Annotated in this window: 52 protein-coding genes and 1 tRNA gene (1 of these 53 running past the window's edge); 18 read left to right on the top strand and 35 right to left on the bottom strand. The window is 58.7% G+C overall.

Features of this window, described 5'->3' with window-relative positions; all coding sequences use genetic code 11:
- Positions 1-188: 188 nt before the first annotated feature.
- Together mutL and rmuC are read left to right on the top strand one after the other, a co-directional pair.
- Positions 189-2039: a DNA mismatch repair endonuclease MutL gene (mutL, locus tag J7380_RS09295; RefSeq protein WP_209195472.1), complete on the top strand. Its 1851-nt coding sequence runs from the start codon at positions 189-191 to the stop codon at positions 2037-2039.
- 57 nt (positions 2040-2096) lie between these two features.
- A complete protein-coding gene (rmuC, locus tag J7380_RS09290) occupies positions 2097-3326 on the top strand; it encodes a DNA recombination protein RmuC (protein ID WP_209195471.1) in 1230 nt (409 codons plus the stop codon).
- A gap of 3 nt (positions 3327-3329) precedes the next feature.
- On the opposite strand, the gene J7380_RS09285 is transcribed toward rmuC, so the two are convergent.
- From J7380_RS09285 to J7380_RS09275, 3 genes are read right to left on the bottom strand one after another with little or no spacing between them, the layout of a single operon-like run.
- Positions 3330-3734, bottom strand: a complete 405-nt coding sequence (locus tag J7380_RS09285) for a hypothetical protein (protein WP_247742469.1) — start codon at positions 3732-3734, stop codon at positions 3330-3332.
- Between the two features lie 51 nt (positions 3735-3785).
- Positions 3786-4436, bottom strand: coding sequence for a ChrR family anti-sigma-E factor (locus tag J7380_RS09280; RefSeq protein WP_209195470.1), 651 nt, complete (start codon positions 4434-4436; stop codon positions 3786-3788).
- Between the two features lie 10 nt (positions 4437-4446).
- Complete coding sequence (locus J7380_RS09275; RefSeq protein WP_209195469.1) at positions 4447-5103, bottom strand: sigma-70 family RNA polymerase sigma factor; 657 nt, start codon at positions 5101-5103, stop codon at positions 4447-4449.
- Between the two features lie 147 nt (positions 5104-5250).
- Between J7380_RS09275 and J7380_RS09270 the strand changes: the two genes are divergently transcribed.
- A complete protein-coding gene (locus J7380_RS09270; protein ID WP_209195468.1) occupies positions 5251-6024 on the top strand; it encodes a DUF1365 domain-containing protein in 774 nt (257 codons plus the stop codon).
- 87 nt (positions 6025-6111) lie between these two features.
- The gene (locus J7380_RS09265) at positions 6112-6429 is read left to right on the top strand and encodes a DUF3775 domain-containing protein (protein ID WP_170756006.1); all 318 of its coding nucleotides are present in this window, start codon (positions 6112-6114) and stop codon (positions 6427-6429) included.
- A gap of 136 nt (positions 6430-6565) precedes the next feature.
- On the opposite strand, the gene J7380_RS09260 is transcribed toward J7380_RS09265, so the two are convergent.
- Positions 6566-8680 carry an adenylate/guanylate cyclase domain-containing protein gene (locus J7380_RS09260; protein ID WP_247742468.1) on the bottom strand — a complete coding sequence of 705 codons (2115 nt, stop codon included), beginning with the start codon at positions 8678-8680 and terminating at the stop codon, positions 6566-6568.
- A gap of 222 nt (positions 8681-8902) precedes the next feature.
- Positions 8903-9802 carry a FecR domain-containing protein gene (locus J7380_RS09255; RefSeq protein WP_247742467.1) on the bottom strand — a complete coding sequence of 300 codons (900 nt, stop codon included), beginning with the start codon at positions 9800-9802 and terminating at the stop codon, positions 8903-8905.
- A 468-nt stretch (positions 9803-10270) separates the two neighbouring features.
- Here J7380_RS09255 and J7380_RS09250 point away from each other — a divergent pair.
- Positions 10271-10360 (top strand) — tRNA-Ser (locus J7380_RS09250).
- A gap of 393 nt (positions 10361-10753) precedes the next feature.
- Here the strand turns inward: J7380_RS09250 and J7380_RS09245 are convergent.
- The 22 genes from J7380_RS09245 to J7380_RS09140 all read right to left on the bottom strand — a co-directional run bounded on the left by J7380_RS09245 (position 10754) and on the right by J7380_RS09140 (position 33574).
- Positions 10754-10993, bottom strand: coding sequence for a hypothetical protein (locus tag J7380_RS09245; RefSeq protein WP_209195465.1), 240 nt, complete (start codon positions 10991-10993; stop codon positions 10754-10756).
- Positions 10994-11118: 125 nt separating this feature from the next.
- Positions 11119-12579, bottom strand: coding sequence for a catalase (locus J7380_RS09240; protein WP_209195464.1), 1461 nt, complete (start codon positions 12577-12579; stop codon positions 11119-11121).
- A gap of 624 nt (positions 12580-13203) precedes the next feature.
- On the bottom strand, positions 13204-14103 hold the full coding sequence (locus J7380_RS09235) for an FAD:protein FMN transferase (RefSeq protein ID WP_209195463.1): 900 nt from the start codon (positions 14101-14103) through the stop codon (positions 13204-13206).
- Positions 14100-14615, bottom strand: a complete 516-nt coding sequence (locus tag J7380_RS09230) for a nitrous oxide reductase accessory protein NosL (protein ID WP_209195462.1) — start codon at positions 14613-14615, stop codon at positions 14100-14102. Before J7380_RS09230 ends, J7380_RS09235 begins: the two co-directional genes overlap by 4 nt.
- A complete protein-coding gene (locus J7380_RS09225) occupies positions 14612-15433 on the bottom strand; it encodes an ABC transporter permease subunit (protein WP_209195461.1) in 822 nt (273 codons plus the stop codon). The genes J7380_RS09230 and J7380_RS09225 overlap by 4 nt, the downstream gene beginning before the upstream one ends.
- Positions 15430-16323 (bottom strand): ABC transporter ATP-binding protein, encoded by an 894-nt coding sequence (locus J7380_RS09220; protein ID WP_209195460.1) that lies wholly within the window; start codon positions 16321-16323, stop codon positions 15430-15432. The genes J7380_RS09225 and J7380_RS09220 overlap by 4 nt, the downstream gene beginning before the upstream one ends.
- The gene (locus J7380_RS09215; protein WP_209195459.1) at positions 16313-17569 is read right to left on the bottom strand and encodes a nitrous oxide reductase family maturation protein NosD; all 1257 of its coding nucleotides are present in this window, start codon (positions 17567-17569) and stop codon (positions 16313-16315) included. Before J7380_RS09215 ends, J7380_RS09220 begins: the two co-directional genes overlap by 11 nt.
- Before the next feature lie 2 nt (positions 17570-17571).
- A complete protein-coding gene (nosZ, locus tag J7380_RS09210; RefSeq protein WP_209195458.1) occupies positions 17572-19479 on the bottom strand; it encodes a TAT-dependent nitrous-oxide reductase in 1908 nt (635 codons plus the stop codon).
- A gap of 14 nt (positions 19480-19493) precedes the next feature.
- Positions 19494-21671 (bottom strand): NosR/NirI family protein, encoded by a 2178-nt coding sequence (locus J7380_RS09205; protein ID WP_209195457.1) that lies wholly within the window; start codon positions 21669-21671, stop codon positions 19494-19496.
- Positions 21662-22126: a DUF2946 family protein gene (locus J7380_RS09200; protein ID WP_209195456.1), complete on the bottom strand. Its 465-nt coding sequence runs from the start codon at positions 22124-22126 to the stop codon at positions 21662-21664. Before J7380_RS09200 ends, J7380_RS09205 begins: the two co-directional genes overlap by 10 nt.
- A gap of 91 nt (positions 22127-22217) precedes the next feature.
- Positions 22218-22481 carry a hypothetical protein gene (locus tag J7380_RS09195; protein ID WP_209195455.1) on the bottom strand — a complete coding sequence of 88 codons (264 nt, stop codon included), beginning with the start codon at positions 22479-22481 and terminating at the stop codon, positions 22218-22220.
- Complete coding sequence (locus tag J7380_RS09190; RefSeq protein WP_247742466.1) at positions 22438-23991, bottom strand: nitrite reductase; 1554 nt, start codon at positions 23989-23991, stop codon at positions 22438-22440. The genes J7380_RS09195 and J7380_RS09190 overlap by 44 nt, the downstream gene beginning before the upstream one ends.
- Positions 23966-25180 (bottom strand): heme d1 biosynthesis radical SAM protein NirJ, encoded by a 1215-nt coding sequence (gene nirJ / locus J7380_RS09185; RefSeq protein WP_209195454.1) that lies wholly within the window; start codon positions 25178-25180, stop codon positions 23966-23968. Before nirJ ends, J7380_RS09190 begins: the two co-directional genes overlap by 26 nt.
- A gap of 3 nt (positions 25181-25183) precedes the next feature.
- Positions 25184-25666: an AsnC family transcriptional regulator gene (locus J7380_RS09180; RefSeq protein ID WP_209195453.1), complete on the bottom strand. Its 483-nt coding sequence runs from the start codon at positions 25664-25666 to the stop codon at positions 25184-25186.
- Positions 25663-26112 (bottom strand): Lrp/AsnC family transcriptional regulator, encoded by a 450-nt coding sequence (locus J7380_RS09175; protein WP_209195452.1) that lies wholly within the window; start codon positions 26110-26112, stop codon positions 25663-25665. The genes J7380_RS09180 and J7380_RS09175 overlap by 4 nt, the downstream gene beginning before the upstream one ends.
- Positions 26109-27098: an AsnC family transcriptional regulator gene (locus J7380_RS09170; protein ID WP_209195451.1), complete on the bottom strand. Its 990-nt coding sequence runs from the start codon at positions 27096-27098 to the stop codon at positions 26109-26111. The genes J7380_RS09175 and J7380_RS09170 overlap by 4 nt, the downstream gene beginning before the upstream one ends.
- Before the next feature lie 3 nt (positions 27099-27101).
- Complete coding sequence (locus tag J7380_RS09165; RefSeq protein WP_209195450.1) at positions 27102-28247, bottom strand: cytochrome D1 domain-containing protein; 1146 nt, start codon at positions 28245-28247, stop codon at positions 27102-27104.
- Positions 28244-28597 carry a cytochrome c gene (locus tag J7380_RS09160; RefSeq protein ID WP_209195449.1) on the bottom strand — a complete coding sequence of 118 codons (354 nt, stop codon included), beginning with the start codon at positions 28595-28597 and terminating at the stop codon, positions 28244-28246. Before J7380_RS09160 ends, J7380_RS09165 begins: the two co-directional genes overlap by 4 nt.
- A complete protein-coding gene (cobA, locus tag J7380_RS09155) occupies positions 28590-29351 on the bottom strand; it encodes a uroporphyrinogen-III C-methyltransferase (RefSeq protein WP_209195448.1) in 762 nt (253 codons plus the stop codon). The genes J7380_RS09160 and cobA overlap by 8 nt, the downstream gene beginning before the upstream one ends.
- A 189-nt stretch (positions 29352-29540) precedes the next feature.
- Positions 29541-29942: a plastocyanin/azurin family copper-binding protein gene (locus J7380_RS09150; protein ID WP_209195447.1), complete on the bottom strand. Its 402-nt coding sequence runs from the start codon at positions 29940-29942 to the stop codon at positions 29541-29543.
- 54 nt (positions 29943-29996) lie between these two features.
- Positions 29997-31781 carry a NapC/NirT family cytochrome c gene (locus J7380_RS09145; protein ID WP_209195446.1) on the bottom strand — a complete coding sequence of 595 codons (1785 nt, stop codon included), beginning with the start codon at positions 31779-31781 and terminating at the stop codon, positions 29997-29999.
- A gap of 116 nt (positions 31782-31897) precedes the next feature.
- Positions 31898-33574, bottom strand: coding sequence for a cytochrome D1 domain-containing protein (locus J7380_RS09140; RefSeq protein ID WP_209195445.1), 1677 nt, complete (start codon positions 33572-33574; stop codon positions 31898-31900).
- A gap of 230 nt (positions 33575-33804) precedes the next feature.
- Here J7380_RS09140 and J7380_RS09135 point away from each other — a divergent pair, with 230 nt between their 5' ends.
- From J7380_RS09135 to J7380_RS09105, 7 genes are all read left to right on the top strand, one after another.
- Entirely contained in the window at positions 33805-34986 is a 1182-nt protein-coding gene (locus tag J7380_RS09135) for an NnrS family protein (protein ID WP_209195444.1), read from the top strand.
- A gap of 89 nt (positions 34987-35075) precedes the next feature.
- Positions 35076-35525: a cytochrome c gene (locus tag J7380_RS09130; protein WP_209195443.1), complete on the top strand. Its 450-nt coding sequence runs from the start codon at positions 35076-35078 to the stop codon at positions 35523-35525.
- A 16-nt stretch (positions 35526-35541) separates the two neighbouring features.
- Complete coding sequence (locus J7380_RS09125; protein WP_209195442.1) at positions 35542-36909, top strand: cbb3-type cytochrome c oxidase subunit I; 1368 nt, start codon at positions 35542-35544, stop codon at positions 36907-36909.
- Complete coding sequence (locus tag J7380_RS09120; RefSeq protein ID WP_209195441.1) at positions 36909-37724, top strand: CbbQ/NirQ/NorQ/GpvN family protein; 816 nt, start codon at positions 36909-36911, stop codon at positions 37722-37724. The genes J7380_RS09125 and J7380_RS09120 overlap by 1 nt, the downstream gene beginning before the upstream one ends.
- A gap of 9 nt (positions 37725-37733) precedes the next feature.
- Entirely contained in the window at positions 37734-39650 is a 1917-nt protein-coding gene (locus tag J7380_RS09115) for a nitric oxide reductase D protein (RefSeq protein WP_209195440.1), read from the top strand.
- On the top strand, positions 39647-40195 hold the full coding sequence (locus J7380_RS09110; protein WP_209195439.1) for a cytochrome c oxidase subunit 3: 549 nt from the start codon (positions 39647-39649) through the stop codon (positions 40193-40195). Before J7380_RS09115 ends, J7380_RS09110 begins: the two co-directional genes overlap by 4 nt.
- Entirely contained in the window at positions 40192-40449 is a 258-nt protein-coding gene (locus J7380_RS09105; protein ID WP_209195438.1) for a cytochrome C oxidase subunit IV family protein, read from the top strand. Before J7380_RS09110 ends, J7380_RS09105 begins: the two co-directional genes overlap by 4 nt.
- Before the next feature lie 55 nt (positions 40450-40504).
- Here J7380_RS09105 and hemA read toward each other — a convergent pair whose 3' ends face one another.
- Positions 40505-41728, bottom strand: a complete 1224-nt coding sequence (gene hemA / locus J7380_RS09100; RefSeq protein ID WP_209195437.1) for a 5-aminolevulinate synthase — start codon at positions 41726-41728, stop codon at positions 40505-40507.
- Positions 41729-41916: 188 nt separating this feature from the next.
- Here hemA and J7380_RS09095 point away from each other — a divergent pair, with 188 nt between their 5' ends.
- On the top strand, positions 41917-42618 hold the full coding sequence (locus J7380_RS09095) for a Crp/Fnr family transcriptional regulator (RefSeq protein ID WP_209195436.1): 702 nt from the start codon (positions 41917-41919) through the stop codon (positions 42616-42618).
- 23 nt (positions 42619-42641) lie between these two features.
- Here J7380_RS09095 and J7380_RS09090 read toward each other — a convergent pair whose 3' ends face one another.
- The 4 genes from J7380_RS09090 to J7380_RS09070 all read right to left on the bottom strand — a co-directional run bounded on the left by J7380_RS09090 (position 42642) and on the right by J7380_RS09070 (position 46347).
- Positions 42642-42872, bottom strand: coding sequence for a helix-turn-helix transcriptional regulator (locus J7380_RS09090; protein WP_247742493.1), 231 nt, complete (start codon positions 42870-42872; stop codon positions 42642-42644).
- Between the two features lie 621 nt (positions 42873-43493).
- Entirely contained in the window at positions 43494-44837 is a 1344-nt protein-coding gene (locus J7380_RS09080) for a HAMP domain-containing sensor histidine kinase (RefSeq protein ID WP_209195434.1), read from the bottom strand.
- Positions 44837-45496 (bottom strand): response regulator transcription factor, encoded by a 660-nt coding sequence (locus tag J7380_RS09075; RefSeq protein WP_209195433.1) that lies wholly within the window; start codon positions 45494-45496, stop codon positions 44837-44839. The genes J7380_RS09080 and J7380_RS09075 overlap by 1 nt, the downstream gene beginning before the upstream one ends.
- A gap of 38 nt (positions 45497-45534) precedes the next feature.
- Positions 45535-46347 (bottom strand): hypothetical protein, encoded by an 813-nt coding sequence (locus tag J7380_RS09070; RefSeq protein ID WP_209195432.1) that lies wholly within the window; start codon positions 46345-46347, stop codon positions 45535-45537.
- Between the two features lie 187 nt (positions 46348-46534).
- Here J7380_RS09070 and J7380_RS09065 point away from each other — a divergent pair, with 187 nt between their 5' ends.
- Together J7380_RS09065 and J7380_RS09060 are read left to right on the top strand one after the other, a co-directional pair.
- The gene (locus J7380_RS09065) at positions 46535-47587 is read left to right on the top strand and encodes a hypothetical protein (RefSeq protein ID WP_209195431.1); all 1053 of its coding nucleotides are present in this window, start codon (positions 46535-46537) and stop codon (positions 47585-47587) included.
- Positions 47588-48567: 980 nt separating this feature from the next.
- A complete protein-coding gene (locus J7380_RS09060; RefSeq protein WP_209195430.1) occupies positions 48568-50238 on the top strand; it encodes a Tad domain-containing protein in 1671 nt (556 codons plus the stop codon).
- A gap of 232 nt (positions 50239-50470) precedes the next feature.
- Here J7380_RS09060 and J7380_RS09055 read toward each other — a convergent pair whose 3' ends face one another.
- The 3 genes from J7380_RS09055 to J7380_RS09045 all read right to left on the bottom strand — a co-directional run bounded on the left by J7380_RS09055 (position 50471) and on the right by J7380_RS09045 (position 52907).
- Positions 50471-50854 (bottom strand): carboxymuconolactone decarboxylase family protein, encoded by a 384-nt coding sequence (locus tag J7380_RS09055; RefSeq protein WP_170353640.1) that lies wholly within the window; start codon positions 50852-50854, stop codon positions 50471-50473.
- 77 nt (positions 50855-50931) lie between these two features.
- On the bottom strand, positions 50932-52023 hold the full coding sequence (locus J7380_RS09050) for an aromatic ring-hydroxylating dioxygenase subunit alpha (protein ID WP_209195429.1): 1092 nt from the start codon (positions 52021-52023) through the stop codon (positions 50932-50934).
- On the bottom strand, positions 52020-52907 hold the full coding sequence (locus J7380_RS09045; RefSeq protein WP_209195428.1) for a MurR/RpiR family transcriptional regulator: 888 nt from the start codon (positions 52905-52907) through the stop codon (positions 52020-52022). The genes J7380_RS09050 and J7380_RS09045 overlap by 4 nt, the downstream gene beginning before the upstream one ends.
- Before the next feature lie 68 nt (positions 52908-52975).
- On the opposite strand from J7380_RS09045, the gene J7380_RS09040 reads away from it, so the two are divergent.
- The 3 genes in view from J7380_RS09040 to J7380_RS09030 are tightly spaced (each overlapping or abutting the next) and all read left to right on the top strand, a layout consistent with a single transcriptional unit that may run on beyond the window.
- Complete coding sequence (locus J7380_RS09040) at positions 52976-55432, top strand: FAD-dependent oxidoreductase (RefSeq protein ID WP_209195427.1); 2457 nt, start codon at positions 52976-52978, stop codon at positions 55430-55432.
- Positions 55429-56511, top strand: a complete 1083-nt coding sequence (locus tag J7380_RS09035; protein WP_247742464.1) for an alcohol dehydrogenase family protein — start codon at positions 55429-55431, stop codon at positions 56509-56511. The genes J7380_RS09040 and J7380_RS09035 overlap by 4 nt, the downstream gene beginning before the upstream one ends.
- On the top strand, positions 56508-57230 hold the 5' portion of the coding sequence (locus tag J7380_RS09030; protein WP_209195426.1) for an enolase C-terminal domain-like protein. 384 nt of this gene lie beyond the right edge of the window; the window shows 723 of its 1107 coding nt (coding positions 1-723); it begins with the start codon at positions 56508-56510; its stop codon lies beyond the right edge, outside the window. The genes J7380_RS09035 and J7380_RS09030 overlap by 4 nt, the downstream gene beginning before the upstream one ends.

Genomic DNA, 57230 nt, shown 5'->3' with positions numbered 1-57230 from the left:
GGGTTTCGTGTTACGAACTGTTCACATAAGGCGAACGACCACCACTCACTTTGGACCGTTCGGGCAATCGTTGCCTCTGTGTTGCCACGACGGCTGACACGACGATTGTCCGAACGCCCCTTCATTCCCTAAACAGTTTGGCGTAAATCGGTGGTAGAATCGCGCGCGCATGTGCTAGGTCTAGGGGTATGGCGCAGGCAAACCCCAATATCAGCGATACCCGTCCCGTAATACGGCAGTTGGACGATGCTGCGATCAACCGAATCGCAGCAGGCGAAGTGGTCGAACGTCCGGCCTCGGCGGTCAAGGAACTGGTGGAAAACGCCATCGATGCCGGGGCCAGCCGGATCGCCATCGACATTGCCGATGGGGGTAAGACGCTGATTCGCGTCACCGATGATGGTTGCGGGATCGCGGCCGATGATCTGCCACTGGCGCTGTCGCGCCATGCGACCTCCAAGATCGACGGGTCAGACCTGCTGAACATTCATACCTTCGGCTTCCGGGGCGAGGCGCTGCCCTCTCTGGGCGCGGTGGGTCGACTGACCATCACCAGTCGCGTGGCCGGGGGTGAGGCGGCGCAGATCAACGTCTCGGGCGGCAGGATGGGGGCGGTCAAACCCGCTGCTTTGCGTGTAGGCACGGTGGTCGAGCTGCGCGATCTGTTCTTTGCCACGCCCGCCCGGCTGAAGTTCATGCGCACCGACCGGGCCGAGGCGCAGGCGATCAACGACACGGTCAAACGTCTGGCCATGGCCGAACCGGCGATCACCTTTACCCTGCGCGATGTCTCGGGCGGCGGTGAGGGGCGCGTGACCTTCCGCGCCGACCGCGAGAACGGTGATCTGTTCGATGCGCTGCACGCCCGTCTGGCCCGCGTGATCGGGCGCGAGTTTGCCGAGAACGCCCTGCAGATCGACGCCACGCGTGAGGGGATCAGGCTGTACGGATATGCCGCCCTGCCGACCTATTCGCGGGGTGCGGCGGTGGCGCAGTACCTGTTTGTCAATGGCCGCCCGGTGCGGGACAAGATGCTGACCGGAGCGCTGCGGGCGGCGTATTTCGATTTCCTCAGCCGGGATCGTCACCCCGCGGCGGCACTGTTCATCGACTGTGATCCGACGCTGGTGGATGTGAACGTCCACCCCGCGAAATCCGAGGTCCGGTTCCGCGATCCCGGCGTGGCGCGGGGGCTGATCGTCTCCGCCCTGCGGCACGCGCTGGCCGAGGCGGGGCACCGGGCATCGTCAACCGTGGCCAATGCGACCTTGGGCGCGATGCGGCCTGAACCGGCACAGCCTGCGCCCGCGCGGGTCTATCAGATGGACCGGCCGTCGCTGGCGGCCCGGCAGGCATCCTATCAGGCGCAGGCTCCGGGCTTTGCGGAACTGTCGCAAGATTACAGCGGCAGCATCGTGGAGCCCGCACCCGTCGTAGCAGAAGAACCCCCCGCACAGGATCTGCCGCTGGGCACGGCGCGCGGGCAGGTGCATGAGAACTACATCATCGCCCAGACCGCCGACGGCATGGTGATCGTCGACCAGCACGCCGCGCATGAACGGCTGGTTTATGAGAAACTGAAGACGCAGATGGCGGAAAACGGCGTCGCCGCGCAGGCCCTGTTGATCCCCGAGATTGTGGAACTGTCCGAAGGCGATTGCGCCCGTCTGATGGCCGTCGCCGATGACCTCTCGCGCCTTGGCCTGACGCTGGAACCATTTGGCGGCGGTGCCGTCGCCGTGCGCGAAACCCCCGCCATTCTGGGTGAGGTCGATGCCCGCGCGATGATCCTGGATATCCTCGACGAACTGGCCGATCAGGGTGAAAGCCAGACGGTTCAGGCCCGGATCGAGGCGATCCTCAGCCGCGTGGCCTGTCATGGATCGGTCCGGTCGGGCCGCCGGATGCGGGCCGAGGAAATGAACGCCCTGCTGCGCGAGATGGAGGCGACGCCCCATTCCGGCCAATGCAACCACGGGCGGCCAACATATGTGGAACTGAAACTGTCCGATATCGAACGGCTGTTCGGGCGCAGTTGATTTGCTGGTGCGGGCGGATTAAGAAGATAGAAACAAAACAAGAACAAACTGAGTGATATGATTGAGATTGCAGGCACCCAATACGCGCTGAACGACCCCGCGATTCTGATCGGAGGCGGGGTGGTGGCGCTGATCCTGCTGCTGCTGTTTTTGTCGCTGCGCGCGTCGCAGCAGTCCGCCCGCATGGCTGAACCTCTGGCGCGGCAGATGGCGCATCTGGGCCAGCACGTGCAGGCTTTGGGGCAGGGGCAGGAGCAACTGCGCGGCGGTTTGCAGCATGTGTCAGATACGCAGGCCAATGCGCAGGTTCAGGTGATCCAGACGGTGGAATCGCGCCTGTCCTCGGTGCAGCAGCAGATGAACGACCGGCTGGCGGATAATGCGATGAAATCGGCGCGGGCTTTGGCCGAGATGCAGGAGCGGATGAAGGAATCGCTGCATGGCTCGTCGAAACAGACCGCGACCTCTCTGACTCAGTTGCAGGAACGGCTGGCCGCCATCGACAAGGCGCAGGACAATATCACCAAACTGTCGGGCGATGTGCTGTCGCTGCAGGATATCCTGTCCAACAAGCAGACGCGCGGCGCGTTTGGGGAAATTCAGCTGAATGATATCGTGTCCAAGGCGCTGCCCTCGGACAGTTTTCAGCTGCAGGCAACGCTGTCGAACGGACGGCGGGCGGATTGTTTGATCCACCTGCCGAACCCGCCGGGCCCCATCGTGATCGACAGTAAATTCCCGCTGGAGGCCTATGAGGCGCTGATCGGATCGACCAACGACGCCGAGCTGAAAGCGGCCGTGCAGATGTTCCGCAGCACGGTGCGCAAACATATCAACGACATTGCCGAAAAATACATTCTGGACGGTGAAACCGCCGATGGTGCGCTGATGTTCCTGCCGTCCGAAGCGGTCTATGCTGAGTTACACGCCAAGTTCCCCGAACTGGTGCAGGAGAGTTTCAGCAAGCGCGTCTGGATCGTCTCGCCCACCACCTGCATGGCGACGCTGAACACCATGCGGGCGATCCTTAAAGACGCGCGGATGCGGGAACAGGCGGGTGCCATTCGCAAGGAATTGGGGATGCTGCACAAGGATGTGGAACGTCTGGGCGACCGCGTGTCCAATCTGGATCGCCACTTTGGACAGGCGGCCAAGGACATCTCGGAAATCAAGATCAGCGCCGAAAAGGCGGGCCGCCGGGCGCAGCGGCTGGACAATTTCGATTTCGAGGAACTGGCCCCCGACGATCACACCAATGTGGTGCCGCTGGGCAAGACTGAAGGTTAACCGCTACTGGATTGACAGGTCCAGATTGTAGCCAACCGTCTTGCCGGTGTCGCGGTCATTACCCATCAGATAAACGCGGATTGTGTAGTCCCCGCTTTGGGGCAGGTCGATACGGGCGGTGTTGCCGTCGATAGAGCCGATATAGATCGCCTCGCCCTCACTGCCCGGCGGCAAGATGTTGAAATAAATCACACCGTTGCCGTTAGTGTCGCGGACTTGCAGATCGGCGAAAATCTCTTGCCCGGCCTTCGCGCCCAGCTTGTAGTCGAAGTACTCGTCCCCGATGATGGTGCCGCTGACCATCGTGCCAAAGTTGCCGGGTTCGAATTTCACCTCGGCCACATTTTGGGCCAAGACCGATGTGGTAAACCCCAGTGCCACTGCCATACTGAACAAGTGTTTCATCATGCAAACAACCTCCATTCAATGAGGCTATCCTATCACGATGCGCGCCTGCTGTCAGATGCGTAGAAAGGGTTGGAACAGGCGCGGCATCAGCTTGTTGAACTTCAGCGGTGCGTCGGTCACGGCCAAACAGATACAATCCTCGGACATGTCGGCCGTAGGCGTGTGGTGCAGATCCTCATCCGCGATCTCGACATCTCCGCGGGCGAAATGGTCGACCTCATCCGAAAACGCCCCTTGCAAGACCATTGTCAGCTCCATCCCGTTGTGGCTGTGGTCCGGTACGGCGGCCCCAGCGGGGATAAACAACAATCGCGCGGTTGCTTCACTAGTCGTCGGCAAAATAGCCTGCTTCACACCCATGCCGATAGAGCGCCACTTGATCGCCTCAACATTTCCGCCCACATAATCCTGCAACGGAGCAGGCAGAACCGAACATCCCGGTTGGGCTGGTTTTGCGATCGGTGCACCTTGCGCAATCAACGCCATAGTTGCCGCAAGCGACCCGTCGCTCATCCGAGAGGCGATTTCCTGATCTTCCAGAACGCAGCCACCGACGGCATCAAAGCTTTCAGCCCGTGCACGGCAGTGGTCGCACAGAGACACATGCGTCGCGACCATGAGGTCAAACGCTTCGGGCAGAGTGCCCGACGCATACGCCATCAGTAGGTCGTCCGTCAGGTGATGTTTGATCTTGTTGCTCATCTTCATCATCTCAATTCATCGCATGGCGCAAGCGGTCTAGCGCCAATCTAATTCGCGATTTGATCGTGCCCAGTGGTAATCCGGTTTGCGAGGCAATTTCTCGGTGACTCAGGTCCCCGAAATAGGCCTTTTCGATCAATTCTCTTTGCGCCTCTGGCAACGCGGTCAACGCGTCGCGCAGCTGCGCGGTTTCCTGTTGCAGCGCCATAACGTCGTGCTGATCCGGCTCGGACTCGGGTCCCCATCCCAAATCTTCGGGCTCGGGTCGGCGTTGCTTGCGCAGCACATCAATGCGCTTGTTCCGAGCGATCGTAAACACCCAGGTGGCCACGGTCGCTCGAGCGGGATCGAACAGATGCGCCTTGTGCCACAAGGTCGCCATCACCTCCTGCGCACATTCCTCAGCAAGGGCCACATCGGACCCCGACTTGATCAGGAACGCTTTGACCCGAGGCGCAAAATGCTGGAACAGCTCGGCGAAAGCCGCCTGATCCTGCGCATCGCGGATACGGGCAACATGGCTGACCCATTCCGTTCTGGTCTCGCAATTGCCGTTTGCGTGGTTCACCGGTCGTCCTTTTACTCGTTGTTTCCCGCGCGGGGGCATCACAACGGGCTTTTCAGCCACCGGTTCACCCAAGCTCGCGGTATCGATCTCGGTAAACATACTCTTTTTACGCGGGCTGTCCCAACTTGGATCACTAAGCACGAAAATTTTAATCCAAACGAGCTGTCTTGTCGTAGTATCCCTATGAATTGGCCGCAAAAAATAAGCGCTGTTTGATCAAATCGCGGGCAGAATGGAAAATGTGGAATGAACCGGATAGACCATATTGCAGGGCAAACCTATCATGGGCGTAAAGGGGCCATCGAAAACGCGTTTCGCTATTCGGTCGATTACATCCTGTTTGACCCCGAGAAAAAGGCCGCAACGCCGCATCTGTTTTCCTTGAACGGCGCAAACATCACGAACTGGAGAGATAGGGACCATGGTGGTGCGCCAGGTAAGGGGCGCGGCGCGGCTTGGTTGCGCGAACAGTTCGATGCGCTGGGCGTTGTGCAACCGGCGCACATCATGCTGCTGACCCAACCCCGTGTTCTGGGCCATGTGTTTAATCCGGTCAGCTTCTGGTTCTGTTTTGACGATTGCGACAACCTTTACTCAGTGGTGGCTGAGGTAACGAATACTTATGGCACGCGGCACAGCTACCTGTGCCACAATGCCAATTTCGCGCCCATCCAACCCACTGATCGCATCGTGGCAGACAAGCTGATGCATGTATCGCCATTTCAAAAGATCGAAGGCTCTTACACGTTTCGATTTGACTACCGCGCTGACCGGGTTGGTGTTTGGATTGATTATGGGCGCAAGTCAGGGGGGCTGATTGCCACGCTTACCGGCCCAAGGGCACCTTTGACCGATCGCGCGATCCTCTGGTCTTTGATACGACGTCCGTTTGGGGCGCGGCGTGCCTTCACTCTGATCGTGTGGCAAGCGCTGAAACTGAAATTAAAAAAGGCCCAGTTTCGTCCTTTCCGCACCGCACCCGTTCCGGATCATCCGATTTCTCGGATACGCAAGCCATAACCCGCCGCTGTTTGCGTAAGATCAAAGACTCAACCCTTTGAGAATGGTTCTGGTAGTAAGTAAGTCGCGAACACGAGGAGTTGGGACATGTTGGAAATCTCGGCAAGAAAAATAGCTCAGGTCGCCATGATGGGGCGTGAACTGGACCGGGCCGAGGGCGAATTGCGCGCTTTTATTGGCCGGATGAGCGAAGACGAGCAGGCCGAACTGGTTGCCGTCATGTGGATCGGACGTGAAAGCTTTTTCGCGGATGATCTGGCTGAAGCGATCGCGACCGCCAAGTCCGAGGCGTCGACTCCTTGCGCGGACTACTTGATTGGTACACCGCACCTGTCTGACCATTTAGAAAACGGTTTGGACGCCTTGGGCATTTCGGCTGAAGACGTCGAAAACGATCTGATGTAGGGTCGCGCGCTCCGTAGGCGATCCGCAGCGGGGTCGAAAGACTCGACGCACGTCCAGAAATATGGCCTGGCCTATTCTTTTAGTGGTCGACAGTTCTTGCCGAGCCAGTACGCTGAGGTCGCCAATCGAAGATCGTTCAGGCCCTGACCTCACGGGCACGATGACTGAACATTGCCTGACCCGATTGAACGTCTGTCCGGAAATCCGCCACACGACCGGGAAGCGAGCGATAGAACTGACGCAAGCCGGGCTCGATTTCGACCGCGATCGCCAGACAGTGCCCGCACAACTGCTCGATCCTGTCGAAAGGCTGCCGGTCTCGGATAGCGGAAATAAGTTCGTTATGTGCCTCTGAAAGCCGGTGAAACGACGCGCTGTTCAGCACGGTGTTGTCTCCGATAAGAACGAACACCGCTTCGAGATCCGTTTTGCCTTTCAGATCGACAAATCCGGCTTCAAGCATTGCCATATCCTGATGCGCAGCGTTGTAGACTGAGTGTGAGACAAGGATGTCGTAATCGACATGGCGACAGCTTTGTTCAATGCGGGCTGCCACATTCACCACATCACCGATGACGGTATAGTTGAACCGGCTGCGTGATCCGATATTGCCGACGCAGGCGTGTCCCGTGGCGCATCCCGTGGCAAGGGCAATCGGCGGTCGGTCCTGCATCACCTTCGACGCGTTGAACGCAATCAGAGCTTTGCGCATCAACAATGCCGCGTGCGCAGCGCGACAGGGGTGGTCTTCCACCGGCAAAGGCGCATTCCAAAACGCCATAACTGCATCGCCTATGAATTTGTCGATTGTACCTCTTTCATGCAAGATCTGGTCGCCCACCTGCGAGAAAAGCTCGTTCAGCAAGGTCACCAGTTCGGTTGCGGACACGGATTCAGAGAGTGGAGTAAATCCCCGTATGTCCGAGAACATGACCGTGATCTCCTGCGTCTCGCCGCCTAGTTTCAAACGGTGGCCGGACTGCTCCATTTCGTTGAGGATTTCCGGTGCTACGTAATGTGAAAAAACCTTGCGGATTTCGTGCTTCTCACGCTCGGTTGAGACAAAGAGATACCCGGCTAACAAGCCGAAGTTGGCCATTCCCCCAGCCAGGGGGAACGTCACATCAAACAAAATCAGCTGATTTTGAAAAGCAAGCCAACTTGTGCCGATGACCACAGCAGCGGCTAAACCCCCAGCAACAAATGATGCAACTGCCCCAAAGCTGGACATGACAGCGATCACGATCAGGCCGAGCAACACGAAAGACAGCAGCTCCAGCGCAGCGGTTACATCTGACCGGCTCAGCATTTCGCCGGTCAGGATCTGTTCCAGCAGTTGTGCGTGGATGGATACGCCGGGGACGGACTCGCCAAGTGGCGTCTGGTGCATGTCGAACAAACCTGCTGCAGATGTGCCAATCAAAATGATCCGGCCGTCGATTTCAGCTTGCAGCGCGGGGTCATCAGGACTTGTCATTACGTCATTGGCCGACAAGTAGAGCTCGGGTTGGTCGCGCCTGTATCTGATCCAGACCTCGCCGTTTTCAGTGGTCGGCAACCGAAAATCACCAAGCTCGACCGCAAGCATAATGCCCTCTTCATCGGATGATCCCTCGGCCAGCACAAAGGGCGCGCCGATTGCCACCCTGAGCGCTTCGATGCCAAGGCCGGGAAGTGGACCGCTGGGGCCGTTCCAAAGAACCGGAACGCGCCTTACAACGCCCGTTCCCCCCAGGGGTGAGACATTCACACCGCCAATGCCAGCAGCGCTGCGCCCCAGAGGTGGCGCTATTGGCGTCCAGAACGGGACAGAGACCAGCCCGGATGCCGGTTGTTCACCGACCTCAATAATGCCTGCCTTCGGTGTAATTTTGGCACCTTCCTGCGAGACCCGGGCAGCAGTTCCCAAGACAACGGGCCAATTCGCTACTTCCAGACCGAACAGAACGTCGTAGTCCATCTTCTGTGCATGGTGTTCGACCGTCAGAACACCCGCCAAGGCAGGGTCGTTCAGCAACCGCGCAGGCGAGTATCTGTCGGGCTCGACAAACAACATATCAAAAGCGATTGCCGCAGCGCCGCTTTCGCCAAGGTTTTGCACCATCTGGGCCAATAGCGTTCGGGGCCATGGCCATTGGCCCCAGACCGCCAGGGTTTCTTCGTCAATGTCCAGAACGCGGATCGGCAAGTCCGGGTTGTATTCGCGCGGTGAAACACGTTGCAGCAGGTCGAAGTAAATCAAACGGCTCATGCGAATGGGATAAGGGTCAATGACCCTGATGAAGCAACCGATCAGTATCAAACCCAGCCCGACCAGGCGAAAACCGCGCCGCCGTCCCGTTTTTTCTCTGGATTTCCCGGTCAAGTGTGCCTCCGATAACATCGGGCGAGGGTTGCCCGGTTTGGGTTATCAGCTCGCTGACGCGTCTGCGTGTGCGGGCACGTCACTGTGCCGTAGAAAGGGCGCATGTACTCAAGCGTCGCCCCTGTCTCGCTTACCTTTGCCGCGCCCTTGACCTTTCCCGTGCCCTGGCCCTTTGCCCTGTCCGGGGTTGTTAACCCCGCCAGATGGCCCGCCCCGACCCGCTGGGTTAGAACCATCAGCCTGACCCGACCTGCTTTTTGGGTCCGAAGGCTCCGGTGCAGGCGGTTCGGGTGCCGGCGGTTCGGGTGCCGGCGGTTCGGGTGCCGGCGGTTCGGGTGCCGGTGGTTCGGGTGCCGGTGGTTCCGGCGCACGTGGCTCAGGGGCGGCGGGAGGGTCACCTGCCGGTGGGGCAGCAGTGATTTTTGCTTGCTGCCGGATGCGTCGCGGTGTCGGTGCGTCGGACTTAATGGGTGGCAATGGAACGGATTCAGCTGCGCAGCCACCAATCCCGACTTTCAGCGGGCTTAGTAGTTCGTCTTGAGACTGTACGAAAGGAAACCCGGCCTTCAGCGCCAACTCGTATTGTTCCTGATCTATAGGTCGACCAACATTGCCGCGCTGAGTGGTCGCGAACAGACTGCACTGTCGCCCAGTGGAGCGGCATGTCCCGCCGAGGCCACACATTCGAACAGTGCCATCCAAAACCAGCATTGCGCTTTGCGTTCCGGGAACAACCCACATGTCGAACGTTGTGCCCCGAACGGCCATGGTGGCTGTCGGGGTTTGGATAGAATATGCCCTTTTCTTACTTTTCCCCGAGATGAAGCGAAAACTTCCGCCCAATGCCTGAACCGCAAAGGACTTTGCTTTTTGCTTGCCGCGCAACATGGTCACATCAAGTACCATGCTGGCGTTCGGTCCGATCGCTATTTTGGTTTCATCGACAAATATCAATTGAACCAATCCATTTTGGTCGGTTGTTATGGCGTCGCCTGACTCGACCTCCATACCGGACCGTAAGGGCTGTGATTCTCCGCTTCTGACGATTTGTGCGCCTTGTTTGACACCGACGACTTTTCCTATGTTGGCCCAGACTTGCACAGGTACAAGCAATGTAGACAACACAAAACAAAACACTTTTAACCAGGCCAAGCTTATATACCCCCAATAGCTTAGAAATGGGCTGAACGCCCACTGCCCGGTTTTGCCCCCTTTAAATTTAATCTTATCGGTTTCTTAAATATGTATAAGCAAATATGCCTTAAACCATGTCCTGTTGGCAAGTTTTCTGACTCGCCCTGCTTCCGCGCCCCGATCGGCGCCGTGCGTTGGGCCGGTTTCTCGGCGCGCACTTACGCCAACTAGGTGTGTCTTTTACGAATTCTGGTGCCACCTTTGGGCCGTAAGTTAGAAAAATAACAACAGCTGGGAAAATCGCCTTGTAACTGGTCGCCGGGCAGGGATATACCGGCCAACGGAGACGTGGCCGAGTGGTCGAAGGCGCTCCCCTGCTAAGGGAGTAGGCGGGAAACCGTCTCGAGGGTTCGAATCCCTTCGTCTCCGCCATATATCATTGAATGTAAATGATATTTTTCGACTCTAGTCGTGATACCCGCCAAAAAAACCCGCCATCCCAAATGCGCTTGGTTGCCACCTCATGCAACGGGTGAATCAGCTATGCCCAATTGCAACCCACTGGCCGCTTCGTACATCGTATCTAAATTGCGTATTCTAATGCGATTGCCGCACCTTTCCTAAAACCATTGCCGCCCAATCCCAAAAGGAGTGTGTAGCCATCACTGCTTGAGTAAAGCGAACCTTATCGGAATCCACCTCAGGATATGCGCACTGCATCAATCAAGTCTCGGACGAAAGCTCGAGGAGCTTGTCGGCAGAGCGGTCCGCAGCAACTAGAAAGACTAGCTGACGGACACAATTAGCTCTGCCCTCCAGTCGCACCTATAAGGTTTTCTTATAGAATTCAGTGTAGTCAGCATCGAACACGGGTTTCTCAACTGGTAGATTCAAAGCCACGCGCAATTTGTTGGCAATATGGCGCCGCGACCAGTTGACGGCAGCAAGACCCGAGCCATGATCGCTTTCAAGCTCCTCAATCAGAGTTGCAACTTGATGGTACAAGTCATCCTGCGGCGTATCAAACGCTAGCGCGGCTGCCGGGACAGCTGCGGTTACGGTCATTCCGGACCCCACTGCCAAAAGGGCGCGGCGGTTTATTGAAAGACGGTCGTGAGAGTTTGTCATAGAGAAAGTCCTGAAAATTGTGAAAAAGCCCGACTGCGTAGCGCACGCCGGGCCGGGTGTCGTTACAGGTCCGCAACATCGCCGAGATTGATTCCCAACGCGTCCGCGATGCCCTGCGCATAGGCCGGATCGGCCCTATGACAGTTACGGATGTGACGGTGTTTGATCTCGATACGAGCCGGAGCGATGGCTCGCGCAGTGTTGTCAAACAGCTGCTGTTTCTGATCATCAGTCATCAGTTGGAACAGGGCACGGGGTTGCGAGTAGTAGTCTTCATCCTCGCGATGGTTCCAGTGATCGGCCTGACCCTCAAGCGACAAGGGCGGTTCGGAAAAATCGGGCTGTTCTTGCCACTCTTCGAACATGTTCGGTTCATAACCCAGAGTAGACCCATAGTTGCCGTCGACCCGCATCGCGCCATCGCGGTGATAGGAATGGAAAGGACAGCGGGGCGCGTTGACCGGAATTTGCGAATGGTTCACGCCCAGCCGGTAGCGAGCTGCGTCACCATAGGAAAACAGCCTCCCCTGCAACATTTTATCCGGTGAGAAACCGATGCCTGGTACTACGCTGGAAGGCGCGAACGAGGCTTGCTCAACCTCCGCATAGTAGTTTTCGGGGTTCCGGTTCAGCTCGAACTCACCAACTTCGATCAGAGGATAGTCCGCCTTGGGCCAGATTTTGGTCAGATCGAACGGGTTGATGTGATAGCTGCCTGCTTCTTTCTCGGGCATGATTTGCACAAACATCGTCCACTTCGGAAAATTGCCCTGTTCGATGTTGTCATACAAGTCACGCTGGTGGCTTTCCCGGTCTGCCGCGACGATTTCAGCTGCATCGGCATCGGTCAGGTTCTTAATCCCCTGCGCGCTTTTGAAGTGGAACTTGACCCAGAAGCGTTCGTTGTCCGCATTGATCAGGCTGAATGTGTGGCTACCAAAACCGTCCATGTGCCGATAGGTTGCGGGTAGGCCACGATCCGACATCACAATGGTGACCTGATGCAGGGCTTCAGGTAGGTTAGTCCAAAAATCCCAGTTGTTGTCTGCACTACGCATGTTTGTGCGCGGGTCTCGTTTGACCGCGTGGTTAAGGTCGGGAAATTTCAGCGGATCGCGCAAAAAGAAGACCGGGGTGTTGTTGCCGACGAGATCCCAATTGCCTTCATCAGTATAGAATTTCATGGCAAAGCCACGAATGTCTCGCTCAGCATCTGCGGCCCCTCGTTCACCCGCTACGGTTGAAAATCGAACGAACATCTCAGTCTCTTTTCCGATTTTGGAAAAGATGTTGGCGCGAGTGAATTTAGTGATGTCATGGGTTACTTTGAACGTCCCATACGCTCCGGAACCTTTGGCGTGCATCCGGCGCTCCGGAATCACTTCGCGGTCAAAATGTGCCATTTTTTCAAGAAACCATACATCCTGCAGCAGCGCGGGGCCGCGACGACCTGCTGTCATGATGTTTTGGTTGTCAGGGACCGGGGCCCCGAATGCGGTGGTTAACTTAGGTTTTTTAGCCATTCACTTTCTCCTCGATTTGTGCGTCGAAGCTATCGTCGGAGAAAATTTTGTGAACCGGGCAAAATTCAACTTATGGTCGCATTTCAAACACGTGTTAGGGAACAAATTGTGTAAAAATATTTTTGAATAAAAGTCCAAAATGTAGCTTATTTACAAGCTATCAAAACATTGTAGGAAGTTCTGCCAACTTGTTTACACTCGACCGGTTGTGATCTGCTCTTTGGCTTTCAGATGATTGAGTCGAGAGCGCAACTGTCCCAGAGGCTGAAAGCACCGATTTCGGCATGACGCTCCGCAATGGCAGAGGGCTAAGTGGTGTCAGACGCGAGACCTCGGAGCGACGAAAAATAGCTGCCTTGGCACGCAGACCTTCATAGCGGGCTTCAGCGTCGGTGCTGTGATCGGGTGCTGGTCATCAAGGGTCCCACCAGGGCTGACGTCGCTATAGCCTCAGAGCAGTGTAAAATAGCAATTCTGTTAAAGAGTAGATCAAAAAACAGACAGTTCGAATCCGGTGCTTGCAGCACGGGCCTGTTGTCGCTTGAATTCGAAAAGAAACTGAAACCGAGGGTCCCTTCTGCCCCTCCACGGACTCCGACAGTCTCTGACAACGGATACGGAGGTTTACTGTATCAAACTCTCGAGCTTTGCATCCGGGAAACGTAACAAAACCGAACCGATTTGGTTGGTTGGTGTCAAGCACAGAGCCGTTGATAACCCGTCCGCCAAGGCAGCATTGGGGGCGGAAACCGATACTGCGCCTTGAGGTACTAACCGGTTGTTGGGGTCAAAGATATGGTGCATGCCACCCGCAAGTCTCATCATTCCCGGTACTGAAGTCGCAACGGCTCTGTCGCGCAATTCAAGCTTACCGTGCACATTTTCCTTCGGTCCAGCCAAGCCGACTTGCCATGCGCGCCCGTCGTTGCGGGTGCCTCGCGCCGATATCTCGCCCATATTGACCAGAACATTTCGCAGACCGAACTGGTTCAGCAGGGTGGTTATGCGGTCGGTGATTTCACCTTGCGCAATCCCGTTCAGGGTCAACCCGGCAAGTCCGGCGTGCGGCAGGCGGATTGCATCAGTGTCCACCGATATCTTGTGCAACCCTACTGTTTGACGGGCGCGATCCAATTCCCTTGCATCAGCCCTTGTTGCCGAAGCCATCCAGAGCGGTTGAATCGTCGGATCAAATGCACCGTCCGAGGCGTCGTGCAATGCCGAGCACAAGCTGAGAACCTGTAGCAGTTCTGGCGATGGCGCGGTCAGGTGCCCATTTGTATTTAGCCGACTTAGCTCAGAATAGGGGCGATACAGACTGAATATGTTCTCTAGCCTGTCTAGTTCTGCCGTGATTGCGGCAAAGATGGGGGCCGCCTCGGCGGCGTTCAGGCCCTCAAGGCGCAGGTTGGCTTTAGCGCCCATGGCCGTGCCGTGCCACATAGCAGAACTGGCGGCGGCTACCGGGGTGCAGGCACAGGCGGCTGAGATAGTCAAAAAGCGGCGACGGGTGAGGGCGATCATGACGGGGTCTCCAGCTTCAGGTCCAAATCGACGGGACCCAGAACCTCGGTATCGGGGATCTCTGCAAGGGGCACCGCAGTGCCGCCGTAGGTGTCGATGAAGGTCTGTGCAGCGGTGACATCCCCAAAGGGCACCACTTCGCGGGCTCCCATGCCACCCGCGACTTTGGCCCCGACCACAAAGGTCGCGCCGTCGGCTGCAATCCAGTTCGCGATCCCCGGCTGCCGCCAGCTCGGCGCGACGCTCATGTCGCTGACATATACAGCTGTGATCTTGGCGTCGCGTTCAGGGCTTTTGAGATAGGCCACCATGTCGCGCACCTGCGCAAAAAACAGCGGCGCGGGGTAGCCTTCCAGATGGATTTGTCCCTTGGGCCCGCCATGTTCGGCGATGTTCATCTGACAGAAGAAACTCAGCGCATCTGGGGTCAGGTCCACTGGGCCGGGGGCCTCGGCCACCTCTTCCTTACAGGCACTCAGCGCGATCAGGGCAATCAGGCACAGGCGCTTCATGGTTCAACCCTCCGGAATGCGGTGCGGGCGAGCGTGAAGGCCAGCACCGGCCAGATCAGCAGTGAGGCAGGCGCGGCCCAGACGGGCAGGGCCTGCGCGGCACCGGTCATGCCCGAGGCCATGGCCACGCCTTCGGTTGCGGCGATGTTCCACAGACGGAATGCGTCGGCCGGGTTGGCCACCATCACCCACGGAAAGACGGATTGGGTGAAGACGCCGCCCTTGTCCATGACGACGGCCCCCAACAGGCCCAGATCATAGAGGACGACAAAAACCAGCCAGAGCCCGGCCGACAGACCCGCCGCCGCCGTGGCCCCCTTTGCCAGGGCGGACAGCAGGTATCCCAGCGCCAAAAAGACAGCGCCCAGAAGGATGGATGTGAGGATCAGGCGCGCCAGAGCCATCAGGCTTTCAGGCCCCGCGCCACCAAAGAAGGCGGCCACAGCGCCTGCGGTGCCAAACCCCACGGTCATGGCGAAAGCCAGCGCCGCCAGATGAGCGGTGAACTTGCCCAACAGGATTTCTCCGCGCCCCGCGGGGTAGGACAGCAGCAGCGACAAGCTGCCCCGGTCCACATCACCTGCGATGGCATCAAAAGAAATCATAAGCGCCAGCAAGGGCGCAAGATAGACTGACAGCGTGGTCATCGACGCGACCGAGACGGTCAGCATGTCGACCCCCAGCGTGCCGGTTGGCGCGCTGCCTGCGAAAGTTAGCGCCAGCGCAAACAGCACCATGATCAGCGTCGCGACCAACAGCCAGCGGTTGCGGCGCAGGATCAGCATTTCGGTGCGGGTGATGGCGAGGAAGCGGGTCATTGCGATCCCTCCTGTGCGTAATGGCGATAGAGGTCTTCCAGCTTGGGTGGGGTCATTTCCACATCCGCCACCGCGTCGCCCAATCCGGCGATGCGGCGCAGGGCCTCCATCTTGTCATCGGGGGTGCAGAGCAGTTCCACAGACGCGCCGTTGATGCGGTTGCCGCCCAGTTCGGCGGCCAGCGCATCGGGGTTGGCACTGGCGCGCACCTTCAGGCGGATCGGCAGACCGGCCAGCGCAGACAGGTTGGTCAGCGTGTCATCGGCCACCATCCGACCCTTGCGCATGATGGCGATGCGGTCGGTGCGGGCCTCAACTTCGGTCAGCGCATGGGAGGCGATAAGAACGGCGGTGCCTTGCCCGGCCAGCTCATCAATGATGGCATACAGGTCCTGCCGCGAGATTGGGTCCAGGCCCGATGTGGGTTCATCCAGCAACGCGACCTTCGGCTGACCCAGCAGAACCTGCGCCAGACCCAGACGTTGCCGCATCCCTTTGGAATAGGCCCCAATCCGGCGATCCAGCGCATCGCTGAGGCCGACCCGCTCCAGCAGGCCGGGCACATCCGCCTTCGCGCCCGAAAGCTGGGCAAACAAGGTCAGTTGCTCGCGTCCCGTCAGGGCCGGGTGGAAGGACACCGCTTCGGGTAGATAAGCCGTCTCGCGCCGCGCCTGTGCGCTGCCGGGGGTGGCGTCCCCGATGCGAATGGTGCCGCCCTCAATCGGGATCAGGCCAAGGATGGATTTGATAAGCGTCGACTTGCCCGCGCCGTTATGGCCCAGCAGCGCAACGCGCTGACCGGGGGCAAGGGATAGGGTGATGTCGTCAAGAACGCGGGTCTTGCCACGGTCCTTGCAGACTTGGTTAATCGTCAGGGCCTTATCCGTCATGAGGCACCTTTTTCATAGCTGGGGGTTCAGGGGCTTGCATCAAGGGATTGCTGTCCATCACACCGCCCGGCAGCAGCGCCGGGAAGGCCGATTGCGACCAGCGCACCAGCTGCACGGCAGGCGAGCCGAGCAGCAGTTTGGCTGCGGGTTGGGTCCACAGCACATGGTCCATTGAATCGTTGGGGCGATAAGGGGCATCGGCCACGCCATTGCCATCCACATCATAGGCGGCGAAATCGGACCAATAGTTTCCACGCCCGTTTTCTGACCACTCGACCCATTTTGTCGAGACGTATTTCACCTGTGTCCGGTTGCCGACAAAGGCATTGCCAACGATCCGGTTGCGCTCACTGCCGGCGGTAAAGTGGATGCCGATGCCGCAACCCTGGAACCAGTTGTCAGTGAATTCGTTCTTGTTCGAATTATAAAGGAAGGTGCACTTCTCTTTCGCACCTTTCACAACATTGCCGGTGATGACGCTCTTGTTGGCATAGTTCAGCATCACGCCATGTTCGCGGTCGTCAATCGAGATATTGTCGGTGACTTTGACGTTTGAGGTGAACATCACCGCATAGCCCAGATCGTTGCCGATCGAGACATTGTTGCTGACCTCGGAATTGTCGGCATACATGTAATGCACGGCAAAACGCAGGTCGCGGAACAGGTTGCCGGTGAACAAGTTCTTCTTCGAAGAATTCACGAAAATTCCATCGCGGCCAAACTGAATGTCATTGTCGGCGACAACGGCACCCGGTGCGTTCCAGACATAGACCCCATTGCCGCGCGCGTTCATGTGGCGGTCCTGCCGCCCTTCGATCCGGTTGCGGCGCACGATGCTGTCCTTGGCCCCGTGGATGTCGATGCCATAGAGATTGCCCAGCAGCACATTGTCCTCGACCACCGGCGCGTGGGCCGTTTTGGTCAGCTGGATGCCGCTGTCGATCCCGTCATGGTCCGAGCCAGAGCCAATCACTGTCAACCCGCGCAGGGTCACGCCGGGGCCGGTCACGGTGATGACGCTGCCCTCACCTTGTCCGTCAATGGTGGCCTGTCCCAGCCCGTCGATTGTGACGGGCCGATCCAGTACGAGGTGTTCGGTATAAACACCGGGGCTCAGGCGGAGGGTGTCCCCATTCGCCGCCTGCGCCAGTATCTCGTTGATGGCCCCCGCCCGGTTGGGCACATCCCAGTCCGCCGCCCAAAGGGGCGAGCCGAGCAGGAGCGGTATGAGCAGGGACCAACGCATGATTATGCGCTCCGCGGCTCAACAAACATCCGGCCGCGCATTTCCATGTGCAGCGCGTGGCAGAACCACTGGCAATAGAACCAGTGCACGCCCGGACGGTCAGCGATGAACGTGACCGAGGCGGTGGCCTGTGGTGCAACCTCCATGGCGACGCCGAAGTTCGACAGGCAGAAGCCGTGGGTCACATCATCCACGTCATCCAGGTTGGTGACATAGACAGTGACTTCGTCTCCTTGCTTGACGGTGAACTTCTCCATGCTGAACACAGGTGCGACCGAGGTCATGTAGACACGCACCTTGTTGCCATCTCGGATCGGCTCATCCGCGCCATAGTCCAGATCGACGCCATCGGCCTCGGCCTGTTTTCGCGCATCTTCCCACATCGGGTCGTTGCGATCCCAGACATTGACCGGGTTCACCTTGGAGCGGTGCACAAGGATCGAATCGTGCGGTTCCGCAAAGGTCGGGCCGTCATGAACCACCTTCATCTTGTCGCCCGAGATGTCGATCAACTGCTCATTTTCGGGCTTCAGCGGACCGACGTTCAGGAAGCGGTCTTTCGAGAACTTGTTCATCGAAATCAGCCACTTGCCGTCAGCCTCGGCGGTTTCACCCATCGAGGTCGAGTTGTGGCCCGGCTGATACTGCACGTCCACCTTGTCAAGGATCGGATCGACGTCCGCGCCGCCAAAGGCTTCGATGGCTTTGGCGATGTCCCATTTCACCACCTGGCTGTCCAGGAACAGGGTGGTGTAGGCGTTGCCCTTGCCGTCAAACGCGGTGTGAAGCGGGCCAAGACCCAACTGCGGTTCGGCCACGATGGCGGAACGCGGATCGGCGTTGTCGGCAAACAGCGCGTCGACTTTTTCGACATCGATCACGGACACGGTCGGCGACAGCTTACCGTTGATCATGATGTGTTTCTTGTCGGGCGCGGCATTCACACCGTGTGGCGAGTTCGGGATCGGGATGTAGCGGGTCAGGTTGCCGCCAGCCTCTTTGCGGCCGTCTACGACCTTAACGCCGTTCAGCTCCTGATAATTGCCGGCGGCGATGGCGTCTTCGATGCCTTTGAGGTTGAACACGACCACGTGGTCCAGCTCATTCTCGGTCATCTCGGCCAGATTCATGCCCATTTCCGAGTTATAGGACGTCGAGAAGGCGTATTTGCCCTGATAGTCGCAGTCGGTGTTGTCGAGGTTGCCCGAAACCATCACCTGCCATGCGATCTCCATGCTGTCACCGTCAATGGCGGTGAAGATGTTCACGTATTTGGATGGATCGTCGAGGATCTGGCCGTCATTGACCAGCGGGGCCTCGTGCTCACCATTGGCAAAGACATAGCCGGTGCGCGGGTATTTCTGTGGCCGCAAGCCGTGGATGTCATGCGCGTTCGGAATCTCGATGATCTTGTCGCATTTCATCACGTCACAGCGCACGCGGGCCACGCGGGTGTTGGCCTTGTCGTTCATGAACAGATAGCGGCCGTCATAGGTGCCATCGGTGAACGACATATGCGGGTGGTGAAGGTCGCCATTGTCATAGGTGACCTTGCCGTTTGCGGCCAGAAACTCCTTGGTTTCGGGCAGCAGGCCCTCGGTCAGGATCTTCAGCGACTCGTTGGTCTGACCCCAGCCGGTGGCCGAGCAGCGGTTGAACACCGGCACCCGCATAAGCTCGCGCATCGAAGGCACGCCCAGAATGCGCAACTCACCCGTCTGGCCCGAGGACCAGAAGCCGTAATATTCGTCCAGCTCACCCGGTTCCAGATGGGCTTTGGCGGCGGCGCTGGCTTCGCGTGCGGTCATCAGGGTCGAGCCGAGGCCCGTCCCGGCAATCACGGCGCCGGTGGCGGTGGCCCCCAGCATTCCGCGGCGTGTGATGTTCAGTTTGTTTTCTTGGTCTGACATGATCGTCCCTCCAATCAAGAAGCGGTTTGCGGTTTGGCGTTCGGATGGTTCGCCGGTGGTTGTCCGAGCGGGGTCTTCATCTGGACCGACCCTGTCTTGGCCCGCCGCTTCAGCTGGCGGATAACGACGGGACATTTGTCCTCGGACTGATAGAGCACCTGACAATGCAGGCAGGTGACGCACTCATTCGGGTTGATCTCACCGGTGGGGTGGATCGCCTGAACGGGGCATTCGTTGGCGCAGGTCTGACAGGGCGTGCCGCAATCCTTGTAGCGGCGCAGCCAGTCGAACATGCGGATACGGGCAGGGATCGCCAGCGCTCCGCCCAACGGGCAGAGGTAGCGGCAGTAGAACCGTTCCACGAAAAGCCCGATCCCCAGCAGGGTCAGCGCAAAGACCACAAACGGCCAGTCGCGCATGAATTTCAGGATGATCGCGGTCTTGAACGGCTCGACCTCGGCATAGGTTTCGGCCAGCGGGATCGAGACAAAGCTGATCCCGAACAACACGAGAAAGATCATGTATTTCGCAGGCCAGAGGCGTTCGTTCAGGCCCCAAGGCAAGGTCCATTGCGGCACCTTGAATGCCCGCGCGATCTTGTTGGTCAACTCCTGCAGCGCGCCAAACGGGCACAGCCAGCCGCAATAGGCCCCGCGCCCCCAGAACAGCAGGGCGGCGGCCACGGCGAACCACTGGATGAACACCAACGGGTCCAGCAGGAAGGCATCCCATGAAAAGCCTGTGCGCAGGCTGCCCGCCAGTGCCATCAGGTTCACCACGCTCAGCTGCGCATTGGCGTACCAGCCGATGAAGAACAGCGTCATGGTCAGGTACCCGATGCGGAACCAATGGAAGACCCGCGCATTCATGGTGGCGTGGAACTGGAAGAAGAAGGTCGCCGTCAGCACCAACAGCATCGCGCCCAGCACCCCAATCTCAACCGTGCGGTCCTTCCAGATGCGTTTCCACAGCGCGGCCTTCGCTGCCGCTTCGCTGGTGGCATCATCGACAACCACAGGGGTCGCAACGGGCAGCAGATACTGCTCGGGTAGTTTGTAGCCCAGATCGAAGGTCAGGAATGTTTTCTCGACCGCGCCCACGGCCCGCTGCGCCAGTAGTTGCAGGCGGAAGGGCTCGGCGGGATCGAACTCGGCCTCGGCGGGGATCTTGAAGATGTCCAGTTCCGTAAAGCTTGGGGCATCGGGGGCTGCAACCTCGCCCAGACGGCGCTGCTGCTTGTCGAAGAACCGCACCGAATTGTCGCCCTGGATCAGCTGAATCCGGTCGAAAATCCCGCCCCGGACATAGCCCGAGCCCTTGAAGCTGTAGGCCCCGCGCCCCAGCACCAGAATGGCCTGTTCGCCTTCATCCAGCCAGTCGACCATGTTCTGATATTCGGCCTCGCCCAACAGCGATTTACCGATCGACGGCACCGAGACCAGCGCCATATGCATGTCGATATAAGTGTCGTCAGGTTCGCCGGGTTCCGGGCGCTTGATCGCGCGCTGATCGCCCGTCGCCTCGAACGCCGCATTGACCTGCCCGATATCCAGCGTCAGCCGCCGGATCGAACCGTCGCCGGATAGGGTGGTCCAGTCATAGATGGCGTCCTGCGCCATATCGACCTCGCGCTTGGGCCCATCGGCCTGCGCCGGTGCCAAGCCGCCCAAGCCCAATGCGCGCGCCACCTTGATGCCGCCGCGCACAAGACTGTCGTCGATCACCATGATCGTGACTGTCGCGCCTGAGATGATGTCGAGGTCATGCCCTTCACCGCCCGTCTCGGCCTCAACCTTCAGATCAAGCCCGGCATAGCCTTCGGTCAACTCGACCATGCGGGAATTTGGGATGCCAATCAGCACGATGGGTTCCGAGTGTTTGACCAGTTGCACTCCGGTCAAAACCGCGTCGTCATCAATTGCGGCGACCACGTGGATGGGTTTGCCGGAATAGCCAGTCGTGCCCACGAAATCTGAGGTCAGGAAGGCCCAGGCCACGGTCTCGCCCCCTTTCAGGACGGGTGCAACGGGCACATCCTCGCGTACCGGGCCAAAGGCATCGGCTCCGGGGGCCAGATCGGCGGGCTCGATTTCAGGCAGGAAGCTGGCAAGGCTGTCGGCATGGGCAGTGATCGCCATCAGGCAGGACAGGACAAGGGCCAGCAAAATGTGGAATGCGCGACTTACGACCACGGCGCACCTCCGATCTTTAGGGTGGACGCCACGGACGCGCGCAATGCGCGTTCAGTTGTTTCTTGGGGCGCGCGCGGGGGTCCTCGGGATTCAGGCCACAAACGGGTTTGATCATGGGGCTGGAACTGATCTGCAAACTGGCACTGGGCAAGATCGGTCTTCTGAGACAGGACCAGATGCGGCAAGTCGGGCAGCGGCGCCAGCGTAGTGACGGCGCACAGGGCGCAATCGGCGCATTTCGGGCAGGGTGCGGTTGGGTCTTTGGTGCCTTCTTCAAGGTCGACCTGAACCCAAACCGCCCCCGCCTCCGAGCAGATCTCCACCCACATGCTTTGGCCGGGACTCGCCAGAACCGGGCCAAGCGTTTGCAACAGCAGAAGAAGGATGCCCGCCCATGCACAAGCCACGCGGGACGCGCGAACAGGGAGGTTGTGCAGAGGGTTTGAGACGGGCATGGAGAATCCAACTCGGTATTCTTTTCCTGCGTTCTAGGAGATTCTCTCGGACCGATACTTGACTTCTGTTAGGTGCGAAGGGTTTCGCGCCTTAGCCGTCGGCCTCATCCATCAGGCCACGCACCCAACGACCCGCCAGCCAACTTGCGGGCACGCCCAACGGCACCGACCAGATCAGCGCTGTCACCGGGGGAATAATCGCAAAACCAAGGGTATGGGCAATCAACCCGGCCAGAAACAGGTTTATGGCCACGGTCAGAGCCGTGGCCGGATAGAGCAGGATGGCCAGTTTCCAGACCGACCATTTGCCTTCAGTGGCTGGTGCCTTCCGAGAAGGTGATTTTGTTCCAGACATTGTACTTCCCAGACGGTTTGCGCATCGGCAGGCGGCGGACCTCTTCCAGCGTCTGCGCGTCATAGACGATCACCGCGCCGTCATCCTCCCAGATCGACACCAGCGCGTGACGGCCATCCTTGGTGAACTCCACGTGGGCCACGGTTTTCCCCGGCGCAGGGCGCAAGGTTTTGACGATCTCAAGGCTCTGCTTGTCGATCACATGCATGGCGTCCTTGTTGGGACCAAAGAAGACATCGGCCCAGACATACGGTGAATTTTCATGGCTGCGCATGAAAAAACCTGGCCCTTCGGTCTTTATCCGCTTGACCGTTTCCCAGCTTTCCATGTCGATCACCGACACCGTGCCATCGGTCAGATGCGGCGTCGCCATCACGGTCGTGTCGCCATGTTTCCAGGTGATCCCCGAGCCCAGATGCGGCATCCCTGGCAAGTCCAGATCGGCAATCTTATGACCGATCACCAGATCAATCACCTGCCCGCCTTTGCCATCGCGCGAGGCGCCCATGACGTATTCATAGCTCTGGTCGAAAAAGAAATCGTCCAGATAGTCGGGCGTGGTGATCTTGCGTACCGGGAAGGGATCGGGGTTCTTGAACTGGCCTTCGATGCGGAAATCATGGCCCAGCCCGAATTGTGGAGGGTTGGCGCCATAGAAGACCTCCCAAATCTCGGGCACGTCCTTCAGAGCCAGCACAAAGCTTTCACGCGGAGGAGCTTGATAGACGGCCGAGACACGGCTGGGCACGCCTTTCTTGCTTTTGACCTCGATGACCTTGGCGACTGACAGATCTTCGGTCGACAGCAAGGTCAGGGAATTCGGCAGGTAATTCGCCACGGCCACCCATTTGCCATCGCCTGACATGGCGATGTTGCGGCTGTTCAGGCCCGCGCGCACGCGCCCCACCTGTTGCAGCGCCCAGATGTCGTATTTCTGAACCCAACCATCGCGGGACATGATGAACACATAGCGCCCATCTGGGCTGAACTTCGGGCCGCCATGCACTGCAAAAGGCGTTTCGAACCGGTCCAGAACCTCGAACGTATCGCCGTCCAACACGCTGACATGGTGATCGCCGGTTTCAACCGCCAGCGTGATGTTCATTGGGTCACTGTCCCAGACCGGGGCATCGACGGGCACATAGTCCTCGTCCAATGTGCGGCTGTCCATGATATCGGCCTCACCCCATTCGGGATTGGTTTCCAGCGGCGATTTCAGCCATCCGGCCAGTTCTTCGATCTGCAGGGTGTCCAGCTCATGCGCAAAAGCGGGCATCTGCGTGGCGGTGCGGCCTTCGGCAATCACGGCGGCGACGCGGGGGCCGCGCATCCGTTTCAGCGTCTCGGGGATCAGCGCGGGGCCAACGCCGCCCAACCGGTTTTCACCATGGCACGAGGCGCAGTATTCCGCGTAATCCGAAGGCGCGTCGGCCCATGAGGTGCCCGCAAGGAGCAGTGCGCACAGCGCGCTGATTTTCAGAGTGTCAGAAGAATTGATGCGCCGGATCATGACTTTTCCCCCGGAACGGCGTGACCTGCAGGCGCTCGCCCGCGTCTTCGACGCCGATTTCTTGATTTGACAGATAACAGGCCGGGTCCTCGGCCCATGGATCGCCCGTCAACTGCAGTGCGCGGATGCGGGTGTTTCCACCGCAGACATCCTTCAGTTGGCACGCCCCGCAACGCCCTTTCAGGGGGCGCGGGCGGGTGCGCAGCAACGCCAGCATCGGATCATCGCTGGTCCACAGTTCGGAAAACGGTTTGGTTTTCACATTGCCGACCGTGTAATCAGACCAATAGGTATCAGGATGCACGCGGCCCAGATTGTCGATATTCGCCACGCCCAACCCGCTGGAGTTTCCGCCCCAGGCCGCCAGATGATCGCGCACATGCGCCGCCTTTTCTGCGTCGAAATGGGCGCGCACCCAGTTCAGGAAATACCCGGCATCGGCATCATTGTTGCCGGTCACGATGTCCAGCGGGCGGCCACCCGAGGCCGCTTCCCACGCGCGTTCCAGTAGCAAATCCAGACCGGTGCGGGTGCGCAGATGCTCGGCATCCTCGCCCCGGTTCTTGTCACCGCGCCCGGCATAGACAAGGTGGGACAAGTAGAATTTGTCCACGCCTTCGTCGTCGCACAATTGCAGCAGGTCGGGCAGGTGATGCTGGGTGCCTTCGGTCAGGCAGAACCGCAGGCCCACCTTGATGCCGCGTTTCTTGCATTCACGCACGCCGCGCAGGGCGTCTGCAAAGGCACCTTCGACGCCCCGGAACCAGTCATTAGTGGCCCCGATCCCGTCCAGCGAGATGCCCACATAGTTGAACCCCACATCTGCGATCATGTCGGCGGTCTCGTCATGAATCCGCGTGCCATTCGTGGACAGCGCCAGCATCGGCACCAGATCGCGGGCGCGTTTGGCGATGTCGAAGAAATCGAACCGGTCCAGCGGCTCCCCACCCGAGAGGATCAGGGCCGGGACGCGAAACTGACCCAGATCCTCAAGGGTGACCATGGCTTGCTCATGGCTGAGCTCACCGGGGAAGGCCACATCCGCCGAGACGGTGTAGCAATGGCGGCATTTCAGATTGCAGCGCCGGGTCAGGTTCCAGATCACCACGGGTTTCACTGGCCCGGGGCGGCGTTTGCGCACCGGGGTCGGCTTGACCAGCTGATGCATGTATTCGGTCAGGCGGAACATATCTCAGCCTTTCGTTTTCAGGCGCAGCCCGGTTTTTTTCAGGATGCGCGTGGAATAGAGGATGTCCTGCGCCCGACAGGCATCGCCAAGGATGGCCGCGATTTTGGCGCGTTTTTCCTCGACCTCGGTGGGGTCGGTGCCGTGGACCATGGCGAACAGGTTATAGGGCCATTCGGGCAGGGCGCGGGGGCGTTCATAGCAATGGGTCACAAAGGGCAGCAGACCGATCTGGGTGCCTATCTCGGTCACTTGGTCATCTTCCACATCCCAGACGGTCATCCCGTTCGAGGTCATACCCAGTTTGTAGTGGTTGGGGGCCGCCGCAATCCGTCGGATCACGCCGCGTGCTTTCAGTTCGGCCAGCCGGAACAGCAAGGCGTCTTCATCCAGTCCCAGCCCCTCGGCCACCTGCCGATAAGGCGCGGGGACAAGAGGCAGGCCGCCTTGCAGCGCCTCGATAATCTCTCGGTCTTTTGCGTCGATCATGCTGCTACCCGGAAGCCGATGAAGAATTCCTGCAATTTGGGGAAACGGAGAACCTTGATCCCCGTTTCCCGTTCTATCGCATCAGCACTGGCCTCGATCCCCTCGGGCGTTTCGGTGGCCAGCACGAACCACATGTTCAGCTGGTGCGTGCGCTCATAATTATGGGCAACTTCGGGATGTGCATTGACTTTGGTCAGGACGGTTTCGAAATCCTGCGGAGGGACGGCCATTGCGCACAGGCAAAAGGCCCCGCCCATTGCGGCGGCGTCGAAGAAGGGGCCGAAGCGGGTGATCACGCGATCCTCTTTCATGCGGGTCAGACGGCCCAGAAGGTCGGATTCCGCGATCCCCAACTCCTCGGCAATCGCTGCGTAGGGGTGCGATACCAAGGGCAGGTCGTCCTGCATCCGGTTCAGGATCGCGCGGTCGGTGTCGTCCAGATTCATGCGGCCACCTCTTTCGGTTGGATCAGCGCGCCGGTCTGTTTGAAACACCGTATCGAGAACAGCACCTTGTGTTGGGCTCCTGCCAGCTCGGGCAGGGCGGTAGCTCCGGCCAGGACCTCCATCGCCTCGGGGCGCGAACGGGCGTGGATCATAGAATAGAGGCGATAGGGCCAGACACCTTCGACCGGGTTGCGCTCATAACACAGTGTCACGCCGGGATGGGCAGCCAGCGCCGGGCCGGCGGTGCCGACCTGATCGGCGGGCATGTCCCAGACCACCATCGCATTGGCGGACCAGCCCAAAGCGCGGTGGCGCACGATGACACCCAGGCGCGAGATGATCCCGGCCTGGTGCAATGCCTCGATCCGCTCCATCACATCGACTGTGCTGCGACTCAGGGACCGGGCCAGCGCGGCATAGGGCTCCGCAACCAGCGACAGCCCGGAACTGAGCGCCTGCAACAAGGGCCGGTCGCCGTCCTGCATGGCGGAACAATCCACTTTGCGGGGGCCGGGAACATTGCGCGCCTCCCCGGACATCCGAAAGCCCAAATCAACGTTGAACGGGCGGACCAGCCGCAGATCCAGAACGCGCAATCCGGTGCGACGGCTGATCCGAGCGAGCGTGTCGTTGACATGCGCCCGGTCCGGGCCGGTGGCCACGAACCAAAGATTCCAGTCATCCTCGCGCTGGTAATTGTGGTTCACACCGGGTTCCGCGTCGATCAGGGCGGCGACCTCTTCCAGACGCGACTCAGGAGCGGCAACGGCAGCCAGGGTACTGGCAGATACCGCGCCGGGTGCGATGGTTGCGCCGACCCGCGTGATACGTCCGGTCTTGCGCATGCGCGCCAGACGGTCGAGCACTTCGGCCTCATCAAGTCCCAACAAGAAGCCCAGCACCTGAAACGGACGATCTGTGACAGGGAAATCGCGCTGGAACTCATCCAGCAGGCGGCGATCGATGGGGTCGGTTATATGGTCCATCTGTCAAAGTCCCGTCCGATGCGCGCGGGCGGTAAAGAAGATGCCCGAGGGGCTGTCGGCCTCGATCTCGCGCAGTTTCTCGAAGCTTTGCGTGTCGTAGACCATGACCTTGTTGGCATCGCGTACGCTGATCCAGACCTCATGCCCGCGCGGTGTGAACTCCATATGCAGCACGGCAGGGCCCGGTTTGAATTCGTGGATGATCTTTTTGCTGACGGAATCGATCACCTGGATCGTGTCGTTCAGCGGGTGGGCAAAGTTCACCCAGACCTGCCGCCCGTCGGGACGTGCCATGGCAAAGACCGGCTGGCCGTGGGTCTGGGTGCGCCCGGTCTCAGACAGGGTGTTCGCGTCGATCCACAGAACCTCGTGATGTCCAACGGCGGGCAGCACAAATTCGCGTCCCGTCAGCGCCCAGCCTTCCAGATGGGGCATCTTGTAGACTGGCATCTCCTCTTGCCCGCGTCCGTAGTTGGGCAGCACACGGATCGGTTCCGGTGTCTCAGACCACAGGTCCAGCGCGGTTAAGCCGTCCTCGCCAAAGAGGCCGGTGATATAGGTGCGGCCATTGGCGGTGATCAGCGCGTCATAGGGGTTCTTGCCCATGTCGGGGATTTTGGTGATCTCGGGGTCACCCTTAGAGAAATCGGCAATCCAGGTCTCGCCCGTGTCCCACATGGTGAACACGAACCGGCGGCCCGGCGCGTCGACCAGACCTATGGTTTTGCTGTCGGTGGGAATGTCGGCGACCATCTCAAGCGTGTCCGCGTCAAAGACCCGCACGCCGCCGGGTTCATAGTTCGAGACGGCGACCAGTTTACCGTCATCCGAGATCGCGCCGCCGATGGCATTGCCCGCCTGCACCACGCGGTTCACGATCTGGCGGGTGACGATGTCGACTTTGGTCAGCCCTCCGTCACGGCCAAAGACAAAAGCAAAGCGTTCGTCAGGCGAATAGACCAGCGAGGCATGGGACAGGTCACCCAGCCCTTCAATCCGCGCCAGCGCGGCGCGGTCGGACTGATCCACCAGCAGGACCGAGCCCTTGGCCCGTTCGATCACAAGGCCCAGATCGCCGGTCGCGGTCGGTTCGGCCTGTGCGGTGGTAATCAACAGGGTTGCGGCAAGGGTAAGGATGAGGTGTTTCATTGGTCCTCCTGTTGCAGCAGGTAGCGGGCGATCCATTCGGCCTCTTCATCGGTGATCAGGGCTCGCCACGGGGGCATTGCGGTATCGGGAATGCCATCGAGGATGACGCTGGTCAGAACGTCTAAATCGTAGTGTTCAAGGGTTTCCGGACGGAGGTCGGAACCAAGCCCGCCTTTCAGAGTCAATCCGTGGCATGATCCGCAGTCTTGGTGGACAAGGCGTTTCAAGGCGGCAGGGTCCAGCGTGTCGGCGGCAAAGGCTGTGGTCGCCACAAGCACGGCGCTTGTTAGGAAAGTGCGCGCGGTCCAACCCTTGATTGGGCCTCGGCGGGACGGAGCCAAGCTAGCCATGTACTTGCTCCAACAGTTCAGCCACAGGCCGTTCCGCATAAAGCGACACCACCTTGCCAATGATGAACAACGTTGGCGCTTTCAGATCAGCGTCACGCACGTCGGCGGCCAACTGGTCCAACCGCGAAACCAGTCGGCGTTCATCCGGCGTAGTGGCTTTGCCCACGGCCAGAACTGGCGTTGACCCGAGCAGGTTCTCGGTCATCAGCCCCATGGCAATTTGGCCGATATTGGCAACGCCCATATAGACCACAAGCGTCGAGTCCGGGTCGGCCAGACGCTTCCAGTCAAGATCCAGCACCTTGTCGGCCTGCCGGTGCCCGGTGACATATTGCACCGAGGTCGCCAGCCCGCGATGGGTCAGCGGCACGCCGGTGGAACTGGACGCGCCCTGTGCCGCTGTGATTCCCGGCGCGTATTCGACCGATATGCCGTGGGCGATAAGGTAGGCGGCCTCTTCTGAGCCACGCCCAAAGATCATCGGATCGCCGCCCTTTAGGCGCGCAACCGTGTGACCGGCGCGGGCTTCGTTAACAAGGATGTCATTGATACGGTCCTGCGGCACCGTATGGCATTTGGGTGCCTTGCCCACGGGGATCAGTCGCGCGCCATCCGCGTGCAGGTTCAAAATATCGGCCGAGACAAGACGGTCATACACAACCACATCCGCCTCTTGCAGCATCCGTAGCGCGCGCAGGGTCATCAGTTCGGGGTCACCGGGGCCAGCGCCTATCAGAAAAACCTTACCGCTCATGTGCAAACTCGCTTGGTCTGAATGTGGTCGAAACCCGGATTTGCACTGCGTGTCTGGGACGTTGCTGGGCAGGCCGGGCGTGTCATGCGCCAAACTTCCCGCATTCTGATCCGCCTTGCCTTGACTAAAGTTAAGGAGCGCGGGATTCGCGCCCGCGCTCCTTCATCTTGCCTGTATGTTTGCCTCGGCTCAGGGTTCGACGGTGATCATTCCGATCATGTTCTGCGTTTCCCAATGCGGTCCGCACAGATATTCCTGCGGGCCGGGTGTGAGGAAGGTCAGATCAACCGATTCCTCGGGGAAAAGCCGGTCGCTTTCAGGTTCGCTGCCATCCTTCAGCAAGACTGAATGGCTGGTGCGTTTGTCGACGTTCACCCAGCGCACCGTAGTGCCGGGTTTGACGCTCAGTTCGACTGGGCAAAAGGTGTATTTGTACATCAACACCACCTCGGCATCCTCGACCGCGGATGAGGGCTGGCCGAACAGCTCGACATAACGGTCCTCGGCCTCGGCGCACAGGTCGGCGGTGTCATCGGCCCATGCGGGCCCTGCCAGCACCAGCAGCGCGGGAAGAAGGTGTTGGGGTTTCATCGTCCAAATCTCCTCTTCTTGGGGGACGGGGCCGGATCACCCGGCCCCTGTCTTCTACTGTTTGACCACGTTGATGAACGCGCTGTCATCGTCCAGTGCCAGGCTGGTATCCAGCGTCACGTGGTGGAACCGGGCGGCGGCAAAGTCATCGTGGATGGCAAAGCCGACCGTATAGGTCTTGCCTGCTTCCAGCGGCACATCACCGGCCGCGCCCGAGTTCAGCGGACGGGTGAAGACCACCGCCCACATACCCGCGTCCAGGCTGGCCGAGGCAGCAATCTCGCCATCATTGACCACGCGCTGTTCCAGCAGGTAGCCGTTGGTGGCGCTGCCATCGGCATAGACGCGCATCAGGTCCAGATAAGTGCCATCGGCCAGATACTGCTCGATCTGCTCAGCCGCGTGCAGCTTGTCCCAACCACCCAGCGGCTTGCCCCGGCGGCCTTTGGTGTCGACCTCGGTGCGGCTTTCACTGAGGTATTTGGTCACCGTATCCTGCGCGGTCATGCGATTGGAGAAGTCACCATTGGCCGCAATCGCATCTGCACCCGGATCAAAGGGCATGTAAGTGTTGTCGGCGTGGCACGAGGCCCAGCAACCTACCTGATCGCCCATTTCGATACCCGTGCCGGTGATCATCATGGCCACTTTGATCTGGTTGTCCGGGTCCATCTTGCCACCGTCGACAAACGGCGCAGGGTTGTGGCCCGCATCCGGCCATTGCAGACGGATATACAGGTTCTCGTCATCATGGGCCGCCTGCACGGTCGCGTCGATCACACCGCGTTTGCCGGGGATTGGTGTCGGTTCAAGCTCGCCGCCTGCGACGATCTTGTTGCCGATCGTATCCAACTCGGCGGCGTGACAGGTCGTGCATTTGTCGCCACCTTTGGTCAGGGGCCGCGCACCGCCATGTGACCGACCATTCTGAACCCATTCAAACGAGGCCTGTCCGGGGTAGAACAGTTTCATGTCGGCACTGGCGACGGCGTTCCAGTCGATATTGGCGCCGACATCGCTGCCTCCCCCGGCGGGCGCTGTGGCCTCTTCACCAGCGGCTTTGGCGCGTTCCTCGGCCACAGCTGCATCTACAGCTGCCGCGATCTGGGCCTGCACCGCCTTTTGCTGCGCAACACGTGCTGCTTTTTCAGCCTCAGCCTCTGCGGCTTCTTTGGCTTCGATCCGTTCGAGGCTGGCCAGATATTCGGCCGGAATTTCGCGGATGAATGCAGGATTCGGCGCTTCGAGTTGTTCCAGATATTCCTCATCCGCCCGATCACGAGCGTCCGAGTGGGCAATCCCCTTGTGGCAGTCGATACAGGTCTGACCAACAGTCATCGCGTTCAGGTGCTGCTGCCGTGCGCGGGGTTTCTGGAACTCGGGCATCATCGATTCGAAATCATGACAGTTGCGACACTCGCGCGAGTCGGTGGCCTTCATCCGCTCCCATTCGTTCATTGCCAGATGCACGCGCTTGGCTTCGAATTTCTCGCGCGTGTTGATGGTGCCGACCATCTTGCCATACAGCTCTTTGGACGCCTTGATCTTGCGGATCATCTTATGCGTCCAGTCCTTGGGTACGTGGCAATCGGAACAGACCGCGCCAACGCCGGATCGGTTCACGTCATGGATCGTGCCGGTGTATTCCTCATAGACGAAATCGCGCATTTCGTGGCACGAAACGCAAAATTCCTTGGTGTTGGTGGCTTCCATGGCGGTGTTGAACCCGCCCCAGAAGATGATGCCGCCGGCAAAGGCCGCGGCGATGCCGGCCACGGGCATTCCCCACAGGAAATACCGGCGCCAGATTGGTGGTTTCTTATCCGGTTCCGAGGTCATATCGGGCTCCGTTTGCTTGACTGGCCTGGCGTGTCAGGCCCGAGCGTTGGCTAAGGGGGGAAACAGGAAAAGGGCGGGCGAGGGGCCCGCCCTTTCCAGTGTTGGTGGCAACCGCGTCAGGTGACGTGGTTCGACCGGTTGTAGACGTTGAACTTGCCGGTCGGCGCGAACAGACCTTTCACGCGGCCGATCTCTTCCAGCGTCTTGGCGTCGAAGATCACGATCTCACCGTTGGGCTCTTTCGAGGTCGAGCGGTTCCACTTGGAAACCCAAACCTCAGAGCCGTCCTGGTTGAACTCGAAGTGGACGGCGACATTACCTTCCTCCTCGGTGATCTGGATCGTTTTCACGATCTCACCAGTTGCCTTGTCGATGACCTGCACCGATTGCTGCACTTCAGGCTCGGGGTGCTTGGTCTGATCGGCCCAGATGTAGTCCGATTCCGGGTGGGTCCGGATGAACAGACCGGGTCCGTCAGTTTCGACCTCATAGCAGGTCTGCCATGCCTGATCCGGGTGGCCTTCGGGGTCGTTGCCCCAAACGGTTACGGTGCCTTCGCCCAAGTGGGTCGTACCTGCAACCGGGCCGCAATTCGGGTCATCCCAGTTGGCGCCCGGGCCGGGGTGCGGCAGCGGAGCGGTGTCGATCATGGCTTCCAGCTTGTGGGTCTCGGTGTCGACCACAACCATTTTGTTCGACGCGTTTGCGGCGATCTGGAAGTAGCGGCCCGAGGGGTCGAAGAACCCGTCATGCAGGAACTTGGCGCTGTCGATCTTGTCGATCCGCAAGTTGTCCAGGTCGGTATAATCCACCTGCCACAACTGACCCAGTTCCTTGACGGCGACGATCCATGTGGGCTCGTTCGGGGTGGTGTAGATGGCGGCCACGCGGCTTTCTTCCACATAGTCCCCGTCCACGTTTACACCGCGGGTCGAAACGACCTTTTTGGGTTCCATGGTTTCGGCGTCGACAATAGCGAAATGCGGCGGCCAATAGGCCCCACCAATGACGTATTTACCGTCACCCGAAACAGCTACGTCGCGGGCGTCATACCCAATGGTCACCTCGGCAACCAACATGTTTTCAGGCTTTTGCCACAGGTCGATCTTGGTCATCTTGCCGTCGCGGCCCATCGTGTACCAGAAGCGACCCGGGTTTTCCGGCTCTTCCAGTTTGTGATGTTCGGACGCTTTGAGAACGTGTACCGCATAACCTGTGGGGATATGGGTCAGCACCTCTTTGGTGTCGCCGTCAATCACGGCCACTTTGCCCACGTCACGTTCGATGACGACGAAGAAGTTTTCCCAGTTGCGGCCATGCAGCGGCTCGGACGGGTAATCTTCAGGTTCGACATAGACCTTGCGGGTCGCCATCATCTGCTCAAGCGACATCTCGGGGGGCTTGGGCGGCTCCATCTGGATATAGGTCGCCATATCGCGGATCTCGTCCTCGGTCATCACGTCCGAGAAGTTATTCATCCCGCCTTCGGTCCCCCAGGCGATGATTTTTTCAAGCCGCTCCTGACCCAGTTTCAGGGTGCCGGATTCGGTTATTGTGCCATCGGCATTCTTTGTTTCGACCAACGGCTCAAGGCTTTTGCCCGTCGCCCCTTTGCGCAGCACGCCGTGGCAACCGGCGCAGCGTTCAAAGTATAATTGTTTGGAAGATTCGAAGGCTTCTTTGCTTAGGGTTGGCTCTTCTGCAAAGGCAGGTGCAGCGACGCTGCCCAGCAGCATTGCCAAACCGACCCCAAAAGCGCGACCGGTTTTAGTGTAGCTGATTCCAAGTGACATGATCACTCTCCGTTTGCTGGTGAGGCAGGACCGAGGGTGAAACATTGCCGCCTGTCGATCCTTGACGAAAGTCAACAGGGGGCGGCGATTTGTCAGAAGCATCCAAGAAGCACAAGAAAACCTGCAATAAAATCTGATCCTTACGTGCATGTTTTCTGTGTTTTGACTTTGGTTAAGCCGCCCGGGAATGCCCCTTGGTAGGATTGCGAAAACTGCCAAGGAGAGCAGCCATGCCCGCAATCATCACCCGTGTTTTTGGTGAGGGGTTTCGTGTTTTCTTTCTTTCCGCCGGGTTGTACGGCCTGTTTGTGGGCCTTGTCTGGGGACTGTGGCTCAGCGTGCCTTACCTCGCTCCTGACTACGCTATGACGCCGCCCATGTGGCACGCGCATGAGATGATTTTCGGCTATGCCACCGCAGCCCTTGGCGGGTTCTTCCTGACCGCCGTGCCGAATTGGACCGGCGCGCCTGATGCGCGCGCGCGGTTTATTACCCTGGCCGCTGGGCTGTGGCTGGCTGGACGTATGGCGATGTGGTTTTCGGGGCAGCTCTCGCCGGTTCTGGTGGCGGTGGTGGATCTGGCTTTTGTGCCGATTCTGGCCGCCAAGATTGCGACTCAGCTGGTGCGGCGGCCCAAACCGCAGAACATGATCTTTCTGTTGCTTCTGGTGCTGATCTGGGTGTCCGACCTGTTGACCCATCTGGAATGGATCGGGCTGACCGGTGACACGCTTGGGCTTGGGCTGCGCGCCGGGCTGCTGACCCTATGCGCCATGATTGCCATTCTGGGCGGTCGGATCACCCCAGCCTTTACCCGCAACGCCATGAAACGTGCAGGCTTGTCTGAGGGCGACTGGCCGGTCTCGGTCCCTGCGCTGGACAAGGCGGGGATGGGGTTGGCACTGGCGCTGCCGCTCAGCGCGCTGGTCTTTGGTATCGGTCCGGTTCCGGCTGTGGTGGCCGTGTTGCTGGGCGCTGTTCAGGTGCTGCGCATGGCGCGGTGGCGCACCCGCTGGACGCTGCGCCAACCGATTCTTCTGGCGCTGCATCTGGGGCTGGGCATGTTGGCGCTGGGTCTGATTCTGTGGGGTCTGGCCGAGCTTGGTCTGGGCAATGAGGTCGCCGCGCTGCACGTGCTGGGGATCGGCTGTGTCGGGGGTATGACCTTGGCCGTCATGAGTCGCGCCGCACTGGGTCACAGCGGGCGCGAGCTGGTCGCGCCGGGGCCGATGGTGGTGGCTTATGGGCTGATGGCCGTAGCCGCGCTGACCCGCTGGGTCGGTACTGACCTGAACGCCGGCTATGTGGTGGCGATGCTGTTGTCGGACGGGTTGTGGGTTGCGGCTTTTGCCCTGTATTTGTTGGCGATGTGGCCCGCGTTGACAGGCCCCCGCGCGCCCCGATCCGCGTAAAATCCCGCAGGCTTGACTTTCGTTAAGGAGCCGGGCCTGCCCAATCGTCATTCTGCCCATACTAGCTAATCTGCGCAAAGGAGAGCGCAATGCGAGAAGTCATGACCAAGAGCATGGCTCGCAATATATTCTATGGCGGGTCCCTGTTCTTTATCCTCATCTTTCTGGCTTTGTCGGCCCATTCCCACCTGTATATCCTACGGTCGGAAAACACCGCCAAGCTGGATGAAAGCGTGGTCCGGGGCAAACATGTCTGGGAAAAACACGCCTGTATCAACTGTCATACGATCCTGGGCGAGGGCGCGTACTATGCCCCCGAAGTGGGCAATGTAATGACCCGTTGGGGCGTGCTGGACGACCCGGAATCGGCCTTTGAGTCCCTCAAGGGCTGGATGGAGGCGCAGCCGACCGGCATTCCCGGTCGTCGACAGATGCCCAATTTCAACCTCAGCGACGAAGAAATCCGCGACCTGACCAACTTCCTGATCTGGACGGATAATATCGACGCTCAGGACTGGCCGCCCAACGAGGCGGGCTGAGAAGGGAACCGGAACAATGAAATATGAATCCCAAAAAGTAGCCTACGCGTATTTCGCATTTGCAATGGGCCTGTTCGCGATCCAGGTGATCGGCGGCCTTCTGGCCGGTCTGATCTATGTGTTCCCGAACTTTCTATCCGACCTGCTGCCGTTCAACATCGTGCGGATGCTGCACACCAACGCCCTGATCGTCTGGTTGATCACCGGCTTTTTTGGTGCGGCGTACTTTCTGATCCCCGAAGAGGCCGAGCGCGAAATTCATTCACCCACGCTGGCCTACGCGCAACTGGCGATACTGATCCTCGGCACGCTGGGCGTAGTGCTGACCTATACGTTCAACCTGTTCGAAGGAAACTGGCTACTGGGTAAAGAGGGGCGGGAGTTCCTTGAGCAACCCAAATGGGTCAAGGCCGGCATCGTCGTGGCCGCGCTGATCTTCCTTTACAACGTGTCGATGACCGTTCTGAAGGGCAAGAAAACCGCGATTACCAACATCCTTCTGTTGGGTCTGTGGGGTCTGGCGCTGCTGTTCCTGTTTGCCTTCTACAACCCCGGCAACCTGTCCCTGGACAAGCAATACTGGTGGTATGTCGTACACCTTTGGGTCGAAGGCGTGTGGGAGCTGATCATGGCCTCGATCCTGGCCTATCTGATGCTCAAGTTGACAGGCGTGGACCGTGAGATCGTCGAGAAATGGCTCTATGTCATCGTTGCCGCCGCGCTGTTCTCGGGCATCCTTGGAACAGGGCACCACTACTACTGGATCGGTACACCCGGTTACTGGCAGTGGATAGGGTCGATCTTCTCGAGCCTCGAAGTGATCCCGTTCTTCGCGATGATGGCCTTCGCCTTCGTCATGGTCTGGAAAGGCCGCCGGGACCATCCCAACAAGGCCGCGCTGCTGTGGTCGCTGGGCTGTGCCACATTGGCCTTTTTCGGTGCCGGTGTCTGGGGCTTCCTGCATACGCTGCACGGGGTGAACTACTATACCCACGGCACGCAAATCACCGCGGCCCATGGTCATCTGGCCTTCTACGGTGCCTATGTCTGCCTCAATCTGGCGATCTTCAGCTATGCGATGCCGATCCTGAAAAACCGTGATCCGTATAATCAGGTGATGAACATGGCCTCTTTCTGGCTGATGTCCTCAGGCATGGTCTTCATGACCTTCGTCCTGACCTTCGGTGGTACCGTGCAAACACACATGCAGCGGGTGATTGGCGACTACTTCATGGACGTACAGGACCAGATTGCAATCTTCTACTGGATGCGTCTGGGCTCTGGTGTGGTGGTTGTCCTTGGAGCACTGCTGTTCATCTACTCTGTCTGGGTTCCCCGGAAAGAGATCATTGAACCCGGCGCAGCCGAAACCCCTGCGGAGTGATGGATATGGATGGCTCCATGAAACTGAACGAGGGGGCGGCAAACGCCCCCTTCTACCTGCCCCAAGGCGATGAATGCGACGTCTTCTGCGCTGCGTACAACAACGACCTGCCGGTTCTTCTGAAAGGCCCGACAGGCTGCGGCAAAACCCGCTTTGTGGCTCATATGGCCGCCAAGCTTGACCGCCCGCTTTATACCGTGGCCTGCCATGATGACTTGGCCGCTGCCGACCTGATCGGGCGCTACCTGCTGAAGGGCGGCGAAACCGTCTGGGTTGATGGCCCTCTGACCCGCGCGGTGCGCGAAGGGGCGATCTGCTACCTTGATGAGGTGGTCGAAGCCCGCAAAGACGTGACCGTCGTGCTGCACCCGCTGACCGACGACCGGCGCATCCTGCCGATCGACCGCACTGGCGAAGAGCTTGAGGCCGCGCCTGGTTTCATGTTGGTCGCATCCTATAACCCCGGATACCAGAATATCCTGAAAACCCTGAAACCCTCGACCCGGCAGCGGTTTATTTCGCTGGAGTTCGACTTCCCGTCGCCTGAAATGGAGGCCGAAGTTGTCGCAAAGGAAAGTGGCCTGCCGCTGGAACGCTGCAAGCCACTGATTCGGCTGGCGAACAAGTTGCGCGGGCTCAAGGGTCAGGACCTTGAGGAAGGCGTCTCCACCCGTCTGGTTGTCTATGCCGCGACGCTGATCGCACAGGGCATGTCCACCGACCGCGCCATCCTTGCCGCTATGGTTGAACCTCTGACGGATGATGAGGACATCAAACGCGGGCTCCTCGATCTTGTCACGGCTGTCTTTGGGTGAGGCCGGCCGATGGTCAGGATCGATTTTGAGCCATGGGAACCCGAAGAAACGATCGGGAAACTGTGGCACACCCTTGCCAGCCGCCTCGATGCACCTTTGGTGCATGATGGAGCCGCGGTCGACCTTTCTGAGGTCGCGGGGCGGCTGGCCGTCCTCTTCCGAGGACTTGGGGGTAGCCCGGGCGTTGAATTGCGTCCGGTCTCACCCGAGATTTCACGCCACCGCCTAAGCTGGCGTCGCAAACTGGCGACCGAGGCCGAGCTGATGCCGCGCGCCTCGTTCGACGGTGAAGTACTGCGCCTGCCCGACCGGTTGGCGGTCTATCCGCTGCGCGAGGCCAATGGCGCGCTTTATGTCTGGCTGGCCGCCGCAGCGGCCCATGCCGGAACCCGCACGGACGAAACCGACCCGCTACGGGCTGATTTGCGCGCGTTGGCTGCGGCCCGGCAGATGGTCAGGGACACCCTTGAAGACGCCCCCGGCCTGCGCCCGCTATATGCCGAACTGTGCAAGGGCCTGCTGCATCAACGCAACGTCCCCGATCTGCCCCCCGCCGAGGCGGCGGTTGAAAGCATCATCCGCAACATGCTGGGTGATCCCCATCCGCTGTCCGACCGGGCCCGTGCGTATCTGGTCCTTCAGGCTGAGGCCCCGCGCGGCTATCAACCCTTTCGCCCCGTTCCCCTGTGGCCGGACCTGCGCGCGGTTGGATTTTCCGAACATAACGAGGTCGAAAACCCCGATACTGAAGGTGAACCCGAGGAATCCGGCGAAAAAACCCACCGCGCTCGCCGTCGTAAATCGGATCAGGCCGAGCGCAGCGACAGTTTCATCCTGCACAAGTTCGAAGCGATCCTGAGCTGGGCCGAGTTCCTGAATATCAACCGCCGCATCGACGATGACGACCCCGACAACGCAAAGAAAGCTGCCGACGATCAGGAAGAGATCGGGTTGGGCCAGATATCCAAAGCCCCACCCACCAAACTGAAACTGCATCTCGACCTCGCACCTGAAGACGTGAACCGCGAGCGTCTGTCTGGCCGCATCCTCTATCCCGAATGGGATGTGCGCACCGGTCAGTACCTGCCCGATCACGTGAACGTATTACTCTCCGATGCCGAGATCCGCGAAGATGCCGCCGAATTTGGTAAAGACCCCGCCACCGCCCGCCGCATCCGTGCTGTCAAACGCCAGTTCGAGGCCCTGCGCCCGGGCCGCGTTATGACGCGGGGCCATCTGGATGGCGATCAGCTGGATATCGAAGCTGCCGTGCGTGCTGAGGTCGACCGCCTCGCTAGCGGTGAAGGCAATGAGCGTATCTGGATGCAGTCCCGTCCCGAGGCACGCGATCTGGCGGTCTCGATCCTGCTGGATGTCAGCCGCTCTACCGAAAGCGCCGTCACGGGCCGCGCAGTGATCGACATCGAACGCGAGGCGCTGACCGCCCTGGCGTGGGGGCTGAACGCTTGCGGAGACGATTTCGCCATTCATGCCTTCAGTTCGCTAAAACGCCAGCGTGTTTATGTACAGAGGTGCAAACGGTTTGATGAACCGATGGGCACGCTGGTTGAACAACGTATCGCCTCGCTGCGCCCCGGCCACTATACGCGGTTGGGGGCAGCGGTCCGCCATTGCTCGGCCGATCTGGCGGCGCAATTGCGCAAACGGCGGTTGCTGCTGGTGATCACCGATGGCAAGCCCAACGATCTGGACCACTATGAAGGCCGCCACGGGATCGAAGACACCCGCCAGGCCGTGCACGAGGCGCGCCGCGCCGGGCAATCGGTCTTTGGCGTCACGATCGACAAAACCGGCAAAAGCTGGTTCCCGCGCATGTTCGGGCAGGGGGGCTTTGCCGTCATCCCCGACCCGCATCGCCTGACCATGGCGCTGCCGCAGATCTACCGCCAACTGGTCGGAGCATGAGCGACAGCGCGTTGATCGACGACCTTCCGGGCGAGTTGCTGATTTGGGTGCTGATCGTCTCGGAACTGCTGGTCTTCGGCGCGGGGCTGATCGCCTTCATGGGCGTGCGCCTGACCGATCCAGCGGGCTTTGCCGAGGCGCAGTCGCATCTGCACCGCACGGGTGCCGCGCTGAATACGGGGGTTCTGGTAACATCGGGCTATCTGGCGGCGATGGCGTTGCATTGGCGACAGACAACGCGCCAGGATGCTGCGCGATTGGCACTGATCGGGGCGGCGATGCTGGGCGTCGTGTTCCTGATCATCAAAGGGGCCGAATATGCCGACAAGGCCGCGCAGGGGATCAGTTTCGAGACCCATCCGTTTTTCTTGTTCTACTATCTGCTGACCGGCTTTCACGCGGCACATGTGCTGGCCGGCGTGCTGATCCTGTTGCTGGTCGCGTGGCGCTATGACCCGCGAAACATCGAAGCAGGCGCGCAATTCTGGCATATGGTCGATCTGGTCTGGATCATGCTGTTTCCGGTGATCTACCTGCTGGGATGAAGGGGTCGCACGGATATCACCTGACGCGCGCATGGCTTGCTCTGCTGGCGTTCAGCCTCGGGTCTGCGGCCCTGACAGCGCTGCATCTGCCTGCGGCGGTTTTGGGCGCGGGTATCCTGCTGCTGGCGCTGATCAAGGCCCGCGTGATCCTGGCGCATTATTTGGATCTGACGCACAGCCCCGCGTGGTTGCGTGGCTTCACCGCTGTGTTTACCGCGTTTTCGGTTCTGATCTTTGCGCTTTACCTGATCTGACATCAGAAAAAGCCGCCCCGCAGGACGGCCCTTTCCAAGCGAGGGGCGCTTTGGATTACTGTGCCGCCATCGGCATCCGCGCGATCTGGCAACGCTGCCACAGGGCGGACAGCGCGCCGACCAGATGATCGATATCCGCATCCGTATGCACGGGCGAGGGCGTGATCCGCAAACGCTCGGTGCCTTTGGGAACAGTGGGATAGTTGATCGGCTGGATATAGATGCCGAACTCCTCCAACAGCGTGTCCGAGATGAACTTGCATTTCACCGGGTCACCCACCATCACCGGAATGATGTGGCTGGGGTTGGGCAGATGCGGGATACCTTCGGCGTCCAGCCGCGCCCGGACCTGCGAGACGCGGGCTTTTTGCAGGTTGCGTTCCAAACTCGACTGTTTCAGATGCCGGATCGAGGCCGCAGCCCCTGCCGCAATCGACGGGGGCAGGGCGGTGGTAAAGATGAAGCCGCTGGCAAAGCTGCGGACGAAATCGCACAGCGCGGCGGATGCTGCGATATAGCCGCCCACCACACCAAACGCCTTGCCCAGAGTGCCCTCGATCACGGTCAGGCGGTCCATCAGGCCTTCGCGCTCGGCGATGCCGCCACCACGGGGGCCGTAAAGGCCAACGGCGTGGACCTCATCCAAATAGGTCATCGCACCGTATTTATCGGCCAGATCGCAGATCTCTTTGATGGGCGCGATATCGCCGTCCATCGAGTAGACGGATTCAAAGGCAATCAGCTTGGGGGCGTGGGGATCGGCTGCGGCCAGCTTGGCCTCAAGATCTTTTAGGTCGTTATGTTTCCAAATCACCTTCTGCGCCCGTGAGTGGCGGATGCCTTCGATCATCGAGGCATGGTTCAACGCATCAGAGAAAACAATCAGACCAGGGATTTTTGCAGCCAGCGTCCCCAACGCCGCCCAGTTCGAAACATAACCCGAGGTGAACAAAAGCGCTGCCTCTTTGCCATGCAGATCGGCTAGTTCCGCCTCAAGTAATACGTGGTCATGGGTAGTACCCGAGATATTTCGCGTACCACCTGCGCCCGCGCCGCAGCGATCCAGCGCGTCGTGCATGGCGGTGATAACCGCAGGATGCTGACCCATGCCCAAGTAATCGTTGGAACACCAGATCCGCACGTTGCGCTGGGTTGATCCGTCCGTCTGGCGCGCGTTCGGGAATGACCCACAGCGGCGTTGCAAGTCTATGAAAACGCGGTAGTTACCCTCGTTCCGAAGATCATCAAGGCTCTGAGTGAAGAATCGCTCGTAATCCATCTGACGGGCTCCCGATATTACTGGCTTTGGACCAAAGATAGGTCAGGCGCACGTGTCACGACATGACTATTGTCAAGTTAACCCGGTATCATAAGTTTGACGCGGCCGCTTCAGATTGACATAGCTTAAGAACAGTATCGGCAGGTCTTGGGTTTTAGGCTGCAGAAAATGATATCGGGGGAGTTTTCGTGCCACATCAAGCACAAAAGGCAATCGCGCGTCAGTCGCTTTTGCTGCGCAGTTTTCCGGATCAGCACGTCGAAACGCTGCTGAGCCACGCGATATGGCGGCAGTACGATCGGGGCGAGACAATTTTTTTGCAGGAAGAAACCGCAAAAGCCGTTCATGTCGTCATAGCCGGTTGGGTCAAGCTTTTCCGCATGACGCCTAACGGTGCCGAGGCCGTCGTCAGCGTTTTCAAACGCGGTGACAGTTTCGGCGAGGCGGTGGCGTTGCGAAACGTACCATACCCCGTTTCAGCCGAAGCCGTGTCAAACTGTGAAGTGATGCATATTCCCAGCCCGGTCCTGATCTCGTTGATGAAAGAGGACCCTGAAATCGGAATTTCCATCCTGGCGTCCACATTTACGCACCTGCATTCGTTGGTCGCTCAGCTCGAACAGCTCAAGGCTCAAACTGGCGCACAGCGGGTCGCTGAGTTCTTGTTGAATCTTTGCGACAGCGATGAGGGTGGTTGCGAGGTGTCACTGCCATATGACAAGATGCTGATCGCCGGTCGTTTGGGAATGAAGCCCGAGAGCCTGAGCCGCGCGTTTTCAAGGCTTAAAAAGGTTGGGGTGCAGATAGATCGAAGCCACGCTGAAATTTCGGACATCGACGCGCTTCGCAGATATGTTGAGGACGAGCCTCAAGGCGGAAATCAGAGGTAAGCTAAATTATGTTAAATTATTGGTCATTTTTGATCACTGGACGAGGCCAACGAATACCGATCCTGAACGTCCGTAACAAACGCAACCAAAGTAATTTCCAGACCATCGCTTAGACTCTTTAGCGTGGCCAAACTTGGTTGATGCTTTCGACTTTCCAACAGCGAGATGTATCGAATGCTAACCCCTGCGCGATGCGCGAGTTCTTCCTGAGAAAGACCGGCAGATGTCCGAGCCGCTCTAGGGTCAGGATTCATAACCAGTAGGTGTTGATGGTGTTGCGCCATTGATCGCGGTGCTTTTCGTTTTTGAATGCATCCAGTTTTGCCGCGAGGCATCTCTTGGTTGCTTCGGCAAAAGACAACCCTCGCCTTTGGGGCATGACGAGTGCTTTTTTGCAGACTTACGTTCTTCTACAGGGCCAATCCCTCGTCTGATTTGATCCTTCGCTTCCCGGCACGTTCTCTTGCTTGGGATAATGAAGTATCAGGATAGCCGCCTAAGCCAATTTCTCGTCTTTTACCTGCTACAGATACACGTAGAAGCCATGTACGTCCGCCATTGGGGGTGATTTGCATCAAGAGGCCTGACACTCCTCCCACTGCGACGGTGGAGTTTCCGGCGCTGCCCAGATGCTTCAATCTCTTCACATCAAGCGCAGACAGTTCTTTCGCTACTTTTGGCACACATACCTCTCACCTTACCCGCCAAAAGTACTGATATCAGTTGCGACAAGGTGCAATGGGTTGCAGCGGGAAGTCCATGAAATATATTTATTATCAATAGGTTGGGGAATTACTTGACGTACGATGCGTCGACAAAATGGCTGTCTTCGTCTCCGCCATCAACACAGAATGCGTGTGCTCTTCCGCCTATTTTTATGGTTTCTTGTGCATCGAGTTGATCACAACACGACATTCCAACCCGCCCAGCGCCTTTGAACTGCCCAGATCCAGCTTGGCTCCGTATGCATTGAGCAAATCGACCGCAATCGCCAACCCCAGTCCCGTACCAGCGACAGAGGTGTCTAGTCGCCCGCCTGATCGAAGAGCTTCGCGTCGGTCATCCTCGGGGATACCCGGTCCGTCGTCCTCGATATGAATTTCAATACTGTTCCTTTTGGCCATCGCCGAAACACGCACAGTTTGACGACACCATTTGACAGCGTTGTCCATCAAGTTACCCAGGACTTCCTCGATGTCCTGGGGATCCATCCGGACCCAAAGGTTTTTTTGTCGAATGACTTCGAACTCTTTGCCGTCACGTTCGGCCATGCGAGAAAACAGGCGCGACAACCGGTCCACCGAATTGGACAGATCTGCGCGCGAATGGCTAAGTTCGGCTGTGTTCATAGCCCTCATTCGTGCCAATGAACGACTGAGTTGAGCGTCTATCCTGTCCAGTGCTTCCTGCGCGGTGTCGATCGTGGCGCCATGTTCAGCTAGGCTGCTCAATTCATTGCGAAGGATCGCCGTCGGCGTCTTGAGCGCATGCGCGAGGTCGGCAGTTTGTCGACGCGACCCTGATACAATATCCCGATTACGCCTTGAAAGTTTGTTGAGGTCGTCGACCAATGGCGACACCTCATCAGGATAGTCGTCAGGCTTGAGCCCCTCATCCGTGTCCCAGCGATGTGCAACATCCGTACGAAGTTTGCGAAGAGGACCCATGATCGCAGACACCAAAAGCAAAGATCCAGCGACCCCAATCAGGCCGACCAGAGTAAAAACCGGCAGCAGGCTGCGCTGCGCGGCCCGGCGCTCGGCAATGAGCTCGTTGCGACTCTCGGCGACACTGACGCCCCATACGGTTCCGTCCTCGTACGAGATTTCCTGATAGATACTGCGCAGAGCCTCACCTTCAGGGCCGGTTGTGTTCCAGAAGGTTGCAGACGCCGTGGCAGCGACAGGTTCCGCGATGGTTTCATCGAACAGAGAAGCTGAGGTGAATACCTCATCCCCTTCGTTGGTCACCTGCCAATACCGCCCTGAATAAGGTGTGCCATAGGCCGGATCGAACATCAGATCCTGCAATGCATCCGGGTTGTCTGTCGTGACACTTAGCCCGACAACGAGCTGCGTGTGGCGGTCACGCAGATTGGAGTCAAATTGATCCGAAACCCTTGAGTTGATGTAGGATAGAACTGCCAAAGTGCCCACCGCAACCGAGATGGCACCCGTGGCAACGCCGCCCAGCAGGGCTCGTTCCCGTAGTGACAGCATCAGGCGCTGTCGATCATATAGCCGCGCCCGCGTACGGTTTTGATCAGTTCGGGACCCAGCTTTTTTCGAAGACGTGTGATGAAGACAGCGATCGTGTTCGAATCCCGATCACCATCATATTCGTAAATATGCTCGGAAAGCTCGGTGCGCGAGATCAGACGGCCCCGGTTATGCGCCAGATAGGTCAGCACAGCGATTTCCTGTGCAGTCAGATCAACCGGAACATCTTTCGCGGTTACTCGTCCGTTTTTGGTATCCAGTGACACGCCCCCCATCTCGATCAGGGGATTAAGCTGTCCGCTTTGTCGCCGTAGGATCGCACGCACTCTGGCTGCCAGCTCGGGCATATGGAAGGGTTTGGTCATGTAGTCGTCGGCGCCAGCATCCAGACCGTCGACCCGTTCGCTCCAGCCATCCCGTGCAGTAAGGATCAGCACAGGTGTCTTGACGCCGTTCGCGCGCCATTCCCGCAAAACCGAGATACCGTCCCGTTCCGGCAGACCGACGTCCAAAACGATCACGTCGTACGGTTCAGTTGATCCAAGATGAAGCGCCTCAAGCCCATTGTGGGCTACGTCCACAACCCGGCCTTCGGCGTTCAGAAGTTTTTTGACCTGAGCGCAAAGATGCGGCTCATCCTCTGCAAGCAATACTCTCATAGGTGAAAACTACAATGCTTCGGCGAAATGTTCATCGGTTATCTTTCGCGTCCGCCATTTCCGTTGCCGTTGCCGCCGGAGTTACCGCCACCGCTGTTGCCGCCGCCGGAATTGCCATTTCCATTACCGCCGGAGTTGCCGTTGCCACCGGAATTGCCATTACCGTTGCCGCCGGAGTTGCCGTTGCCACCGGAATTGCCATTACCGTTGCCGCCGGAGTTGCCGTTGCCACCGGAATTGCCATTACCGTTGCCGCCAGAGTTGCCGTTGCCACCGGAATTGCCATTACCGTTGCCGCCGGAGTTGCCGTTGCCACCGGAATTGCCATTACCGTTGCCGCCGGAGTTGCCGTTGCCACCGGAATTGCCATTACCGTTGCCCCCGGAGTTGCCGTTGCCGCCGGAATTGCCGTTGCCATTACCACCGGAGTTGCCGTTGCCGTTTCCACCAGCATTGTTGTTTCCGCTGTTGGCCCGGTTTCCAGCTTGGCTTTTGGAATTGGCTGATTTGCCGGTATTCGCCTGAGCCGCTTCGCGTATTTGCCGACCAACGCTAGATCGATTCGACACGACAACGCCGGTTTGGGCATCAACAATAACACTGATAATGCTGCCGTTGGGTTTTTTGACCAGAATCCGGTAGTAGACCTTGTCCGTTTGAAACGCGCGTGCGTCCACAGGAGTGCCGCCAAACACTTTTTCAACGCCGCGAATAACTCTTTTCAACCGAATTGCACTGCCAGTCTTTGTCGCCTGGCGTAACTCGGACTGCTTAAGTTCGCGCGCGTCAGCAAACCCCTCACCAGTCATGAGAAGGGTGGCAAAAAGCGTTACTGCTACAAGCTTTAACATCACGGTCACTGTCTTTGCGAAGATCACCCTAAAGATTAATTAATTCTATGTGAACTTGTGATGAACAAACAGTTTTTCGTGTGTTCAGTGTGCATCACGTCAAATGCGGTCAGAGGGGTGATTCTGCCTCTGGCGACTAAGTGGGGGCTGTCGTTCGGAATATTTCGATCCGCGAGAGCCAAAGTAAATGAACATGAAGATCAAGACGACAAACCTCCTGAAAGCTTCTGCTGTTGCCGTGGCCTTAGTTGGCTCTGCTGCTGTTGTTATGACGGTCGCGGTGCCTGAACCCGCCTTTGCCAAAGGGGGGCAAGGCAATGGCGGGGGCAACGGTGGCGGTAAAGGCAATGGCGGCGGTAACGGTGGAGAAAAAGGTAACGGCGGCAAAGGAAATGGCGGCCAAGGCGCAGGCAAAAATGATGGCGCAAAAGGTAAAGGGGGACTCAACCGTAGCGGTAAGAAAACCGCGGGGTCGGGAAATAAGTCGCTTGGGGGAAAAGGCTTCTCTTTGAAGGGTTTTTTCCAAGGCAATAAGTCGTCCAAGAAGCCGTCCAAGTCCAGCCGTTCCGTATCCTCTGGCTCTCGGCAGAAAGATGCCGTGACCGAAGTGACAACATCTGTTCGGCCACAGGGCCGCAGCAAAAAGGTCAAAGCGTCCGAGCTTCTTCAGGCCCATCCTTCTGAACTTGGTGCCTTGAACGCGGCCAATGCCAGCCCGACAGCGTTGTTGAATGCCTCTCCGAATTCCCGTGTCGGCCGGATCGCAATCTATCGTGATACCGTGCTGGCAGGTTTTGCCCTCGAAGAGGATTTGGAAGAAGCGATCGAAACGCTTGCGGGCCTGGAGCAGCCCGATCGTGCAATCGATGAGATCGAAGATGCGCTTGATGAAGCGCAGAAAAATGTCGACGAGAAACAAGAGGTTGTCGACGATTTGGAACAAGACCTGGCGGATGCCGGTGGTGAGGATGAAGCAATCGAAGAGGCGTTGGGCATTGCAGAAGCAGAGCTTGCGGAAGCCATAAACGAGGAGCAGGAAATTGCGGATGAGCTGCAGGATGCTGTCGACTACAACGATGCGGTTGCAGAAGTTGAAGATCTAACTGAGCAGGTTGAACAGCAGCCAGACCTCGAGCGTGAGGCGCTTGAAGATGCAGCGAACAAACCTGTAACCGACGAAGTGGAGGCGACGGTGCGAGCTATGCTCGGGCTCGAACAAGACACGATCTCATTGCCCTGAATCTCACGGAGGCAACGAGAGCCGGGCCAGCCTTTATCATCCACCTACAAAACATTGGCTGGCCCGGTAATCGACTAATGGATGTGAACTGAAGACGAAAAGGATCGCGCACCCGTACTCACTCTAGGCGCGAATTAAAGCCCGCTCTTATTATGAGCGGGCTTTTCCCTTTTTGGGGCGAACAGCGCCAGAATGTTGGTCCGAAATCACTCGGGCGCGGCGGGTTTGTTTTCTTCCTGAAACCGCATTTCTCTGACGATGCCCGCAAGCGCAATGTTGATCGGAGGAAAACGTTCACGACCCCGCATTCCCACCGCAGGGCTGCTGCTGCACCTGACCGACTTAAATGTGTATCGCTCCACCGAAGACCACGGTGTTGCAATCAATATGGCAGACTTTGTCATGTTATTCCCTTTGCAGAATGTCGGGGCGATCAAGGTGTGCAGATTCAATTAATATGAATTGTGCCAAAACCTGATTGAATGAAGTGCGAATACATTATTCAACTTCTGTTAAAGTTGTCGCTGAAATGAGAACAACGCCACTTTAACTCGCCGAATCGACGCCGCCGTTCCCGGCGTAGGCAATAGGCTTTGGTTTTTGGGAGTTTTCCAATTGTTCCAGCCCGCCCCAAAAATCGCAATTCTCGAGCAATTTTTTTAAAGTCTGAATTGAAAATGAACCGAACAGGGGGATTCTCAATGCAGTGAGAATTTAATTAACTAATTGTTATAAGACGATTATTTTGATAATTTTTCTGCAGGAAACCTTTGTTAATTTTGAGTTCATTTCACATTCACTTATTGTAATCTAAACACCCGATTTGTGGCAAATTGGAGACAAAATCTCAGGCAATGGTGAAAAAAATTTACGTTGCCCCGGAGATTCAAATGCCCAGAATTCGGACTCGAAGACAACTGAACTCAATTTTAAGTGGTCCTATTAAAAAGGGACGTTTCGCCACTGGCGAAGATGGCGCTTTGACGATTTTTGCGCTTTTCGTCTTTCTTATGTTGTTGGCCGCGACGGGAATCGCAGTTGATGTCGCCAACTATGAGCGCGACCGCGTGAAGCTACAGTGGGTTCTTGACAATGCGGTGCTTGCTGCCGCCAACCTCGAGCAGACACTCCCACCAGAGGAAGTGGTTAATGCGCATCTGGCGGCGCAGGGGCTGTCGGATTACCAAAGCTCAGTAGCTGTTCAAGAGGCGTTTCAGGACCGGACGGTCGCCGCAGCGATCGGGGCAGAGTACGATACAAAGTTCATGCGCCTGAGTGGTATCGACTCTATTCCTTTGGGTATCGGAGCCGCGGCCAATGAAGCTGCGCCCCATACCGAGATCTCATTGGTGCTGGATATTTCGGGCAGTATGGGCAGCAACAACCGTGTCGACTTGATGCAAGCTGCAGCCAAGGCGTTCATCACCAAAAGCCTCAGCCGAAATGAAGACCCCACAACGGGGACCAAGGCGGACAAGCAGACTTCGATCAATGTCATCCCCTTTGCTGGTCAAACAAACCCGGGGTCGACGATGTTCGAATACCTGGGTGGTGAGCGGTTTGGCACGACCACAGAAGAGGGGTATTTCCCGACCTGGAAGCAGGACATTTCCAACGTTGTCTTCTGGTTTGACACAAGCGGCGACGGTTCGCCGGATTACTCGGTAAAGATTGAAGGCTTTCCGGACAACGACGTGGATGGTTTCGACAAAGACGACGTCGACACCTACTATTACTACGTCAAGGATTTCGCCATCGAGAACTCTGTCCTGACCGAAGACGCAGAACTGGTTGGTGCTTCGATCAAGGGTGGTCGTCAAAAGACCGAATACTTCAGCGTCACGGGTGACACGGAAGCCAGCGAAACGAAATTCAACAATGTCGATGCTGAATTGCAGTTCAATGATTTCCACTCGTACTACCAGACCATCCCGAACAATGAATCGTCCTGTCTGGAACTTTCATATTCCGATTTCATGACGTCGCAATTGCCATCCGGTTCGACCGAGCAGGTGCCGTACTTCGTGAATTGGGACTATGACGAGACCACGCAGAACTGGGGTTGGTGCCCGGATGACGAGATGAGCATCAAATACGCTCAGAACGACGAGGTCACTCTGCACAGCTTTATTGACAATCTGCGTCTGTTCGACGGCACTGGCACCAATTACAGCCTGAAATATGCGCTGGCTCTGCTTGATCCGTCCTCGCGCGATGCCTTTGCCTATCTCAGCACCATGGGTGAGGTTCCGGCTGAATTCGCGAACCGTCCCCTAAACTGGGATCATGAGGACACGTCGAAATACATCGTCATCATGACCGATGGCCGGACCAGCCCGCAGGTTCGCCCAGCTGATGAAATGGAAGAAGAAAACGGTCTGACCGAGCTGGTCTCGCGCCCGTCCGAAGACACGACCATTACATCGTCACAGGTTACCAACTTGCAGCTGTTCAAACAGCAGTGTGAGCTGGCCAAGGCGAACAACGTGATCATCTATGCGGTTGCGTTTGAAACTTCAGATCAGGCGGCGGCCGAGGTTAAGGCATGCGCCTCGTCGCCTTCGCACTACTACGAGGTTACCGGCGAAGAGATCATCGACTCGTTCGTGTCGATTGCCGGTTCCATCCAGAAGCTGCGGCTGATCCAGTAACCATGCAAAAGGAGCACACGTGATGTGCTCCTTTTCGTTTTCCCTCTACCGCTCGGTTCCGAAAGGGCCGGGCGATTTTTTTGCTTTAACCCAGCAGTGTGGCGGTTTGGGCTTTGTCGAAGTCCCAAATCACTGCGCGCTAAAAGTTGGCGCAAGGCAAACCAAAATTCGGCACATCCAGTACGTGCGAACGGTGCTGAATTTCGAAGTGTCAGGCGCTGGATAGGGTCGTTCAGGAATAGCCCAAGACTTTACGGGCAACGCGGAAGCATTCCAGAGCCTGTGGAACGCCGCAATAGATACCGATGACATGGATGATGGCGCGGATCTCTTCTGGTGAAACACCGTTGTTGATCGCGCCTTTGCAGTGAATTTCCCACTCATGCATTTTGCCCAGGGCGCCGATCATCGACAGGTTCATCATCGACCGTGTTTTGGCGTCGATGACATCATCACCCCACCCAAAGCCCCAGCACCATGCTGTCATTGCTTCTTGGAATGGGCGGGTGAAGTCGTCAGCCGCCGCGAGGTTCTTTTCGACATATTCTGCGCCAAGAGTGTTTTTGCGTTGTTCCAGGCCTTTCAGAAACAGGTCTTCGTTGAACAGGTCTGACATTTTCACCTCTGAAGTTTGTTTGTACGCTAAGCGTCGGGCTAAGAAAAATCGACGTATTTTCCTGGCCTTTAGGCAGGTCAGCCATCAATGGCGTCGCGCATCCATTGTTGCAACCGTGCGATTGAATGTTCGGACATAACTCCACAGCCGGGGTCCAGCACTAGCGGTCCGGGGCGATAGCCGCGGGATTTCAGGCCGCGGTGGACGGATTCGACCAGACGGATATCCTCTTCGACCGTTGTCTCGCGGTCTTGCACGGCCAGTTGGCGGATAACGGCACTTTCCGATCCGCCCTCGGTGTACCAGCCGCGCCAGACCGTGCAGTGATCGGCATCATTCGCGCGCCAGTGATAAGTGTTCAGCACGTTGCCCGGATAACACTGGAACGAGAACATGGGCCATAGGAACCAGGACTGATAGTCGCCCGCATGCGGCACGGACATGTCGATGGGGTAGGTCATCTTGTCGAGGCTCTGACACTCGGTCGTATGGCGCAGGACATAGCCGCCGCTGGCGTCGGGTTGAATGTCATAGGTCTCGGGCTTGACGACGCCTTCGGCAAAAGTCGGGTGGTTGGTTGGGCAGTGATAGCATTCCGAGTAGTTCTCGATACTGACCTTCCAGTTGCAGTGTTCCGGAATCTCGACCCATTCCAGCGGTTCCAGATCGTCTATATGAGGAACAAAGGCGCGGAGTTCCTCGCGCACGCCGGGATACCAGTCGTCCATGGGGGCTGCATCATCGTCGAGATTGACGAAGATGAAGCCGTTGAACACTTCGGTCCGGACCGAGGTCAGGCAGATCGCGCTGCGGTCGAAACCCGGAACGGATTTGATGTTAGGCCCGGCCCGCAAATGGCCGGTTAGTTCGTAGGTCCAGGAGTGATAAGGGCAAACGACCACGCGGGTGTTGCCCGCGCCACTGACCATTTCATGCGCGCGGTGCTGGCAGACATTGTAGAATGTGCGGATTTCCCCGTCGCGACCGCGAATGCAGAACAGGTTCTGGCCCGCAATCTCGAACGCGAAGTAGTCACCCGGTTCGCGCACCTGCGCCACGTGGCCGGCAAATTGCCAGGTTCGGGCCAGAAGGCCCTGCATCTCCTGCGCGAAAATTGCGGGGTCTGTATAGTATCGCGCGTCCAGTGAATGGGTCAGGGGTGCGTTCATTCGGGCTCCTCCGCGTAGAGGCCAAGTTGGTGTCTGCGTTGATGAAACCGCTCAACCCTCTCGACGATTTCATCGCTGGAGACGGCCACCACAAAGGACAGCAGCGTTTCCAGCAAGGCGATGGTCGAGACGGAGGAGGGAAAGAATTGCGGTGTATCAGCTGCCACGACAAAGCCGTGCTGCGCGTTCAGGATCACCGGGCTGGCCGGGCTGTCCGAGATGCCCACAACAGTCAGCCCCTGTTGACGGGCCAGCTTGATCGCGTCGATCACCTCGGTCCGGTAGGGGTGACAGGTGATGGCGATCAGCACGTCCTGTTCATCAGCCCAGGCCAGATCGTCCACCGGGGTTGAACCCGGGCGAGGGATGGCGTGGAACTGCTTCATGCCGGTCGAGGCCAGATAGGTGAAATTGCGCGCGTTCGAGTTGTTGACGCCGACCCCCAGCGTGAAAATCTGGCGACAGTCCCAGATATCTTCGGCGGCTGCTTTCAGGCTGGCGGCGTCGATCCCGGCAAAGGTCTCTTCGATATTGCGAATCGCGGCACCGACCATATCGGCGTAAAGCCCGCCCAACTCGCCCGTCTTGCCGATGTTCTGCAACCAGCGCGCGCGATCGGGAAACGAGACGCCGCCTCGGCGAATCGCATCGCGGAAGGGGGCGCGGAAATCCTCATACCCTTCGAACCCCACTTGTCGCGCCATGCGGACAAAGGTGTTGGGCTTGACCTTGGCGGCCTCGGCGATCTCGCGCACGGTCGAAACCCCAACATCTGTTGGGTTTTCCAGCACATAGCGCGCGGCTTTCTGGGCCTCGGGCGTCAGGGCGTCCCATTCGGCGCTCAGGCGGTCGAGAACGATTGATGATACATTTGTGTCATTCATGATTGACGATGGTACAAATGTGGAATTAGCCTGTCGAGCAGAAAAGCGACTCGGGAAGAGGAAATGTCATGTCCGAGAAGAAATTGCCTACCCACGCCCGCGTGGTCATTGTCGGAGGCGGCGTCATGGGGGTCGGTCTGGCCTATCATCTGGCGCATGAGGGGTGGGGCGATGACACCGTCCTGCTGGAAAAGGCCGAGCTGACCAGCGGCAGCACGTGGCACGCGGCGGGCCAGATCACGCATTCGACCTCAAGTTTTGGGCTGGGCAAATGTGTGGATTACAACATTGGTCTCTATTCCGGCGCGTTGGAGGCTGAAACCGGCCAGCCGGTCACATGGCACGGCTGCGGCTCGTTCCGCTTGGCCTATACCGAGGATGAGATGGACTGGCTGCGCCACACCCTGTCGGTGGGTCGCTCGCTGGGGTTCAATATCGAATTGGTTGGGCCTGAGAAGGTGGCCGAACTGCATCCGTTCTATAACTTGGACGGTGTGTTGGGCGCGCTGCACACGCCGGATGACGGTCATGTGGACCCGACCAATGTGACCATGGCGATGGCCGCAGGTGCGCGTCAGAAGGGGGTGCAAATCTTCCGCAACTGCCGCGCGACGAACATCACTCAGGCCGAGAATGGCGAGTGGGTGGTTGAGACCGAGATGGGCACCATCACGTGTGAGCATGTTGTGAACGCGGGCGGCACCTATGCGCGGCAGATGGGTGAATGGTCAGGGCTGCAACTGCCGATGACCTCGATGACGCACCATTATTTCGTGACCGAACCGGTGCCCGAGTTCCAGAATCTGGACACCGAACTGCCGGTGATCCGCGATGACCGTAAGGTCTCGGGCTATATCCGCATGGAGCAACAGCGCGGGTTGATCGGGATTTATGAGAAAGAGAACCCGAACTCGGTCTGGCATGACCATTGCCCGTGGGAATACGAAAACTGGCTGTTCGATGCGGATTACGACCGGGTGATGCCGTGGCTGGAGGAAAGCCTGAACCGGATGCCGATCTTTGCCGAGCTGGGCATTCAGCGTGACGTGCATGGGGCGATCTCGCATCCGCCAGATGGCAACCCTCTGATCGGGCCTGCGCCGGGTGTGCGGAATTACTGGTGCTGCTGCGGCACGCAGATCGGTATTGGTTGGGGCCCGGGTCTGACCCGTGAGCTGGCGCGCTGGATGGTGCATGGGGCCGCCGATATCTCGATGCGCGAATTCGACCCGCGCCGGTTTGGCAGCTATGCCACGAAGAACTGGCAGGTGATCAAGGCCGAGGAGGATTACTGCCTGCGCCACGAAATCCCCTTTCCGCATTTCAACCGGTTGGAGGGGCGTCCGATCAAGCCGTCACCGCTGTTTAAACTGCTGAATTCCAAAGGCGCGGTGCATGAGGAGGTCTATGGCTTCGAACGCCCCCGCTGGTTCGCCCGCGATGGGGTGGAACAGCGCGACCACTATTCCTTCCGACGTACCCCTGCCGATGACATGGTCGCGGCCGAGGTCAAAGCGGTGCGCGAACGCGTCGGTATCATGGATGTGACGGCCTTTACCAAGGTCGAGGTGTCGGGGCCGGGTGCTTATGCTCTGCTGGATCGGCTGACGGCAAACCGGATGCCGCAAAAAGTGGGTTCGATCACACTGACCCATATGCTGAACCGCCGGGGCCGGATTGAGTTGGAGACGACCATTGTCCGCATGGCCGAAGACCGGTTCTATCTGGTCTGTGCGGCGTTCTTCGAGCAACGCTTGTTGGATCACCTGACGCAACAGCGGGCAGAGGAGGATGTTCAGATTGCCGCCCTTTCCTCCGATTGGTCGGCCTTGTCACTGAACGGTCCCCGGTCGCGGGGCGTGCTGGCGCGGTGCACCGATGCTGACCTGACCAATGCCGGGTTCCGCTGGTTGTCCGCGCAAGAGATCACCGTTGCAGGCCACAAAGTCTGGGCGTTCCGCATGTCCTATGCCGGGGAACTGGGCTGGGAACTGCACATGCCAAACGCCGCCTGTCTGGACGTCTACAAAGCGCTTTGGGCGGCCGGAGAACCGCATGGCATCGCCGACTATGGCAGCTTTGCCATGAACGTGATGCGGATGGAGAAGGGGTTCAAAGGTGCGGGCGAGCTGACCAACGAAGTCACTCTGGCCGAGGCAGACGTGCTGCGTTTTGCGCGCACCGACAAGGACTATCTGGGCAAGGACAAGACCCTGAACACCGACCTGCCGTGGGTCTGCGCCTATCTGGAAATCGAACCTGATGGCCAGATCGACGGCCATGGTGGCGAGGCGGTGATGCTGGAGGGTCGCGTCGTGGGTTCGACCGCTTCGGTGGCCTACGGGCATACGGTCGGCAAGATCCTCGCCTTCGCCTATATTAAGCCCGAGGCCGGCACACCCGGCACGGCCCTGCAAGTCGTGATCCACGGCCAACCCCGTGCCGCCCGCGTGTTGGGCGAACCGGCCTATGACCCGCAAAGCCTGCTGCCGCGCACCGACGCCGTGCTGGAGGCCGCGCAATGACGCTGCCCGAGACGATGAAAGCCATGGTCACGATGGGCCATGGCGGGTTGGAGCAGATGGTTCTGCACCCCGACTGGCCTCGCCCGGAACCTGCGGCCCATGAAGTGCTGATCAAGGTCGCCGCCTGCGGTCTGAACAACACGGATGTGAACACGCGGTCGGGCTGGTATTCCAAGACCGTCACCGACGCGACCACCGGCGGTGCCTTTCAGGAGGTTGGCGAGGAAGACCCGACCTGGGGCGGTAACCCGATCACCTTTCCGCGCATTCAAGGTGCTGACATATGCGGTGTGATCGTCGCTGTCGGCGAAGGCGTCGATCCCGCCCGCATCGGTCAGCGTGTGATCACCGATGGTTGGCTGCGCGACCCGGATGACCCCGGCAATATGGACAAAACCGGTTATTACGGCTCGGAACGGGATGGAGGGTTCGCTGAATACGCCACCACTATGGCCGTGAATGCGGTGCCAATCACCTCCGATCTGTCGGATGCGGAATTGGCGACGTTTTCCTGCTCCTACTCAACCGCAGAAGGGATGCTGACCCGCGCCAATGTCACTGAAAAAGACACGGTTCTGGTGCCCGGCGCCTCGGGCGGTGTCGGAGGCGCCTTGTTGCAACTGGCCAAACGGCGCGGCGCGCGGGTCATCGCGATGGCGTCCGAGGCGAAACATGCCGACGTGGCCCAACTCGGCCCAGACATGATCCTGCCGCGCGCACCGGAAAACCTGCGTGCCGCGTTGGGCGACGAAAAGATCACAGTGGTCGCAGATGTGGTCGGCGGCCCCTATTGGCCGACCTTGATCGACATACTCGAACGCGGCGGACGCTATACCTGTTCCGGGGCCATCGCGGGCCCGATGGTGAATTTTGACCTGCGCACCTTCTATCTGCGTGACCTGACCTTCACCGGCTCGACCGTAATCGACCCGCAGGTGATGCAGAACCTCGTCAAATATATCGAAGCGGGTGAGATCAAACCCGCTCTTGCCGCGACCTATCCGCTTGAGGAACTGCGCGAGGCGCAGGCCGCTTTCATCGCGAAACAACACACTGGCAATATCGTGGTGATCCCGTGAAAATCACCCGTATCCGCATCTATCAGACCGGGCTGCCCTATGTCGGCGGGGCCTATGTCTGGGGGGCGGGAAACGCGATTGAAACGGCCACCGCCTCGGTTGTGGTCATCGATACAGACGCAGGGCTGCAGGGCTGTGGAGAATTCACGCCCTGCGGCGAGAATTACATGGTCGCGCATTCTCAGGGCGTTCCTGCCTTGGCCGGTCTGGTCGCCCCATCTCTGCTGGGTGAAGACCCGCGTCAGGTTGGTCGGATCGAACGGTTGATGGACCATCTGGTCCAGGGCCACGAATACGCCAAGGCGCCGTTCGATGCGGCGTGCTGGGATATTCTGGGGCAAGCCAGCGCGCAGCCCGTCTGGATGTTGCTGGGTGGTAAACTGACCGATGGTGCCCCGATGTATCGGGTGGCACCGCAGAAGGCCGTGGATGAGACCGTGGCCGAGATGAACACCTATCGCGATCAGGGCTACCGTCAGTTCCAGATCAAGGTGGGTGCAGATTGGGCCACGGATATCGACCGCATCAGGGCCACGGTCCCTTTGCTGCAACCGGGTGAGACCGCCATGGCCGACGCCAACCAGGGCTGGCGTGTGGACAATGCGATCCGGGTGGCGCGGGCGACGCGCGATCTGGACTTTATCCTCGAACAACCCTGCCGCACCTACGAAGAATGCCAACAGGTCCGCCGCGTGGCCGAACAGCCGATGAAGCTGGAT

It is taken from the genome of Ruegeria sp. R8_1 (genome assembly GCF_017743815.1).
Classification (GTDB): domain Bacteria; phylum Pseudomonadota; class Alphaproteobacteria; order Rhodobacterales; family Rhodobacteraceae; genus Ruegeria; species Ruegeria lacuscaerulensis_A.
This window is presented reverse-complemented; position numbering and strand designations above follow the sequence as displayed.

Bases quoted from the DNA above. Each gene is read 5' to 3' on its own strand.
- J7380_RS09115 (WP_209195440.1), top strand. From the start codon at position 37,734: ATGGTCAGGATCGATTTTGAGCCATGGGAACCCGAAGAAACGATCGGG.
- J7380_RS09135 (WP_209195444.1), top strand. From the start codon at position 33,805: ATGCCCGCAATCATCACCCGTGTTTTTGGTGAGGGGTTTCGTGTTTTC.
- J7380_RS09080 (WP_209195434.1), bottom strand. From the start codon at position 44,837: ATGCTGTCACTACGGGAACGAGCCCTGCTGGGCGGCGTTGCCACGGGT.
- J7380_RS09045 (WP_209195428.1), bottom strand. From the start codon at position 52,907: ATGAATGACACAAATGTATCATCAATCGTTCTCGACCGCCTGAGCGCC.
- J7380_RS09190 (WP_247742466.1), bottom strand. From the start codon at position 23,991: ATGATCCGGCGCATCAATTCTTCTGACACTCTGAAAATCAGCGCGCTG.
- J7380_RS09175 (WP_209195452.1), bottom strand. From the start codon at position 26,112: ATGAATCTGGACGACACCGACCGCGCGATCCTGAACCGGATGCAGGAC.
- J7380_RS09215 (WP_209195459.1), bottom strand. From the start codon at position 17,569: ATGCGTTGGTCCCTGCTCATACCGCTCCTGCTCGGCTCGCCCCTTTGG.
- J7380_RS09105 (WP_209195438.1), top strand. From the start codon at position 40,192: ATGAAGGGGTCGCACGGATATCACCTGACGCGCGCATGGCTTGCTCTG.
- cobA (WP_209195448.1), bottom strand. From the start codon at position 29,351: ATGAGCGGTAAGGTTTTTCTGATAGGCGCTGGCCCCGGTGACCCCGAA.
- J7380_RS09180 (WP_209195453.1), bottom strand. From the start codon at position 25,666: ATGATCGACGCAAAAGACCGAGAGATTATCGAGGCGCTGCAAGGCGGC.
- J7380_RS09255 (WP_247742467.1), bottom strand. From the start codon at position 9,802: ATGGAGGTCGAGTCAGGCGACGCCATAACAACCGACCAAAATGGATTG.
- J7380_RS09050 (WP_209195429.1), bottom strand. From the start codon at position 52,023: ATGAACGCACCCCTGACCCATTCACTGGACGCGCGATACTATACAGAC.
- J7380_RS09110 (WP_209195439.1), top strand. From the start codon at position 39,647: ATGAGCGACAGCGCGTTGATCGACGACCTTCCGGGCGAGTTGCTGATT.
- J7380_RS09245 (WP_209195465.1), bottom strand. From the start codon at position 10,993: ATGACCGTAACCGCAGCTGTCCCGGCAGCCGCGCTAGCGTTTGATACG.
- J7380_RS09260 (WP_247742468.1), bottom strand. From the start codon at position 8,680: ATGAGCCGTTTGATTTACTTCGACCTGCTGCAACGTGTTTCACCGCGC.
- J7380_RS09070 (WP_209195432.1), bottom strand. From the start codon at position 46,347: ATGTTAAAGCTTGTAGCAGTAACGCTTTTTGCCACCCTTCTCATGACT.
- nosZ (WP_209195458.1), bottom strand. From the start codon at position 19,479: ATGTCAGACCAAGAAAACAAACTGAACATCACACGCCGCGGAATGCTG.
- J7380_RS09040 (WP_209195427.1), top strand. From the start codon at position 52,976: ATGTCCGAGAAGAAATTGCCTACCCACGCCCGCGTGGTCATTGTCGGA.
- J7380_RS09195 (WP_209195455.1), bottom strand. From the start codon at position 22,481: ATGTCTGGAACAAAATCACCTTCTCGGAAGGCACCAGCCACTGAAGGC.
- J7380_RS09065 (WP_209195431.1), top strand. From the start codon at position 46,535: ATGAACATGAAGATCAAGACGACAAACCTCCTGAAAGCTTCTGCTGTT.
- J7380_RS09200 (WP_209195456.1), bottom strand. From the start codon at position 22,126: ATGCCCGTCTCAAACCCTCTGCACAACCTCCCTGTTCGCGCGTCCCGC.
- J7380_RS09280 (WP_209195470.1), bottom strand. From the start codon at position 4,436: ATGAGCAACAAGATCAAACATCACCTGACGGACGACCTACTGATGGCG.
- J7380_RS09240 (WP_209195464.1), bottom strand. From the start codon at position 12,579: ATGGCTAAAAAACCTAAGTTAACCACCGCATTCGGGGCCCCGGTCCCT.
- J7380_RS09035 (WP_247742464.1), top strand. From the start codon at position 55,429: ATGACGCTGCCCGAGACGATGAAAGCCATGGTCACGATGGGCCATGGC.
- J7380_RS09225 (WP_209195461.1), bottom strand. From the start codon at position 15,433: ATGACCCGCTTCCTCGCCATCACCCGCACCGAAATGCTGATCCTGCGC.
- J7380_RS09090 (WP_247742493.1), bottom strand. From the start codon at position 42,872: ATGAATCCTGACCCTAGAGCGGCTCGGACATCTGCCGGTCTTTCTCAG.
- J7380_RS09130 (WP_209195443.1), top strand. From the start codon at position 35,076: ATGCGAGAAGTCATGACCAAGAGCATGGCTCGCAATATATTCTATGGC.
- mutL (WP_209195472.1), top strand. From the start codon at position 189: ATGGCGCAGGCAAACCCCAATATCAGCGATACCCGTCCCGTAATACGG.
- J7380_RS09075 (WP_209195433.1), bottom strand. From the start codon at position 45,496: ATGAGAGTATTGCTTGCAGAGGATGAGCCGCATCTTTGCGCTCAGGTC.
- J7380_RS09055 (WP_170353640.1), bottom strand. From the start codon at position 50,854: ATGTCAGACCTGTTCAACGAAGACCTGTTTCTGAAAGGCCTGGAACAA.
- J7380_RS09120 (WP_209195441.1), top strand. From the start codon at position 36,909: ATGGATATGGATGGCTCCATGAAACTGAACGAGGGGGCGGCAAACGCC.
- rmuC (WP_209195471.1), top strand. From the start codon at position 2,097: ATGATTGAGATTGCAGGCACCCAATACGCGCTGAACGACCCCGCGATT.
- J7380_RS09150 (WP_209195447.1), bottom strand. From the start codon at position 29,942: ATGAAACCCCAACACCTTCTTCCCGCGCTGCTGGTGCTGGCAGGGCCC.
- J7380_RS09265 (WP_170756006.1), top strand. From the start codon at position 6,112: ATGTTGGAAATCTCGGCAAGAAAAATAGCTCAGGTCGCCATGATGGGG.
- J7380_RS09165 (WP_209195450.1), bottom strand. From the start codon at position 28,247: ATGAAACACCTCATCCTTACCCTTGCCGCAACCCTGTTGATTACCACC.
- J7380_RS09170 (WP_209195451.1), bottom strand. From the start codon at position 27,098: ATGGACCATATAACCGACCCCATCGATCGCCGCCTGCTGGATGAGTTC.
- J7380_RS09220 (WP_209195460.1), bottom strand. From the start codon at position 16,323: ATGACGGATAAGGCCCTGACGATTAACCAAGTCTGCAAGGACCGTGGC.
- J7380_RS09140 (WP_209195445.1), bottom strand. From the start codon at position 33,574: ATGTCACTTGGAATCAGCTACACTAAAACCGGTCGCGCTTTTGGGGTC.
- hemA (WP_209195437.1), bottom strand. From the start codon at position 41,728: ATGGATTACGAGCGATTCTTCACTCAGAGCCTTGATGATCTTCGGAAC.
- J7380_RS09125 (WP_209195442.1), top strand. From the start codon at position 35,542: ATGAAATATGAATCCCAAAAAGTAGCCTACGCGTATTTCGCATTTGCA.
- J7380_RS09275 (WP_209195469.1), bottom strand. From the start codon at position 5,103: ATGTTTACCGAGATCGATACCGCGAGCTTGGGTGAACCGGTGGCTGAA.
- J7380_RS09230 (WP_209195462.1), bottom strand. From the start codon at position 14,615: ATGAAGCGCCTGTGCCTGATTGCCCTGATCGCGCTGAGTGCCTGTAAG.
- nirJ (WP_209195454.1), bottom strand. From the start codon at position 25,180: ATGTTCCGCCTGACCGAATACATGCATCAGCTGGTCAAGCCGACCCCG.
- J7380_RS09270 (WP_209195468.1), top strand. From the start codon at position 5,251: ATGAACCGGATAGACCATATTGCAGGGCAAACCTATCATGGGCGTAAA.
- J7380_RS09145 (WP_209195446.1), bottom strand. From the start codon at position 31,781: ATGACCTCGGAACCGGATAAGAAACCACCAATCTGGCGCCGGTATTTC.
- J7380_RS09285 (WP_247742469.1), bottom strand. From the start codon at position 3,734: ATGATGAAACACTTGTTCAGTATGGCAGTGGCACTGGGGTTTACCACA.
- J7380_RS09235 (WP_209195463.1), bottom strand. From the start codon at position 14,103: ATGATCGCCCTCACCCGTCGCCGCTTTTTGACTATCTCAGCCGCCTGT.
- J7380_RS09160 (WP_209195449.1), bottom strand. From the start codon at position 28,597: ATGGCTAGCTTGGCTCCGTCCCGCCGAGGCCCAATCAAGGGTTGGACC.